At 55.5% G+C, this 56,676-nt stretch carries 55 protein-coding genes (2 of these 55 cut by a window edge); 34 read left to right on the forward strand and 21 right to left on the reverse strand.

The features are described from left to right. A protein-coding gene (fdnG, locus tag FNY10_RS24855) for a formate dehydrogenase-N subunit alpha (protein WP_131050425.1) crosses the window boundary here: on the reverse strand, positions 1 to 1,431 show its 5' portion. 1,620 nt of this gene lie to the left of the window's left edge; only the first 1,431 of its 3,051 coding nucleotides appear in the window; its start codon is at positions 1,429 to 1,431; the stop codon falls past the left edge of the window. Positions 1,432 to 1,587: 156 nt separating this feature from the next. Between fdnG and fdhD the strand changes: the two genes are divergently transcribed. From fdhD to FNY10_RS24900, 9 genes are all read left to right on the forward strand, one after another. Next, positions 1,588 to 2,424, forward strand: coding sequence for a formate dehydrogenase accessory sulfurtransferase FdhD (gene fdhD, locus FNY10_RS24860; protein ID WP_160704126.1), 837 nt, complete (start codon positions 1,588 to 1,590; stop codon positions 2,422 to 2,424). Positions 2,425 to 2,551: 127 nt separating this feature from the next. Further along, a complete protein-coding gene (locus tag FNY10_RS24865; RefSeq protein WP_131050427.1) occupies positions 2,552 to 2,764 on the forward strand; it encodes a YdgH/BhsA/McbA-like domain containing protein in 213 nt (70 codons plus the stop codon). A 398-nt stretch (positions 2,765 to 3,162) separates the two neighbouring features. Next, positions 3,163 to 4,143: a 6-phosphofructokinase gene (locus tag FNY10_RS24870; protein WP_131050452.1), complete on the forward strand. Its 981-nt coding sequence runs from the start codon at positions 3,163 to 3,165 to the stop codon at positions 4,141 to 4,143. 11 nt (positions 4,144 to 4,154) lie between these two features. After that, complete coding sequence (locus FNY10_RS24875; protein ID WP_032696660.1) at positions 4,155 to 4,469, forward strand: PTS sugar transporter subunit IIB; 315 nt, start codon at positions 4,155 to 4,157, stop codon at positions 4,467 to 4,469. Beyond that, positions 4,462 to 5,829, forward strand: coding sequence for a PTS sugar transporter subunit IIC (locus FNY10_RS24880; protein ID WP_142255801.1), 1,368 nt, complete (start codon positions 4,462 to 4,464; stop codon positions 5,827 to 5,829). The genes FNY10_RS24875 and FNY10_RS24880 overlap by 8 nt, the downstream gene beginning before the upstream one ends. Then, on the forward strand, positions 5,816 to 6,658 hold the full coding sequence (locus FNY10_RS24885) for a class II fructose-bisphosphate aldolase (RefSeq protein WP_131050429.1): 843 nt from the start codon (positions 5,816 to 5,818) through the stop codon (positions 6,656 to 6,658). The genes FNY10_RS24880 and FNY10_RS24885 overlap by 14 nt, the downstream gene beginning before the upstream one ends. A gap of 66 nt (positions 6,659 to 6,724) precedes the next feature. Continuing rightward, positions 6,725 to 6,994: a hypothetical protein gene (locus tag FNY10_RS24890; protein ID WP_131050430.1), complete on the forward strand. Its 270-nt coding sequence runs from the start codon at positions 6,725 to 6,727 to the stop codon at positions 6,992 to 6,994. A gap of 9 nt (positions 6,995 to 7,003) precedes the next feature. Next, entirely contained in the window at positions 7,004 to 7,441 is a 438-nt protein-coding gene (locus FNY10_RS24895) for a PTS sugar transporter subunit IIA (protein ID WP_131050431.1), read from the forward strand. Continuing rightward, the gene (locus tag FNY10_RS24900) at positions 7,438 to 7,992 is read left to right on the forward strand and encodes an AAA family ATPase (protein WP_100685438.1); all 555 of its coding nucleotides are present in this window, start codon (positions 7,438 to 7,440) and stop codon (positions 7,990 to 7,992) included. The genes FNY10_RS24895 and FNY10_RS24900 overlap by 4 nt, the downstream gene beginning before the upstream one ends. 41 nt (positions 7,993 to 8,033) lie before the next feature. Here the strand turns inward: FNY10_RS24900 and FNY10_RS24905 are convergent, their stop codons facing one another. Beyond that, on the reverse strand, positions 8,034 to 8,357 hold the full coding sequence (locus FNY10_RS24905; RefSeq protein ID WP_100685437.1) for an AzlD domain-containing protein: 324 nt from the start codon (positions 8,355 to 8,357) through the stop codon (positions 8,034 to 8,036). Further along, positions 8,357 to 9,016, reverse strand: a complete 660-nt coding sequence (locus tag FNY10_RS24910) for an AzlC family ABC transporter permease (RefSeq protein WP_131050432.1) — start codon at positions 9,014 to 9,016, stop codon at positions 8,357 to 8,359. Before FNY10_RS24910 ends, FNY10_RS24905 begins: the two co-directional genes overlap by 1 nt. A gap of 100 nt (positions 9,017 to 9,116) precedes the next feature. Here FNY10_RS24910 and FNY10_RS24915 point away from each other — a divergent pair, with 100 nt between their 5' ends. From FNY10_RS24915 to yiiM, 10 genes are all read left to right on the forward strand, one after another. Further along, positions 9,117 to 9,665, forward strand: coding sequence for a helix-turn-helix domain-containing protein (locus FNY10_RS24915; RefSeq protein ID WP_131050433.1), 549 nt, complete (start codon positions 9,117 to 9,119; stop codon positions 9,663 to 9,665). A gap of 226 nt (positions 9,666 to 9,891) precedes the next feature. After that, entirely contained in the window at positions 9,892 to 11,103 is a 1,212-nt protein-coding gene (locus FNY10_RS24920) for a PfkB family carbohydrate kinase (protein WP_100685434.1), read from the forward strand. A gap of 17 nt (positions 11,104 to 11,120) precedes the next feature. Continuing rightward, on the forward strand, positions 11,121 to 12,044 hold the full coding sequence (locus FNY10_RS24925; protein ID WP_131050434.1) for a dihydrodipicolinate synthase family protein: 924 nt from the start codon (positions 11,121 to 11,123) through the stop codon (positions 12,042 to 12,044). Between the two features lie 15 nt (positions 12,045 to 12,059). Then, positions 12,060 to 12,551: a YhcH/YjgK/YiaL family protein gene (locus FNY10_RS24930; protein WP_100685432.1), complete on the forward strand. Its 492-nt coding sequence runs from the start codon at positions 12,060 to 12,062 to the stop codon at positions 12,549 to 12,551. Continuing rightward, positions 12,548 to 13,825: an MFS transporter gene (locus FNY10_RS24935; RefSeq protein WP_160704124.1), complete on the forward strand. Its 1,278-nt coding sequence runs from the start codon at positions 12,548 to 12,550 to the stop codon at positions 13,823 to 13,825. Before FNY10_RS24930 ends, FNY10_RS24935 begins: the two co-directional genes overlap by 4 nt. Positions 13,826 to 13,930: 105 nt before the next feature. Beyond that, complete coding sequence (locus FNY10_RS24940; RefSeq protein ID WP_142255796.1) at positions 13,931 to 14,926, forward strand: substrate-binding domain-containing protein; 996 nt, start codon at positions 13,931 to 13,933, stop codon at positions 14,924 to 14,926. A 112-nt stretch (positions 14,927 to 15,038) separates the two neighbouring features. Then, on the forward strand, positions 15,039 to 17,162 hold the full coding sequence (locus FNY10_RS24945; RefSeq protein WP_160704122.1) for an alpha-galactosidase: 2,124 nt from the start codon (positions 15,039 to 15,041) through the stop codon (positions 17,160 to 17,162). A 41-nt stretch (positions 17,163 to 17,203) separates the two neighbouring features. Next, on the forward strand, positions 17,204 to 18,469 hold the full coding sequence (locus tag FNY10_RS24950; RefSeq protein ID WP_160704120.1) for an MFS transporter: 1,266 nt from the start codon (positions 17,204 to 17,206) through the stop codon (positions 18,467 to 18,469). A gap of 341 nt (positions 18,470 to 18,810) precedes the next feature. Then, on the forward strand, positions 18,811 to 19,431 hold the full coding sequence (gene sodA / locus FNY10_RS24955; RefSeq protein WP_100685423.1) for a superoxide dismutase [Mn]: 621 nt from the start codon (positions 18,811 to 18,813) through the stop codon (positions 19,429 to 19,431). A gap of 71 nt (positions 19,432 to 19,502) precedes the next feature. After that, positions 19,503 to 20,177 carry a 6-hydroxyaminopurine reductase gene (gene yiiM, locus FNY10_RS24960; protein WP_100685449.1) on the forward strand — a complete coding sequence of 225 codons (675 nt, stop codon included), beginning with the start codon at positions 19,503 to 19,505 and terminating at the stop codon, positions 20,175 to 20,177. A 172-nt stretch (positions 20,178 to 20,349) separates the two neighbouring features. Here yiiM and cpxA read toward each other — a convergent pair whose 3' ends face one another. Together cpxA and cpxR are read right to left on the reverse strand one after the other, a co-directional pair. Continuing rightward, entirely contained in the window at positions 20,350 to 21,723 is a 1,374-nt protein-coding gene (gene cpxA, locus FNY10_RS24965; protein ID WP_004869367.1) for an envelope stress sensor histidine kinase CpxA, read from the reverse strand. Continuing rightward, positions 21,720 to 22,418 carry an envelope stress response regulator transcription factor CpxR gene (gene cpxR, locus FNY10_RS24970; RefSeq protein WP_100685422.1) on the reverse strand — a complete coding sequence of 233 codons (699 nt, stop codon included), beginning with the start codon at positions 22,416 to 22,418 and terminating at the stop codon, positions 21,720 to 21,722. The genes cpxA and cpxR overlap by 4 nt, the downstream gene beginning before the upstream one ends. Positions 22,419 to 22,573: 155 nt before the next feature. On the opposite strand from cpxR, the gene cpxP reads away from it, so the two are divergent. From cpxP to pfkA, 3 genes are all read left to right on the forward strand, one after another. Beyond that, a complete protein-coding gene (cpxP, locus tag FNY10_RS24975) occupies positions 22,574 to 23,080 on the forward strand; it encodes a cell-envelope stress modulator CpxP (RefSeq protein WP_160704118.1) in 507 nt (168 codons plus the stop codon). A gap of 157 nt (positions 23,081 to 23,237) precedes the next feature. After that, positions 23,238 to 24,134, forward strand: a complete 897-nt coding sequence (gene fieF, locus FNY10_RS24980) for a CDF family cation-efflux transporter FieF (protein ID WP_100685421.1) — start codon at positions 23,238 to 23,240, stop codon at positions 24,132 to 24,134. A gap of 203 nt (positions 24,135 to 24,337) precedes the next feature. Beyond that, a complete protein-coding gene (gene pfkA / locus FNY10_RS24985) occupies positions 24,338 to 25,300 on the forward strand; it encodes a 6-phosphofructokinase (RefSeq protein WP_131050439.1) in 963 nt (320 codons plus the stop codon). 63 nt (positions 25,301 to 25,363) lie between these two features. Here pfkA and rraA read toward each other — a convergent pair whose 3' ends face one another. From rraA to priA, 7 genes are all read right to left on the reverse strand, one after another. Then, positions 25,364 to 25,849, reverse strand: coding sequence for a ribonuclease E activity regulator RraA (gene rraA, locus FNY10_RS24990; RefSeq protein ID WP_004869382.1), 486 nt, complete (start codon positions 25,847 to 25,849; stop codon positions 25,364 to 25,366). A 92-nt stretch (positions 25,850 to 25,941) separates the two neighbouring features. Next, on the reverse strand, positions 25,942 to 26,868 hold the full coding sequence (gene menA, locus FNY10_RS24995; protein ID WP_100685419.1) for a 1,4-dihydroxy-2-naphthoate polyprenyltransferase: 927 nt from the start codon (positions 26,866 to 26,868) through the stop codon (positions 25,942 to 25,944). Between the two features lie 191 nt (positions 26,869 to 27,059). Beyond that, positions 27,060 to 28,394 carry an HslU--HslV peptidase ATPase subunit gene (hslU, locus tag FNY10_RS25000; RefSeq protein ID WP_100685418.1) on the reverse strand — a complete coding sequence of 445 codons (1,335 nt, stop codon included), beginning with the start codon at positions 28,392 to 28,394 and terminating at the stop codon, positions 27,060 to 27,062. Between the two features lie 9 nt (positions 28,395 to 28,403). Next, the gene (gene hslV / locus FNY10_RS25005; RefSeq protein ID WP_100685417.1) at positions 28,404 to 28,934 is read right to left on the reverse strand and encodes an ATP-dependent protease subunit HslV; all 531 of its coding nucleotides are present in this window, start codon (positions 28,932 to 28,934) and stop codon (positions 28,404 to 28,406) included. 91 nt (positions 28,935 to 29,025) lie between these two features. Continuing rightward, entirely contained in the window at positions 29,026 to 30,018 is a 993-nt protein-coding gene (ftsN, locus tag FNY10_RS25010) for a cell division protein FtsN (RefSeq protein ID WP_100685416.1), read from the reverse strand. Positions 30,019 to 30,109: 91 nt separating this feature from the next. After that, the gene (cytR, locus tag FNY10_RS25015) at positions 30,110 to 31,138 is read right to left on the reverse strand and encodes a DNA-binding transcriptional regulator CytR (RefSeq protein ID WP_100685415.1); all 1,029 of its coding nucleotides are present in this window, start codon (positions 31,136 to 31,138) and stop codon (positions 30,110 to 30,112) included. A 151-nt stretch (positions 31,139 to 31,289) separates the two neighbouring features. Continuing rightward, entirely contained in the window at positions 31,290 to 33,485 is a 2,196-nt protein-coding gene (gene priA, locus FNY10_RS25020; protein ID WP_160704116.1) for a primosomal protein N', read from the reverse strand. Between the two features lie 241 nt (positions 33,486 to 33,726). Here priA and rpmE point away from each other — a divergent pair, with 241 nt between their 5' ends. Beyond that, on the forward strand, positions 33,727 to 33,942 hold the full coding sequence (rpmE, locus tag FNY10_RS25025; RefSeq protein ID WP_004869403.1) for a 50S ribosomal protein L31: 216 nt from the start codon (positions 33,727 to 33,729) through the stop codon (positions 33,940 to 33,942). A 126-nt stretch (positions 33,943 to 34,068) separates the two neighbouring features. On the opposite strand, the gene metJ is transcribed toward rpmE, so the two are convergent. After that, a complete protein-coding gene (metJ, locus tag FNY10_RS25030) occupies positions 34,069 to 34,386 on the reverse strand; it encodes a met regulon transcriptional regulator MetJ (protein ID WP_004869405.1) in 318 nt (105 codons plus the stop codon). Positions 34,387 to 34,653: 267 nt separating this feature from the next. On the opposite strand from metJ, the gene metB reads away from it, so the two are divergent. Both metB and FNY10_RS25040 read left to right on the forward strand, forming a co-directional pair. Further along, positions 34,654 to 35,814 (forward strand): cystathionine gamma-synthase, encoded by a 1,161-nt coding sequence (gene metB / locus FNY10_RS25035; RefSeq protein ID WP_100685413.1) that lies wholly within the window; start codon positions 34,654 to 34,656, stop codon positions 35,812 to 35,814. Between the two features lie 2 nt (positions 35,815 to 35,816). Next, a complete protein-coding gene (locus tag FNY10_RS25040) occupies positions 35,817 to 38,249 on the forward strand; it encodes a bifunctional aspartate kinase/homoserine dehydrogenase II (protein WP_100685412.1) in 2,433 nt (810 codons plus the stop codon). Positions 38,250 to 38,293: 44 nt separating this feature from the next. On the opposite strand, the gene FNY10_RS25045 is transcribed toward FNY10_RS25040, so the two are convergent. After that, entirely contained in the window at positions 38,294 to 38,665 is a 372-nt protein-coding gene (locus FNY10_RS25045) for a carboxymuconolactone decarboxylase family protein (RefSeq protein ID WP_100685411.1), read from the reverse strand. 90 nt (positions 38,666 to 38,755) lie between these two features. Here FNY10_RS25045 and FNY10_RS25050 point away from each other — a divergent pair, with 90 nt between their 5' ends. Together FNY10_RS25050 and metF are read left to right on the forward strand one after the other, a co-directional pair. Continuing rightward, the gene (locus tag FNY10_RS25050; RefSeq protein WP_160704114.1) at positions 38,756 to 39,655 is read left to right on the forward strand and encodes a LysR family transcriptional regulator; all 900 of its coding nucleotides are present in this window, start codon (positions 38,756 to 38,758) and stop codon (positions 39,653 to 39,655) included. A 167-nt stretch (positions 39,656 to 39,822) separates the two neighbouring features. After that, positions 39,823 to 40,713, forward strand: a complete 891-nt coding sequence (metF, locus tag FNY10_RS25055; protein ID WP_131050443.1) for a methylenetetrahydrofolate reductase — start codon at positions 39,823 to 39,825, stop codon at positions 40,711 to 40,713. Between the two features lie 30 nt (positions 40,714 to 40,743). Here metF and gldA read toward each other — a convergent pair whose 3' ends face one another. The 3 genes from gldA to FNY10_RS25070 all read right to left on the reverse strand — a co-directional run bounded on the left by gldA (position 40,744) and on the right by FNY10_RS25070 (position 43,622). Beyond that, positions 40,744 to 41,847, reverse strand: a complete 1,104-nt coding sequence (gldA, locus tag FNY10_RS25060; protein ID WP_160704112.1) for a bifunctional L-1,2-propanediol dehydrogenase/glycerol dehydrogenase — start codon at positions 41,845 to 41,847, stop codon at positions 40,744 to 40,746. Positions 41,848 to 41,901: 54 nt separating this feature from the next. Beyond that, positions 41,902 to 42,564 (reverse strand): fructose-6-phosphate aldolase, encoded by a 663-nt coding sequence (fsa, locus tag FNY10_RS25065; protein ID WP_100685408.1) that lies wholly within the window; start codon positions 42,562 to 42,564, stop codon positions 41,902 to 41,904. 200 nt (positions 42,565 to 42,764) lie between these two features. Continuing rightward, positions 42,765 to 43,622: an AraC family transcriptional regulator gene (locus FNY10_RS25070; protein WP_160704110.1), complete on the reverse strand. Its 858-nt coding sequence runs from the start codon at positions 43,620 to 43,622 to the stop codon at positions 42,765 to 42,767. Positions 43,623 to 43,773: 151 nt separating this feature from the next. Here FNY10_RS25070 and zinT point away from each other — a divergent pair, with 151 nt between their 5' ends. Beyond that, positions 43,774 to 44,424: a metal-binding protein ZinT gene (zinT, locus tag FNY10_RS25075; RefSeq protein ID WP_100685406.1), complete on the forward strand. Its 651-nt coding sequence runs from the start codon at positions 43,774 to 43,776 to the stop codon at positions 44,422 to 44,424. Between the two features lie 104 nt (positions 44,425 to 44,528). On the opposite strand, the gene ppc is transcribed toward zinT, so the two are convergent. Together ppc and argE are read right to left on the reverse strand one after the other, a co-directional pair. After that, positions 44,529 to 47,180: a phosphoenolpyruvate carboxylase gene (gene ppc, locus FNY10_RS25080; protein ID WP_100685405.1), complete on the reverse strand. Its 2,652-nt coding sequence runs from the start codon at positions 47,178 to 47,180 to the stop codon at positions 44,529 to 44,531. 255 nt (positions 47,181 to 47,435) lie between these two features. Then, positions 47,436 to 48,587, reverse strand: a complete 1,152-nt coding sequence (argE, locus tag FNY10_RS25085) for an acetylornithine deacetylase (RefSeq protein WP_131050448.1) — start codon at positions 48,585 to 48,587, stop codon at positions 47,436 to 47,438. A gap of 178 nt (positions 48,588 to 48,765) precedes the next feature. Between argE and argC the strand changes: the two genes are divergently transcribed. The 4 genes from argC (at position 48,766) to oxyR (ending at position 53,223) form a co-directional block, all read left to right on the forward strand. After that, positions 48,766 to 49,770 (forward strand): N-acetyl-gamma-glutamyl-phosphate reductase, encoded by a 1,005-nt coding sequence (gene argC / locus FNY10_RS25090; protein WP_100685403.1) that lies wholly within the window; start codon positions 48,766 to 48,768, stop codon positions 49,768 to 49,770. Positions 49,771 to 49,776: 6 nt separating this feature from the next. After that, on the forward strand, positions 49,777 to 50,553 hold the full coding sequence (gene argB / locus FNY10_RS25095) for an acetylglutamate kinase (RefSeq protein WP_100685402.1): 777 nt from the start codon (positions 49,777 to 49,779) through the stop codon (positions 50,551 to 50,553). Positions 50,554 to 50,655: 102 nt separating this feature from the next. Further along, positions 50,656 to 52,029: an argininosuccinate lyase gene (argH, locus tag FNY10_RS25100; protein WP_100685401.1), complete on the forward strand. Its 1,374-nt coding sequence runs from the start codon at positions 50,656 to 50,658 to the stop codon at positions 52,027 to 52,029. Between the two features lie 276 nt (positions 52,030 to 52,305). After that, the gene (oxyR, locus tag FNY10_RS25105; RefSeq protein ID WP_004869452.1) at positions 52,306 to 53,223 is read left to right on the forward strand and encodes a DNA-binding transcriptional regulator OxyR; all 918 of its coding nucleotides are present in this window, start codon (positions 52,306 to 52,308) and stop codon (positions 53,221 to 53,223) included. Here oxyR and sthA read toward each other — a convergent pair. Beyond that, the gene (sthA, locus tag FNY10_RS25110; protein ID WP_100685400.1) at positions 53,206 to 54,606 is read right to left on the reverse strand and encodes a Si-specific NAD(P)(+) transhydrogenase; all 1,401 of its coding nucleotides are present in this window, start codon (positions 54,604 to 54,606) and stop codon (positions 53,206 to 53,208) included. The two genes, oxyR and sthA, sit on opposite strands and share 18 nt — an antisense overlap. A gap of 196 nt (positions 54,607 to 54,802) precedes the next feature. Here sthA and fabR point away from each other — a divergent pair, with 196 nt between their 5' ends. Further along, positions 54,803 to 55,438, forward strand: a complete 636-nt coding sequence (fabR, locus tag FNY10_RS25115) for an HTH-type transcriptional repressor FabR (protein WP_100685399.1) — start codon at positions 54,803 to 54,805, stop codon at positions 55,436 to 55,438. A 15-nt stretch (positions 55,439 to 55,453) separates the two neighbouring features. Beyond that, positions 55,454 to 55,813: a YijD family membrane protein gene (locus FNY10_RS25120; RefSeq protein WP_100685398.1), complete on the forward strand. Its 360-nt coding sequence runs from the start codon at positions 55,454 to 55,456 to the stop codon at positions 55,811 to 55,813. Positions 55,814 to 55,853: 40 nt separating this feature from the next. On the opposite strand, the gene trmA is transcribed toward FNY10_RS25120, so the two are convergent. Next, positions 55,854 to 56,676, reverse strand: the 3' portion of a protein-coding gene (gene trmA, locus FNY10_RS25125) for a tRNA (uridine(54)-C5)-methyltransferase TrmA (protein ID WP_100685397.1). Its footprint extends 278 nt past the window's final position; only the last 823 of its 1,101 coding nucleotides appear in the window; the start codon falls outside the window, past its right edge — the gene reads right to left on this strand; its stop codon occupies positions 55,854 to 55,856.

Here is a 56,676-nt window from a genome sequence, read left to right on the forward strand (position 1 = left end):
GTCGGTCTGCTTCTCACTCGGCAGCGTCATATAACCCGGCAGGCTCTGCGACAGCAGCCCCAGGTCGGTCAGCCCCTGAATGTTGGAGTGACCGCGCAAGGCGTTCACGCCGCCGCCAGCCATCCCCATGTTGCCGAGCAGCAGCTGGATCATCGCCATGGTACGGATGTTCTGCGCACCGATAGAGTGCTGCGTCCAGCCGAGCGCATAGAGGAATGACGCGGTTTTATCATGCGCGCTGGTTTCAGCGATGTACTCACAGACTTTCAGGAAGTCCGCTTTCGGCGTACCGCAGATATTTTCCACCACTTCTGGGGTATAGCGAGAAACGTGCTGCTTCAGCAGGTTCCATACGCAGCGCGGATGTTGCAGCGTCGTGTCGCGTTTCGCGAAGCCGTTTTCGTCCAGCTCATAGTTCCAGCTGGTCTTATCGTATTTGCGGCTTGCCGCGTCATAGCCGCTGAACAACCCGTCATCGAAGCTGTAATCCTCACGTACGATCAGGCTGGCGTTGGTATAGGCTTCGGTGTACTCGCGGTTGAATTTTTCGTTATTCAGCAGGTACAGGATGACGCCTGACAAGAAGGTGATGTCAGTACCGGAACGAATCGGGGTATAGAAGTCGGCTACCGACGCAGTACGCGTAAAGCGGGGGTCGATAACAATCAGCTTCGCGCCGTTGTGGATTTTGGCTTCCATCGCCCAGCGGAACCCTACCGGGTGCGCTTCAGCGGCATTACCGCCCATCACCACGATCAGGTTGGCGTTTTTGATGTCAACCCAGTGGTTGGTCATCGCACCGCGACCAAATGTTGGAGCAAGACTTGCTACCGTTGGTCCGTGTCAGACGCGCGCCTGATTGTCGACCGCGAGCATACCGAGCGCGCGGGTGAATTTCTGCGTTAAATAGCCGGTTTCGTTACTGGAGGCTGAAGCGCACAGCATGCCGGTGGTCAACCAACGGTTGACGGTGGCGCCAGCGTCGTTTTTGGCGATAAAGTTGGCATCGCGGTCTTCTTTCATCAGCTTCGCGATACGATCGAACGCGTCGTCCCAGCTGATTTGCTGCCACTTGTCGGAGCCTGGCGCACGATATTCCGGGAATTTCAGACGGCTTTCGGAATGAATAAAGTCGACCAGACCTGCCCCTTTCGGACAGAGCGCACCACGGTTGACCGGGTGATCAGGATCTCCTTCGATATGAAAGATGGATGCTTTGGCGTTTTTCGCACCGTCGCCGAGGCTATACATTAACAGCCCGCAACCGACGGAACAGTACGTACAGGTGTTACGGGTTTCGCGGGTACGCAGCAGTTTATATTGCCGGGTTTCCGCGAGCGCGGCGCCTGGGGCAAAACCCAGCGCCGCTGCCGTTGTGCCTGCCATACCGCCAGCGCAGATCTTAAAGAACTGCCTTCTGCTGACCTGCATGGTTCACTCCTTGTATCGACATTGTCACATGTAGTTATTTACTTTGCGGTAAGCGCCGCAAAGGTTCAGAATTGGGGGTGATCCCCCTTTCACTTGAAGGGGTATGCAAAGAATACCACATTGTGTGTATGCCTGTTCCAATACGGTTAAAACAAAGTGAACAAGAACCCTCCCGAACAAATTGAAAATGTGACAAGCATCACAGGATGTCGTCAGGTCGTGCTCTGGAAGCGCGATGATTTGCAACATCCGCAGTCTGACGAATTAGCCGAAGAAGTACCGGTGGCGCTGGTCTATAACGGTATCTCACACGTTGTCATGATGGTCTCTCCTAAGGATCTGCAACGTTTTGCCGTCGGTTTTTCATTATCAGAAGGGATTATTGAACACCGGCGCGAGATCTACGGGATGGAGGTAGTGCAGGCCTGCAACGGTCTGGAAGTTCAGATTGAGCTTTCCAGCCGTCGTTTTATGGGGCTGAAAGAGCGCCGTCGCGCGCTGGCCGGGCGAACCGGCTGCGGCGTTTGCGGCGTTGAGCAGCTCAACGATATCGGCAAGCCGGTGCAACCTTTACCATTCACCCAAACCTTCAGGCTGGAGAATCTCGATCGCGCGCTGGAGCAGCTTCGTGGTGTGCAGCCGATTGGTCATATCACCGGCTGCACCCATGCGGCGGCGTGGCTGTGTCCGTCCGGAGAACTGGTGGGCGGACACGAGGATGTCGGGCGTCATGTCGCGCTGGATAAACTGCTGGGGCGGCGCGTAGAAGAGGGCGATGACTGGCAATGCGGGGCGGCGTTAGTCTCCAGCCGCGCCAGCTACGAGATGGTGCAGAAGGCGGCAATGTGCGGCGTGGAAATTCTGTTTGCGGTTTCCGCCGCCACCGCGCTGGCGGTGGAGGTCGCGGAACGTTGCAACCTGACGCTGGTGGGCTTTTGCCGCCCGGGCAGGGCGACGATTTACACCCATCCGCAGCGGTTGATCGCAGGTTAAAATTAAGTCAGTTTTTTTGAATGATGAGAGCAAATCCTTCCGCTTTTAGTTGTGGGTTGTGAGGTCTAGTATTTATCACATCAAGGCACATCGCCTTATCCAAACAACTTAATGAAGGATTTACATCATGAAAAGCATCAAAACTTTTGCTGCAGTTATCGCTCTTACCGTTTCTTTTGGTGCTTTCGCCGCTGAAAGCGTGACCGCCACCGCCGCAACCATCGACGGAGCTGAAGCGAAAATTGCCGCTCAGGCACAGGCCGCTGGCGCATCGTCTTATAAAATTACCGAAGCCTTTACCGGTAACCGCGTGCACATGACGGCGGAACTGAACAAATAAATCTGGCATTACCGTCGAAAGAGCGCCTGCGGGCGCTTTTTTTGTTTTTCTGCTTCGGCCATCAGATCTCTCCGCCCGACTTCGCCACTTCTGCGTAAAAAAATGTGGTATTTATCACGTTTCTCTTCTTTGTTTTTCGCGCCGCCATTAAACCCCCGGTAAGCAAAATGACGCGCTATCCTCTTAATATTTAACCTGATGAATAATAAAGTTATTTGAAAATAACTGTTAAGACGATCTCATCTTTTAAATGAGATTCCGATCACAAAAAACACATCATATTTATATCTGTCAATCGTTACTACGGATAAATTAATCATAATTATGTGATCTTCATTGCAAATACAGGTCTTGAACTTAGGGATAAATGTGGGCAAGGAAATATGACGGTGGTGATCATGAAAATCGGTATTGTTATTAGCGGTGGCGATGTGTCCGGAATTAATAATTTTATTTTTCAGGTTGCGAAACTGGCGAGCGCGGAAATCACCATATTTAATGGTGGTATACCTGGATTGCTCGACAAAAATCACCAGGAAATCGCCTGGCGGGATCTCGTTGATTTCTCTATTTGTTCACTGCCTGTTATTACATCCGGAAGAACCACTCGCAAATTGCTGAGGAATGAGTATGAAGCGATAGCCAGGAAAATTAAGTCGCTGCGCCTTGATGTGTTAATTATGGCTGGTGGCGATGGTAGCCTACAGTTCCTTAATACACTTAGCGAATTTGACATTAACTGTTTCGGTGTCGGCATGACTATCGATAATGATGTATATGGTAGTGATTATACTATCGGTTTTTCGACAGCCTGCGAACAAATTATCAAGGAGGTTTCCCGTTTAAGAAATACCGGCAGAGCATTACCTGGGCGGGTGTTTATGGCTGAAATATTAGGAGGGTATTGCGGGGAACTCACGTTGCAGTCAGCGATTAAAAGTAATGCCGATATTGCGCTGATTCCGGAAGCACAGATGCCATTAGACGATCTGGCCGAGCGCGTCAGACGTAAGCTTCGCGAGCAAAACAGCGTAGTGATTCTTTGCTCTGAAGGCTATACCAGGGAGTATTCCCCTGGCTTTCAAGGGGCTATCGATACGATGATCAAGCAGCTTGAGCCACGCATCGGTGTCCGCATCCGTAAAACCATCATCGGCTATGGACTGCGCAGCGGCGACCCGACCTGCGAAGAGATTTACCAGGGGACGATCATGGCGAATGAAGTCGTTCGCTGTATTCAGTCAGGAATGAAAAATAAAGCGATTATTATAAATTCAAGCAATAAACCTATTCCAATTGATTTAGTCAGTATGAAAAAACGTCTGGTAGATATCGAAGGACATCATTATAAACTTGCCAAACAACTCAATATCATTTGAGGAGACCCTACATGCTGAAAATTCTTTGCGTATGTGGCTGCGGCCTCGGTTCAAGCTTTGCCATCGAAATGACGGCGAAAGCAGTATTAAAGAAACTGGAAATCCCTGCACATATTGAACACACAACTGTATCTGAAGCCGGAGCGTTCAAATCCGATATTATTTTGACGCAAAAAACATTTGCCGACATATTAACCGCTGACGCTAATGAAGAGGAAATAAAGCGCGTGGTGGTCCTTAATAAACTTACGGATAAAGATGAAATTGAACGGAAAATTGTCTCATTCCTGAAAGAGCGCAACCTCAAGGTGGCCGACCATGAATAGCTTTATCGAGTTTATTGTTAAAGATTTGCTCGGCCAGGCTTCGATATTAATCGCATTTATTGCCATGCTGGGTCTGATCTTACAGAAGAAGTCAGTGGGTAAAATAGTCGAGGGGACGTTTAAAACGCTGCTCGGATTCTTAATTATGATGGCCGGCATTAATATTATTGTCGCTACCCTGAGCTTCCTTAACGATATCTTCACCCACGGTTTCGGGATGAAGGGGTATATCACCGATGTTGCCGCTATCGCGGGTCTGGCGAATCGGGAACTGGGTTCTGAAGTGGCGTTAACGCTGATGGTTATCTTTGCCGTTAACATTATTATCGCCCGCCTGACGCCGCTGAAATATATCTTCCTCACCGGGCAGGCGCTGCTGTGGATGGCGACGATTGGCACGGTGATTGGCTACAAAGCCGGGCTGACCGGGCTGCCGCTGATCCTGACCGGCGGTGTCTTTGGCGGCGTTATGGCGGTACTGATGCCGGCGCTGGCGCAGCCGGTGGTCAGACGCATTACCGATTCTGACGATGTGGCTCTCGGGCATTTTTGCACCATCGGATATTTAGTCCAGGCGGCGGTGGCTAAAGTGGTGGGTAAAGGCTCCCGCTCAACCGAAGATCTTGAACTGCCTGATAACTTCAAGTTTCTGCAGGATACCTATCTCGCCATGGCGGTGGTGATGGTCCCCATGTACCTGATCCCGGCGCTGGCGGCCGGACCGGAGTATGTCGCCCGCTTTTCCGGCGGCGTCAACTACCTGATGTATGCCTTTATGCAGTCTGTTCAGTTTGTGGCAGGGGTCTTTGTCCTCTACAGCGGCGTGCGCTTATTGCTGAATGAACTGGTCCCGGCCTTTCGCGGTATTGCCATGCGTATTGTGCCGGATGCGAAACCGGCGCTGGACTGCCCCGTGCTGTTCCCTTATGCCCCTAACGCGGTCATCGTGGGGTTCCTGGCGACGACCGTGGGTTCGATAATCGGCATGCTGGTCTTCCCGATGTTTGGCCTGGCGATGATCCTCCCGGGACTGTTAACCAACTTCTTTGCCGGCGGTACGGCGGGGGTCTTTGGTAATGCGCTGGGTGGACGTCGCGGAGCAATGATTGGCGGTGTGGTTCACGGCCTGTTTATTACTTTCCTGCCCGCCATTCTGGTCCCGATGCTTGAAAGCTATGGTTTTACCGGCGTCACATTCAGTGATTCCGATGTCATTAGTTCGGGTCTGGTATTAGGCCATGCCTTGCAGAATAACTGGTTATTTGTTGCCTTGTTTATTGTTTTTGTCGCCGCACTGGCATGGTTCGTAAACGGTACATCATCTAAGTCGAAAGGGGAAAATATTCATGAGTCTGTATAATTTCAACGATATTCTGAAAATCGCCCGGCAAAGAAATTACAAAGCTATTGGCTCATTTAATCTGCACTGTATCGAAATGCTGCCAGCCTTTTTTAAAGCCGCGCAAAAGAGCCATAGCCCATTAATGATTCAAATCTCGACCGGTACGGCGGAATATCTTGGCTATCGTTTACTGGTGGATGCGGTTCGCTCTCTGGCGGAAAGTGAAAATGTGCCAACCTGTCTGCATCTGGATCACTGTTCTGATATCAGCGCGATTGAAACGGCCATGAATGCCGGATTTTCATCGGTCATGTATGACGGCTCGCACCTGGGGCTGGAGGAGAATATCGGTAATACGCGGATTGTGGTGGAAATGGCGCGGCCGCGGAATATTACCGTTGAAGGCGAGCTGGGTGCCATCGGGGGATCAGAAGATGGTAAAGCCGTTGCCGCAGAAGATATCTGTTTTACCACCGTCGAGGACGCCACGCGCTTCGTGAATGAGACTCAGGTTGACATGCTGGCTGTCTCCGTCGGCACCGTGCACGGCCTTTATACCGGCAAGGCGCAGATCCAGCATCAGCGCCTTCAGGAGATTAGCCGGGCTACGGGCGTGCCGCTGGTGCTGCACGGCGGTACCGGCGTCAGTGATGAGGATATGCGTAAAGCGGTGAGTGAAGGGATTAATAAGGTCAATGTGGGCACAGAAATGAATGTGCAGTGGGTTGACCAATGTAAAACCACTTTTGAAAAAGGCAAGGTGAATGACAGCGTGCGTAAGTTTTTAATTCCCGCCAATAATGCGGTCACCCAGGTACTGATGGAAAAAATGGCATTATTTAAATAGTTAAATCCGCAATAATAAATTGTCATGACCAGGTTAGCCCTGCACCCGTCAGGGCGGGAGAAGATTATGTTTCAATCACTGAAAGCGTTGTGGAAAAAAGAGCATCATCCGCCGCAGGATTATGATCGGCTGTCCCGCGAACTGGCTGAAGAAATAAAAACGCTGGAAAATGAACTACAGGGCGAGCCTGGCAATGGTGAGATCCAGAAGGCATTGATGCTGAAGTATAACCGGGCGCTATCGGTGTATGTTAAAAGCAAAATACATCGTCAGGATATCGACGCGCTATTTATTCGGATTGATGAGTTACGCAATATTATTCGCCGCAATATCTAGGGAGGCGTAATGACCATAAAAGATTTGCTGATTGAAGCCGATGCCATTCAGGTCGGCGTGATGGAGTCTGACTGGCGCAGGGTGATTGAGCTGGCCGCCAGCCCCCTGGTGGCGAACGGGTATCTCTCTGAGAGTTATAGTAAAGCGGTTATTGATAATACGCTCAATCATGGTGCTTATTACGTATTCGAAGAGGGCATTGCTATTCCACATGCCAGACCGGAATGCGGCGTGAAGCGAAACTGCTTCAGTCTGGTGGTATTAGATAAACCGATTCAATTTGCCGGCAGCGACAGAGCGGATATCGTCATTATGTTCGGCGCGCAGGATAGCAATGCGCATATTGAAGAAGGCATTCGGGCGATTGTGGCGCTGCTGGACAATAACCAAACCATGGCCAGGCTCCGCGCCGCCAGTACCAGAGAAGAGGTGATTGCGTTGTTATGAACAGACATCTCACTGCCGGCTGTAAAACCGTTATCTTAATTAACGGCGTCCCCGCTTCGGGAAAGAGCACGATAGCCCAGGCGCTAGCGCAAACCTTTGGCCTGCCGCTCCTGACCATTGATGAGATTAAAGAGCCGTTTATGGCGTGCTTTACCGACATCGATCGGCCTTTTAACCGTCAGCTGGGATGCGCGGCCTACGAGGCTATCTGGTCGATCATCGGCCATTCGCCAGCCAACGTTATCTGGTTAATCGACGCCTGGTTCGGTTTCCAGCCCCGGGAGACCCTGCAACGGTTGTTGCATCAGGCGGGGGTTGAGAAAGTGGTTGAGATCTGGAATCACATCTCTCCTGAACTGGCGGTGTCACGCTATGCCACGCGCCTGCAGGATCGTCGGGCGGGCCATCCCGGAGAAGAATATCTGCCGGAGCTTGCCCTGCTGGCTGAACGGGCTGAGCCGATGCGACTCGGCCCGGTCTTCACGGTGGATCAACAGCAGCCGCTGGATATTGTCAGGCTGTCGGAGTGGATTCAGCAGACGCCAGGTTGACGCAGCGTCTGATTGCCGGATAGCGCTTGCGCCTGTCCGGCCTACGCAAGCCCGACCAGACGCAGTAGCGCCGTGACCACCGCCGCCGAAATAATCACCACGATCAGCGGCATCTTGCGCCAGGCAAGAAAGACGGCGAAACCGACGCCCAGTACCCGCGCCATGCCGGCAAAATGTTCGCCTTCATAAAAAGTGGTCGCCAGGGCGACAGAAAACAGCAACACCGTCGCCGCATCGGAAAGTAGTGCCTGAGAACGTGCAGAAAGCGCTAAACGACTGCCGAGCGTTGCCCCGCCCAGACGCATCAAATAGGTCCCTGCCGATAAAATCGCCATACCGACGATGAACAGCGTGATGTCAGCCATTATTTTTTCCTCGCCATCAAACCAAACAGAGAGAGCAGCACCGGCAGACCCACCGGGGCGAAGGGGACGGTGGCAAGAGAGAGCGCCGCGCCGCTGCAGGCGCGGATTAAGGTGGTGCGATTTTTAAACGCCGGCACCACCAGCGCCAGCAAAATAGCCGGGAATACCGCATCCAGACCAATGGTTTCCGGGTCAGGCAACAGCTTGCCGACCATGGCGCCGAGCATCGCCCCCACGGGCCAGATAATCGCTACGCCCAGGCCGCATAGCCAGTAGGCGGCTTTACGCTGTTCCGGCGTTTTTTGCGCGAGCCCGAACACCACGCTCTCATCATTCATAATATGACAACCCAGCAGGCTGACGCCGCGTTTGCCGACCAGCTCGCGCACCGTGACGCCGAACGGAATATGGCGGGCGTTGACCAGCAAGCCTGCCGCCGCAGCGGCCAGCGGGTTTCCGCCGCTGGCGATAATGCCGATAAACATAAATTCGGAGGCGCCTGCCAGTACCGAAAGGGAGAGCGCAAACGGAACCCAGACCGGGAAGCCGTAGGCCATCGCCAGCGAACCATAGGACATGCCGACGATGCCGACCGCCAGACACACTAACGCTATCGCTTTGATGGTGTCTGCTTTGAGACAGGAGAAGGGCTGCTTCATACTATTTAGCCATATCGAACGAATTTCCATTATAATGAACGCATCGGTATTGATTTTCAAGACGAACGAATCGTTCGTTATAAAAAACGTGGAGCCGTGTATGACACAGCCAATTAGCCTGATTGCCAAAAGTCTGGTACGTGAACGGTCCCGTACCGGGCTATCGCTGGCGGAAGTGGCGCGCCGGGCAGGTATTGCCAAATCAACGTTATCGCAGCTGGAATCGGGCAACGGTAATCCGAGCCTGGAGACCCTGTGGGCCCTCTGCGTCGCGCTCGATATCCCTTTTGCGCAGCTGCTGGAGCCGCAGGCGCAAAAGACCCAGGTATTGCGTCGCGGAGAAGGAACCAAAGTGGTGGCCGAACAGGCCCATTACCAGGCGATTTTACTGGCGACCTGCCCGCCGGGCGCCCGCCGTGATATCTACCTGTTACTGACGCAGCCAGGCGCTGACCGGATTTCTCATCCTCATCCAGCGGGTTCGGTTGAGCATATTATTATTACCCAGGGGCGCGCGCGGGTCGGGTTGACCGAAGCGCCGGAGGAGCTGGGGGAGGGCGATTACATCTGCTATCCGGCGGATCAGGAACATGTATTCCAGGCGCTGGAACCGGATACCCAGGCGCTGTTGGTGGCCGAGCATCATTAATCTTAATAACATTCTGCGTATATATTCGTAATATGCAGAATGTTATGCCGTTAAATATATTAATGGCATATATTATTTTACACCCTACAGAACCCGGAATCTCTCTTTCTGTTCACCCCTTCTTGTCATTTTTGTTTGCTTCCGTTTTGTCTGGAAACATGGGATTGATGTCACTCTTCCACCCTTGGGTGGTTCGTATACTGCAATGGTGATATCGGGGTTAATTATGTTTCTTGAAGAACGTAGAAAGTCTATTTTGCGATATTTAGATGAGCATGAACGTGGCTATGTGAATTATTTCTCGGCTCATTTTAATGTCACTAAAGAAACGATACGTAGTGATTTGAATACTCTTGCAGATATGGGGCTGGTGCAGCGCTGTTATGGCGGGGCCATTATATTACGGCGTAGTTTGCAGGCCGAACTTATATCTGAAACCGGTGATAGTTTTGAGGTGCTGCTGCAACCTGTTAATCACCGAAAATCACCAGGCGATGAGCGAAAGAAAGGAAAGTTTATGCAGGGTAAGGTATGTGTATTTGGCTCGTTCAATGTTGATATTGTGGCTAAAGTTGAGCGCTTCCCAAGGGGCGGCGAGTCGATAATGGCGCTTGGCAGCAGCCTGGGGCCGGGCGGGAAAGGGGCAAACCAGGCAACGGCTGCCAGTAAAGCAGGCGCTCAGGTGCATTTTGTCGCCAAGGTGGGTAAAGATCAGTTCAGTAATTTAGCGGCAGATCATTTAACGCGCTCGGCAATTCACTCTTACACGCTTTATCAGTCTGAGAGTGAGCCAACTGGTAATGCGATTATTTACGTTTCTCAGGAGAATGGCGAAAATATGATCGCTATTTATTCTGGGGCTAATACAACTATTACCCATAGTGAAATCCAGGCAATCGTTCCGGAGTTATCTTCATCTGATGTTTTATTAGTTCAGATGGAGAATAATTTCGATGCCACTCATTCGATCATTAAGATAGCTCACGATCTGGGTAAACGGGTCATTCTGAATCCAGCGCCCTATTCTGCCGAAATTATTCCCAGCATCCCCTTCGTTGATGTGATTACGCCAAACGAAACGGAGGCCTCTTTATTATCGGGTATCGAGATCAACGATCTTGATACGGCAAAAGAAGCGGCCCTACGTATTGCCGGACTGGGGGCTAAAAAAGTGCTGATTACCATGGGGTCGCGCGGCGCGCTGCTGCTGGATAATCGCCAGTTCAGTCATATACGCGCTTTCCCTGCCGTCACCGTGGATACCACCGGTGCTGGCGATGCTTTTAACGGTGCGCTGGCCGCCTCGCTTGCCGCCGGAAACAGTCTGGTGCAGGCCGCAACCTGGGCCTCCGCCTTCGCCTCTCTGGCTGTTGAACTAGAAGGGGCATCCAACATGCCTGATTTTGAACAGGCAAACGCACGACTCCGTACCCTCTGAACTCGGGAAAAAATAATATGAAAACGATCAACGGTATTGTTCCGGTAATGCTGACGCCATTTACAGCTGGCGATCGGATTGATTATCCGGCTCTGGCGAAATTAATCGACTGGTATCTGGAGAAGGGCGTTGATGCGCTGTTTGCCGTCTGTCAGTCCAGCGAAATGCAGTTCCTTTCCTTAGAAGAACGCGTTGAACTGGCGAATTTTGTGGTACAGCACGTGAATGGCCGTATCCCGGTTATCGCCTCTGGCCATATCAGCGATGACATTGACGCGCAAAAATCCGAGCTGCTGGCGATGGCACAGACCGGTATTGATGCTCTGGTACTGGTGACTAACCATCTCGATCCGCGTAATGAGGGCAGCGAAGTCTTCTATGCGACGCTGAACACACTGTTAGATACGCTGCCAGCCTCGCTACCGCTCGGTCTTTACGAGTGTCCGGCGCCTTACCGCCGCTTACTTAGCGATGATGAATTTACCTGGTGCGCTAACAGCGGCCGCTTCGTTGTGCTGAAGGATGTGAGCTGCGATCTGCCGACCGTTGAACGTCGCGTACGTCTGGCGCAGGGCACGCCGCTTAACGTCATTAACGCCAACGCGGCGATTGCCTGGCCTGCGATCCTGGCGGGGTCACAGGGCTTTAGCGGCGTGTTTACCAACTTCCACCCTGAACTATACAGCTGGCTGTGGCGCGAGGGGAAAAACCAACGCCTGGTAGCCGATGAGCTGGCGATTTTCCTCTCTCTGGGGGCTGTAACGGAAACGCTGGGCTATCCGAAAAACGCCAAAATCTATCATCAGCGCCTGGGGACTTTTGACAGTATCAACTGCCGGGTTAACAAGGATGATGTGCTGAATAAGTTCTGGGGACTGACGGTGATTCTCGACCAGATTCGCGCCGGAACCGAACAGTGGCGTCAGCGTATCGCGGGCTAAGCAGAGGATGCCATTATGATCGTAACCAGTCTTAAGGCATGGCCAGAGCAGGCAGCGGCCTACCATCCGGTACTGCGGCAGGCGCTGGCTTTCCTCGCTCAGAACGATTTTCAGGATTTCGCGCCGGGTAAAATCGACCTGATCCCCGGCAAGCTATTCTGCCTGTTGCAGGAGATGGACAGCGTACCTTTTGCAGAGGCGCGCCCGGAGTCGCACCGCCAGTTCATCGATATTCAGTATCTGATTTCCGGTCATGAGCGCATGGGGGTCAGTCGTGTCGAAAGCGGACTGCATACCGTTGTGGATGACCGTACGCCGCAGCAGGACATTCTGTTCTGGCAGGTTGAAGAAGAAGAGATGCAGGTCACGCTAACGCCCGGTATGTTCGTGATTTTCTTCCCGGAAGATATCCATCGCCCGTGCTGCCATCCGCAGGGTGACGGGATAACCCCTCTGCGCAAAGCGGTGATCAAAATCGATCGCGCGTTACTGGAGGAGGCGGTATGAGCATCGTAAATTCGACTTCCGCCGCGGCAGTTACGCCGCCGAAGCTCTCCCGACGCCGCTGGGGGATTATTTTGATTCTGCTGCTGGCTGCGGTTGTGAACTACCTTGACCGCGCCAACCTGAGTATTGCCAATACCACGATTTCGAAGGAGTTTGGTTTCTCCGGCACTGAAATGGGCCTGTTGCTGTCGGCATTCCTCTGGCCGTATGCTCTGGCGAATCTGCCCGCCGGATGGCTGGTTGACCGCTTTGGTCCTAAGAAGATGTTCACCGGCGCGCTGACCCTGTGGTCCGCCGTGACTTTCCTGATGGGGTTTGTTAATACCTACAGCTTTTTCTATGGCCTGCGGGTGCTGTTGGGGGTTGCTGAGTCGCCGTTCTTTACCTCAGGTATCAAGATCACCCAGAGCTGGTTTTCCGATAAAGAGCGCGGACTGCCGACATCGATAATCAACACCGGTTCGCAAATCGCTAATGCTATTGCGCCGCCGCTGCTAACCATTCTGCTGCTGTGGGTAGGCTGGCGCGGGATGTTTATCGCGGTCGGTCTGCTGGGGATTCCGTTAGTGCTGGCATGGCTGAAGTTTTATCGCGACCCGGATGCGCGGGAAGCGATGCTGATCCATACCGGGAAAGTCGCGGTGACTACGGCGGATAAACCGCAGGTAAGCTGGGGCGCGCTGTTCCGCAATAAAACAACCTGGTTCATGATTTCCGGCAACTTCTGCATCATGTTTACTATCTGGGTTTATTTGACGTGGCTACCGGGTTATCTGGAAACGTCCCTCGGCTTCAGCCTGAAGCAGACGGGCTTTATTGCATCGATTCCGTTCTTCGCCGGTATTCTTGGCGTCCTGTGCGGTGGGATGCTCTCTGATCGCCTGGTGCGCAGAGGCGTTAATGCGGTAACGGCGCGGAAAGTACCTATCGTGCTGGGTGCGGCAATGGCGGCCTGTTTCGTGATGCCGATTCCGTTTGTCAGCAACAGCGGTACCGCGATTACGCTGCTGACGCTGGGTTATTTCTGCTCGCAAATGCCGTCCGGGGCTATCTGGGCGCTGGCGGCGGATATGGCGCCAAAAGAGCAGGTTGCTTCTCTCGGCGCGATCCAGAACTTTGGCGGTTTCCTCGGTGCAGCGCTGGCGCCGGTGATCACCGGGATTATTCTTGATGTTACCGGCCAGTTCACCAATGTCTTTATTCTCGGCGGCTGCCTGCTGTTCCTTGGCGCCTGTCTCTATGGCTTCTTTGTGCGTAAACCTCTGGCACAATAGTGCTTTCCTCAGACAAAGCGCCGACCGGCGCTTTGTCGCTCTTGCTGGACGCCATCCCCGTATTGCGGGAAACTAGCCGCATTCTCCGCGAAGACAGGGATACATATGTCGCTGAAAGCCATTGCTAAAGAACTTGGGATCTCGGTCACCACCGTCAGTCGGGCATTAAACGGCTACGACGACGTGTCGCAGGAGACGCGCGCCCGCGTTGAGGCGGAGGCAAAACGCCGCGGCTATCGGCCCAATACCTTCGCCCGGCGTCTTAAAATGGGCAAAATCGATGCCGTGGGTCTGGTATTCCCCGTGCGTCCGGCTCCGCTGAATAACACGGTGTTTCTTGAGATGGTCGGGGAGATTAGCCATGAGCTGGCGCGTTATGAAATTGATTTGCTGCTGATCGCGGATGATGAGCAGGCGGATAAACATGGCTATATGCGCATGGTGCAAAGCCGGCGGGTCGACGCGCTGATCGTGGCGCACACGCTGGATGACGATCCGCGTCTGACGCAACTGCTCTCCTGCGGATTCCCCTTCCTCGCTCTTGGCCGCAGCCGCCTGCCGCAGCCCTACGCGTGGTTTGATTTCGATAATTATGCCGGCACCTATCGCGCGACCCGCCACCTGATCGGCCAGGGCCATCGGCGCATCGCTCTGCTGGGGGAAAACAACAGCCAGGCGTTTATCACTCAGCGGCGTAACGGCTACCTGGACGCCTTGCGTGAGGCCGGTCTGTCCGAAAGCTGGCTGCGCAGCGTGCCGCCTACCCGTCGCGGCGGATACCAGGCTACGCTGGAACTGTTGCGCCTGCCGGAGCCGCCGACGGCGATCGTCACGGACTGCAATACCCACGGCGACGGCGCGGCAATGGCGCTCTCGCAGCTGGGGCGCCTGACCGGCGATAGCCGCGTGTCATTAGTGGTTTATGACGGATTGCCGCAGGACAGTATTATCGATACCCAGGTCGCTGCCGTGATTCAGTCCACCCGTCAGGGCGTTGGCCGACAGATTGCTGAGATGGTCCGGCGGCTGATCGCCGGTGACGACCTCTCCTCTTTACAGGTGCTCTGGCAACCTGAATTCATCCCAGGCGCCACTGCCTGACCTCTTTCCGCAACGCTAATTTCTGCACTCGATCACGGATCCGAAACGTTTTGGTTGTTACCCGAAACGTTTCGGATCAACAGTAAGACATTCCTTGTTGTGGAGATGTCTGATGTCCGATTCGATTTTACGTCTGCAAAGTGCCACGGTTGATGTGGTGATCAAAACCCAGCCGTTCGCCGAAATTATCTACTGGGGGCCGCATTTAGCTCACTTTTCGCCGCAGGATGCTGACACGCTCGCTCGCCCGATTGCCAATGGTCGCCTTGATGTTGACTCGCCGGTCACCTTGATGGCCGAGCTGGGCCACGGGTTGTTCGGCGCGCCGGGGATTGAAGGGCATCGTCAGGGCCTGGATGGTTCGCCGGTCTTTGCCACTACCGGGGTTTTGCAGGAGGGGCAGCGCTTAACGTTGACCAGCGAAGACCAGCAGGCCGGTCTGCGTCTGGAAAGCGACATTGAGCTCGATAGCAGCGGCGTCCTGCGCGTCCGCCACGGGTTAACCAATCTGCACCCGCAGCCCTGGCAGGTCGATCGCCTGGCCGTGACGCTGCCGGTTGCCGAACGCGCCCGCGACGTTATGGCGTTCCACGGCCGCTGGATTCGCGAATTTCAGCCGCATCGTCTGACCCTTGAGCACGACAGTTTTGTGCTGGAGAATCGCCGTGGCCGCACCTCTCATGAACATTTCCCGGCGCTGATTACCGGCAGTCCGGCGTTTGGCGAAATGGCGGGGGAGGTCTGGGGCGTGCATCTGGGCTGGAGCGGCAACCACCGCCTGCGCGCGGAGGTGAAAACCGACGGTCGCCGCTACCTGCAGGCGGAAGCCTTGTATCTGCCGGGCGAAATGGCGCTGACGGAAGGGGAAACGTTGTGGACTCCCAGCCTCTATGCCAGCTATTCCGCTCAGGGGCTGAACGGCATGAGCCAGCAGTTCCACCGCTATCTGCGTGAGCAGATCATTCGCTTTCCGGGCAATAAACCGCGCCCGGTGCATCTCAATACCTGGGAAGGGATTTACTTCGACCATGACCCGCAATACATCATGCGCATGGCGGATGAGGCGGCAGCGCTGGGCGTCGAGCGATTTATCATAGACGACGGCTGGTTTAAAGGGCGCAACGACGACCGGGCGGCGCTCGGCGACTGGTATCTCGATGAGAAGAAATATCCTCATGGCCTGACGCCGGTGATTGACCATGTGAAGTCGCTGGGCATGGAGTTTGGTATCTGGGTTGAACCGGAAATGATTAACCCGAACTCCGATTTATACCGCGCGCATCCTGACTGGGTGCTGGCGCTGCCGGGCTATACGTCGCCGACCGGACGTCATCAGTATGTCCTGAACCTGAATATCCCTCAGGCGTTCGACTATCTGCTGGAGCGGATGAGCTGGCTGCTGGGCGAGCATGCGGTTGATTACGTGAAGTGGGATATGAACCGCGAGCTGGTGCAGCCAGCGCATAACGGCAAAGCGGCGGCCGATGCGCAAACCCGTCAGTTTTATCGCCTGCTGGATACCTTAGTGGCCCGCTTCCCGCAGATCGAGTTTGAATCCTGTTCTTCCGGCGGCGGCCGTATTGATTACGAGGTGCTTAAACGCAGCCACCGCTTCTGGGCTTCGGATAATAACGACGCGCTGGAGCGCAATACCATCCAGCGCGGCATGAGCTATTTCTTCCCGCCGGAGGTGATGGGGGCACATATCGGCAACGGTCGCTGCCACGCCACCTTCCGTCAGCACAGCATCGCTTTTCGCGGCCTGACCGCACTGTTTGGCCATATGGGACTGGAGCTGGACCCGGTGAGCGCCGATGAACAGGAGCGCGCCGGCTACCGCAAGTATGCGGCGCTGCATAAGCAGTGGCGCGACGTGATTCATCATGGCGTGCAGTGGCGGCTGGACATGCCGGACACCACCACCCTTGCGCACGGCGTGGTCAGCGCGGATAAGCGTCAGGCGCTGTTTCTGGTCAGCCAGCTGGCGATGCCGGATTACAGCCTGATGGCGCCGCTGCGCTTCGCGGGTCTGGAGGCGGGGGCGCGATATCACATTACGCTTCTTGACCACCCCAATATTCAGGTAACGGGGGAGGGCGGCCACACCATGCGCAAGCTGCCGGCGTGGATGACTTCACCCCAGACGGCAAGCGGCGAGTGGTTGCAACAGGCGGGACTGGCGCTGCCGATTCTCGACCCGGAAAGCGCCATTTTGATTGGTCTGCAACGCGTGTGATGGCAATGGGCCGCCCGGCGGCCCTTCTTGAGGAATATAAAATGAACCCGACCGCCTGTACCCATAAAAACAACCCTAACTTCTGGATTTTCGGGCTGTTCTTCTTTCTCTACTTTTTCATCATGGCCACCTGTTTTCCGTTTCTGCCGATCTGGCTATCGGACGTTATCGGGCTGAACAAAACCGAGACCGGCATTGTGTTTTCCAGCCTGTCTCTGTTTGCGATTTGTTTTCAGCCGGTGCTGGGCGTCATCTCGGATAAGCTGGGGCTAAAGAAGCATCTGATGTGGGTCGTCTCCGTCCTGCTGGTGCTGATTGCGCCGTTCTTCCTCTACGTGTTTGCTCCGTTATTAAAAACCAATATCTGGGTCGGCGCGTTAAGCGGCGGCGCCTATATCGGCTTTGTGTTTTCCGCGGGTGCCGGGGCGATGGAGGCGTACATTGAGCGCGTCAGCCGGAATAGCGGGTTTGAGTACGGTAAAGCGCGCACCTTTGGCTGTCTGGGATGGGCGCTGTGCGCGACTACGGCAGGCATGTTGTTTAGCGTCAACCCGGAATGGGTTTTCTGGATGGGATCGGTCGCGGCCTTGCTGCTACTGGTACTGGTTGCGATAGCCAAACCGCAGGCCAGCCAGGCGACCCAGGTGCTGGACTCCCTGGGGGCCAATCGTTCCGCTGTAGATTTGAAAACTGCGGTACGCATGTTCCGCCAGCGCAAAATGTGGATGTTTATTTTGTATGTGGTTGGTGTGGCCTGCGTCTATGACGTGTTCGATCAGCAGTTTGCCACTTTCTTTAAATCCTTCTTTACCACCCCGGAAGCGGGGACCCGGGCGTTTGGTTTTGCCACCACCGCCGGGGAGATCTGCAATGCCATTATAATGTTCTGCTCACCGTGGATTATTAACCGCATCGGCGCCAAAAATACCTTGTTGATTGCCGGGATGGTGATGGCGGCGCGGATGATTGGCTCATCCTTTGCGACCACCGCGCTGGAGGTGGTGGCGCTGAAAATGCTGCATGCGCTCGAGGTTCCGTTCCTGTTGGTGGGGGCATTTAAATACATCACCGGCGTCTTCGATACTCGCCTGTCGGCGACGATCTACCTGGTCGGTTTTCAGTTTGCCAAACAGGTGGCGGCGATTTTCCTCTCCGCGTTTGCTGGCAATATGTATGACCGGATTGGCTTCCAGGACACCTATCTTATTCTCGGTGGCATCGCGCTGGTGGTGACGGTTATCTCGGCGTTCACGCTGTCAGGTAAAGCCGCCCTGGGCCGCGTTGAGAGTAAGGCGATGACGACCTGATTCGCGGTGTGGCCACGCCTGTCAAATGCCAGAAAATCGCGTGATTCATTGATTTTATCCTCATCTGTTTTTTTATCGGATAAATCTTCTTCCGACACGATGAGTGTAAAAATCGGTCAGTTTTCTCGCCTTCAGGCTGTTGCCATATGACGGCGGACTCTGACAACCAACAACGTAATGACTTGTTCCAGCTCACAAAAATGCGGGTAGACCTGTGTGTTATAACCTTATTAAAAATACGGCATTGATAAGCGTTTTCAATATCATTTAATTAACTATAATGAACCAACTGCTTACGCGGCATTAACACTTCCTGCCGCTTGACAATAATGGAGATGATTATGAGTTATACACTGCCAGCCCTGCCGTACGCTTATGACGCCCTGGAACCGCACTTTGATAAGCAGACGATGGAAATCCATCACACTAAACATCACCAGGCCTACGTTAACAACGCCAACGCTGCGCTGGAGAGCCTGCCGGAATTTGCTAACCTGTCTGCAGAAGAACTGATCGCCAAACTGGATCAGCTGCCGGCTGACAAAAAAACCGTACTGCGTAACAACGCGGGCGGCCACGCTAACCACAGCCTGTTCTGGAAAGGCCTGAAAACCGGCACTACCCTGCAGGGCGATCTGAAAGCCGCTATCGAACGTGATTTCGGTTCCGTTGATAACTTCAAAGCTGAGTTTGAAAAAGCGGCAGCGACCCGTTTCGGTTCTGGCTGGGCATGGCTGGTGCTGAAGGGCGACAAACTGGCCGTGGTTTCGACCGCTAACCAGGACTCCCCGCTGATGGGTGAAGCTGTCTCCGGCGCTTCCGGCTTCCCGATTGTGGGCCTGGACGTTTGGGAACACGCTTACTACCTGAAATTCCAGAACCGTCGTCCGGACTACATCAAAGAGTTCTGGAACGTGGTTAACTGGGACGAAGCAGCAGCGCGTTTTGCCGCCAAAAAATAAGGTTGCATTGTGCTGAATGAGAAGCGAGTCTGATGACTCGCTTTTTTTATATCCGCAGCAAAGGAGCGGCGATGCACTATCCGGTGAATGTCTTTGTGGGCAAGGTAAGGGATTACGACGGCAGCCGTCCAAGCGCCATCGGTAAAATTCAGGTCGACGGTGAACTGATCCTCGGCGAACTGGGGCTGGAGGGCGATGAACAGGCGGAGAAGAAAATACATGGCGGGCCGGATCGCGCGCTGTGCCACTATCCCCGTGAACATTACGCCCATTGGGCCCTTGAACTTTCGCAGCAGGCGGATCTTTTCTGCGCACCGGCGTTTGGCGAGAATCTCTCGAGCGAAGGACTGACGGAAAAAGACGTCTGTATCGGCGATATCTTCCGCTGGGGAGAGGCGCTGATCCAGGTGACGCAGCCGCGCTCACCGTGCTTCAAGCTTAACTATCACTTTGCGGTCAGCGATATGGCGCAGCTTATGCAGAACAGCGGTAAAACCGGCTGGCTGTATCGGGTTGTGGCCGGTGGGCGGGTGTCCGGCGATGCGCCGCTGGAGCTGGTTTCCCGGCTCAGCGATGTGAGCGTCCATGAGGCGGGCGCCATTGCCTGGCATATGCCGTTCGATGACGAACAATATCATCGTCTGCTCTCGGCAGCGGGGCTGTCGGTGAGCTGGAGCCGCACCCTGCAGAAACGGCGCCTGAGCGGGCAGATAGAAGACAATTCGCGGAGATTGTGGGGGAAATAATTTTCCCCGGGCCGCAAACGACATATCCATAAAATTTGCTAAACCGTAGCCAGGCTAAGCAAAGCGCAAGCCGGAAGATTTCCCGGATGGCCTCGCGTTGCGACTGATCCGGGCTACTTGACTGCACTCATCCGTAGCCCGGCTAAGCATAGCGCAAGCCGGGACATGCTCATCAGGTACGTTTATACAGCGGCAGCCAGATGGTCAGCCGCAAACCGCCTAACGGGCTGTCGTCGGCTTTGACCCAGCCGCGATGCTGCTGAATCGCGGCCTCAACAATCGCCAGTCCCAGACCGGTCCCGCCGGACTCACGATCGCGCGCCTCATCGGTACGGTAGAACGGACGGAAAATTTGCTCGCGATCCTCCGGACTGACGCCCGGACCGTCATCATCGACGTTAACCGTGATGCCGTCTTTATCCACCGAAAAACTGACCGAAATTTTGGTGTGCGAGTAGCGCAGCGCGTTACGGACGATATTTTCCAGCGCGCTTTCCAGCGCATTGGGATTACCGTACAGCGGCCAGGGGCCCGGCGGATACTCGACGGTGAAGGATTTCCCCACCTGTTCGGCTTCAAACGCCGCGTTATCCAGCACTTCGCCCCACAGCTGATTGGCTTTCACCGTTTCGCTGACCAGCGCGTTGTTCGCCTGATTGCGTGACATCACCAGCAGGTCGTTAATCATGCTGTCCAGCCGGTGGGCCTCGGTCTCAATACGCTCAAGCTCTTTACTCTCGCCGCTGCGACGGCGCAGTAAAGCCGTTCCCAGCTGCAGGCGCGTGAGCGGCGTACGCAGCTCGTGGGAGATATCGGACAGCAGGCGCTGCTGACCGGTCATCATGCGTTCCAGCGCCGTGACCATCTGGTTAAAACTGGCCCCGGCGGCTAAAAACTCCTGCGGACCGGCTTCCAGTTCCGGATGTTGACGCAGGTTGCCCTGGGCGACTTCATCGGCGGCGTTTTTCAACTTGCGAGCCGGTTTAGCCAGACTCCACGCCAGCCAGAGCAGCAGCGGCGAACTGACCAGCATCGTGACGATAAGCAGGAGCAGCGGGCGATCGAACAGCAGGTTGATAAAGTCTGACTGGGATGTGCTGGCAGGGCGGATCAGATACAGCTGGTAATTATCTTCCCCATCCCTGACGGAAAACGGCCCGACCATTTCCAGACGGCCGTAGCGTTTTTTCTGCGGATGATCGGCATTATCGGCCTGGCCGATAAAGTTACGAATGATCTGCATTTCGTTGCGTTCTGCACCGATCACGCGGCCTTCGCTGGTTACCAGTAATAAACGCTGCCCCGGCGGAGCCCACTTATCGATAGCGCGAAACAGACGACGCCACCACATCAGGTCATTGGGGGGATCGGTCGCCAGTTCGGCCTCGACATGCTGTTCTATCATGGTGCCCTGCCGCTGTTCGCTCTCCAGCAGTTCGGTCATCTGGCGCGAGTCCAGCTTGGGCAACATCAGAACCAGCATCAACACTAGCGCCAGCGTGAGCCAGAAAATAGCGAAGATGCGTGCGGTTAAACTCCCTATCATGAAGCCGAAACCATCAGGTAGCCGCGTCCGCGCAGGGTTTTAAACCACGGATGGCCATCTTTGCGTTCCGGCAGCTTACGACGCAGATTGGAAATATGCATGTCGATGGCGCGATCGAACGGCGTCAGGCGTTTTCCCAGGACTTCCTGGCTCAGATGTTCACGAGAGACAACCTGGCCAAGATGCTGCGCCAGCAGGTAGAGCAGGGTGAACTCCGTGCCGGTCAGCTCCAGGGTCTGACCATCGAAATTGGCTTCCTGGCGACCAGGGTTGAGGCTCAAGGCGTCAACTTCCAGCGTCGGGGAACCGGCTTCGGTGGTTTGCTGCTGCTCGCTCCAGTGAGAACGGCGCAGAATCGCGCGTATACGTGCCACCAGTTCACGATCGTTGAACGGCTTAGGCAAGTAATCATCCGCACCCAGCTCGAGGCCGAGAACGCGATCCAGCTCGCTGCCGCGGGCAGTTAGCATGATAACCGGGGTCTGGTGTGTCTGACGTAACTCTTTAAGCGTATCGATACCGTTTTTCTTCGGCATCATCACATCAAGCAAAAGTAAATCGATGCTGTCGTCCAGAAGGGTCAGCGCCTGTTCCCCGTCATGGGCCACAAGCACGTTAAATCCTTCCATATCGAGCAGCTCTTTTAACAGGGAGGTGAGCTCCCGGTCATCATCAACTAACAGGATTTTATTCATTGTTTAAATACCTCCGAGGCAGAAATTACGTCATCAAGGCTCGCTAATCCATGACTTTACGTTGTTTTACACCCCCTGACGCATGTTTGCAGCCCGAATCGTAGACTGTATCTCGTTGAATCGCTACACAGACACAAATGTATTGGGAGTATGTGATGCGCAATGTTATTGCTGCCGTCATGGCCTCAACGCTGGCGCTAAGTGCATATAGCCAGGCCGCTGAAGTCGTCACCAGCGTTAACTGGCTCCCCGGAGATGACGGGGTGCAGCGCACCAGTCAGAGTCATATGTTTGACGGCATAAGTTTAACCGAACAGCAACGCCAGCAGTTACGAGATCTTATGCAACGGGCACGCCATGACAGGCAACCCATTAATGTTAGCGAAATGGAGACAATGCATCGTCTTGTCACCGCAGAAAATTTTGATGAAAACGCTGTGCGCGCTCAGGCTAATAAAATGGCGCAGGAACAGGTTGCTCGCCAGATTGAAATGGCGAAGGTTCGCAACCAGATGTACCACCTGTTAACGCCGGAGCAGCAAGCGGTTCTTAATGCTAAACACCAGCAACGAATGGATCAGTTGCGCGAGGTTGCAAGGATGCAAAAAGGTTCAGCAACCATGCTGTCGAGTAGTAGTAGCAATACCGTGCAACCCCAGTAGTAGACCCTGTTTTCCTTGCCATAGACACCATCCCTGTCTTCCCCCTCATGATGAGGGGGTTTTTTTTGCCTGTCATTCAGCGAAACGCCTCCCGCCTTGCTCCTCGTTGCGACAAAAGTTCAGGTTATACTAAGCGCATCGCCGAAAAGGAGCATATATGAATCAATCTTATGGGCGGCTGGTGAGCCGCGCGGCTATTGCGGCGACGGTGATGGCGTCCGCGTTACTTTTGATCAAGATTTTTGCGTGGTGGTACACCGGGTCAGTGAGTATTCTGGCTGCGCTTGTGGACTCGCTGGTGGATATTGCCGCCTCGTTAACGAATCTGCTGGTTGTGCGTTATTCCCTCCAGCCTGCTGATGAGGAGCATACTTTTGGCCACGGTAAGGCAGAATCACTGGCCGCGCTGGCACAAAGTATGTTTATCTCCGGGTCGGCTCTGTTTCTGTTTCTGACCGGTATTCAGCACCTGGCGCGCCCGGAGCCGATGCAGGCGGCGGGGGTCGGTATTGCCGTGACGCTGATCGCGCTGGTCAGCACGCTGGTGCTGGTCACGTTCCAGCGTTGGGTGGTCAGAAAAACGCAAAGTCAGGCGGTGCGGGCAGATATGCTTCATTATCAGTCTGATGTTATGATGAACGGCGCAATTCTGGTGGCGCTGGGCCTCGCCTGGTATGGTTGGCATCGTGCCGACGCGCTGTTTGCTCTCGGGATTGGCATCTATATTTTATATAGCGCTTTGCGTATGGGTTATGACGCTATTCAGTCGCTGTTAGACCGCGCGCTTCCTGACGAGGAACGTCAGGAAATTATCAATATCGTGACCGAATGGCCAGGCGTCAGCGGGGCACACGATCTACGGACGCGGCAGTCAGGGCCGACTCGCTTTATTCAAATACATCTGGAAATGGAAGATAACCTCCCGCTGGTCCAGGCACACGTTATTGCCGATCAGGTGGAGCAGGCGATTCTGCACCGTTTCCCGGGTTCTGATGTCATTATCCATCAGGATCCCTGTTCTGTGGTGCCGCTGGCACGGCAGGGCGTTTTATGAGCTTTCGGTTATAGTCTGTAAACTCGATGTAAAAGTGTGGGGCAGATCGGCATTTTTTGTATAAATTACCGCCATTTGGTCTGACCTGAATCAATTCAGCCAGAAGCGTTTGATATACTATTGCAATTATCGTCGTGCACTCCTGGTGAAGGAGCGCTTCAGGCAACAGGATTATTTTTTGCTTCCTAAGTTCAGAGGTAGTCATGATTAAGAAAATCGGTGTGTTGACAAGTGGCGGTGATGCTCCGGGCATGAACGCAGCAATTCGTGGCGTTGTGCGCGCAGCATTAACGGAAGGTCTGGAAGTTTTTGGAATCTATGACGGTTACCTCGGCCTGTATGAAGATCGTATGGTTCAGCTCGACCGCTATAGTGTTTCCGACATGATCAACCGTGGCGGCACTTTCCTGGGGTCAGCACGCTTCCCGGAGTTCCGTGAAGAGCATATTCGCGCCGTTGCGCTTGAAAATATGAAAAAGCGTGGCCTGGATGCGTTGGTCGTTATCGGCGGTGATGGCTCTTACATGGGGGCGATGCGCCTGACTGAAATGGGCTTCCCGTGCATCGGCCTGCCAGGCACCATCGATAACGATATCAAAGGCACTGACTACACCATCGGTTTCTTTACCGCGCTGAGCACCGTAGTGGAAGCCATTGACCGTCTGCGTGATACCTCTTCTTCCCACCAGCGTATTTCTGTTGTTGAAGTGATGGGGCGTTACTGCGGCGACCTGACTCTGGCCGCGGCGATTGCCGGCGGTTGTGAGTTTATCATGGTGCCGGAAGTGGAATACACGCGTGACGATCTGGTTGCTGAAATCAAAGCCGGCATCGCCAAAGGTAAGAAACACGCTATCGTGGCCATTACCGAACATATGTGCGACGTGGACGAGCTGGCGCACTACATTGAGAAAGAAACCGGCCGTGAAACCCGTGCGACCGTTCTGGGTCACATTCAGCGCGGCGGCTCCCCGGTACCTTATGACCGTATCCTGGCATCCCGTATGGGCTCTTACGCTATTGAACTGTTGCTGCAGGGCTTTGGCGGCCGCTGCGTTGGTATTCAGAACGAGAAGCTGGTGCACCACGACATCATCGACGCTATCGAGAACATGAAGCGTCCGTTTAAAAATGACTGGCTGGATTGCGCGAAGAAACTGTACTAATTCTGGCGTGAAACAAACGAAAAGGCCTTCTCAGAGAGAAGGCCTTTTTTATGCGCGGGCGGGTTATTCGATATCCAGCGCATCCTCGGAGAGGATGATCCCGGTATTATCGGCATACAGATGGTCGCCGGAGAAGAAGGTCACACCGCCGAAATTGACGCGTACGTCGCTTTCGCCGATACCTTCCCCAGCGGCCCCTACGGGAATAGCGGCCAGCGCCTGGATGCCGATATCCAGGTCTTCAAGATCGTCAACCTGACGCACCGCGCCATAGACCACTATCCCTTCCCACTCATTTTGTACGGCAAGACGCGCCAGGTCAGCGTCAATTAACGCCCGTCGGACGGAACCACCGCCATCGATCAGCAAGATGTGACCACGGCCGTTCTGTTCGAGCATATCGTATAGCAACCCGTTATCCTCGAAACATTTCACCGTGATGATTTGTCCACCAAACGACGACCGTCCCCCAAAGTTGGAGAACAGAGGTTCCACTACGTTGACATCCTCCTGGTAGATGTCACAAAGCTCGGAAGTATCGTATTTCATAGGCTTAACGTTCAGTTGCTGCGAGAGATTTTAGTATATCTCGCGAATCGTATTGTTGGCAAAATCATCAGTTGTTAATTGATATTTGTCAGTTAACCCACCAGCTTGCTGCAGATAATCCCAATGACAAACAGTAGGTTGGTCAACAGCGCGGCTTTTACCGTGCGTTCCAGCATCGGGCGCATTGCCACCGGTTCACGCTCGCGCATCACAAATCGCGCCTGCTTCACCAGCAGCGGCGTGGCGAGCAGGAACAGCCAATCCCACAGGCTATGCAGAGAAATCAGAGTAAACAGCGCCAGGCACAGCGGCGCGCCGATGAGCAGGCAGGTATGATAGCGGCGGGCGTTGAGCGGCCCCAGACGTACCGCCAGCGTGTTCTTGCCGTTCTCCCGGTCGCTATCGATATCGCGCAGATTATTGATATTCAGCACCGCGGCGGCTAGCAGACCACAGGCGGTGGCGGGCAGGAAAATGGTTGCTTCAATCGTGTGGGCCTGGAGATACCAGCTCCCTGCGACGCTGAGCCAGCCAAAGAATGCCAGCACAGAGATATCGCCGAGGCCGATATAGCCATAAGGCCGGGTGCCGACGGTGTAGGTGATCGCGGCGATAATTGCTACGCCTCCCAGCACCATAAAACCAATAAAATCGGCCATCGTCTGCCAGGCACAGAACAACAGCGCCAGTCCGGAGAGGCAAATCAGCACCACGGTGACAATCAGCGCGCGCTTCATCTGCGCCTGGGTGATGGCCCCTTTTTGCATGCCGCGTAGCGGCCCGATGCGGTCAGGTTTATCGCTGCCCTTAACGGCATCGCCATAATCGTTGGCCAGGTTGGATAAGATTTGCAGCAGGCCGGCGGTGATCAGCGCCAGTAGCGCAACCCAGGGATCGAAGTTCCCCTGCTGCCACGCGAGCGTCGTACCGACAACGATGGCGGAAAAGGCCAGCGGTAGCGTTTTTGGCCGCAGGCTTTCCAGCCAGGCCTGGGTTCGGTTTATCGGTTGTTCAGTCATAGGTTCCGGCCAATAAAAATGGGGCTATACCCGTCATCCTTCAAACTGCCTCTTTGTTGGCTTCGCCCGCTCAACCCGGTCACTTACTGGAATAAGCTCCCGGGATTCTCAGGCTAGCCGCCTCGACGCAGCGTGAATGATTTTGTGTATCTATAGCCCCATCTATAGTGATGAAAATATATTGGACCGGATTATAGGATAAAACGGCTCAGATCTTCATCTGCCACCAGTACATCCAGATGTTTACCAACATATTCCGCATCAATCGTGATGCTCTGACCGTTCATTTCGCTGGCGTCGTAGGAGATATCTTCAATCAGACGCTCCAGCACGGTGTGCAGGCGACGTGCGCCGATGTTTTCGGTGGTTTCGTTAACCTGCCATGCCGCCTGCGCAATACGCTTGATGCCATCTTCCGTAAACTCGATGCTGACGCCTTCGGTCGCCATCAGCGCTTTATACTGAACGGTGATGGAGGCGTTCGGCTCGGTCAGGATGCGCTCGAAATCTTCCGTCGTCAGCGCTTTGAGCTCGACGCGAATCGGCAGACGGCCCTGTAGTTCCGGGATCAGGTCAGACGGGCTGGCCACCTGGAATGCGCCAGAGGCGATAAACAGAATATGGTCGGTTTTCACCATACCGTGCTTGGTCGACACCGTGCAGCCTTCGACCAGCGGCAGCAGGTCGCGCTGTACGCCTTCGCGAGAGACATCCGGGCCGGAGCTGTTGCCGCCGCGCTTACAGATTTTGTCGATCTCGTCGATAAACACGATACCGTGCTGTTCTACGGCGTCGATGGCATCTTGTTTGAGCTCTTCCGGGTTGACCAGCTTCGCCGCTTCTTCTTCAATCAGCAGCTTCATTGCGTCTTTGATTTTCAACTTGCGCGGTTTTTGCTTCTGGCCGCCCAGGTTCTGGAACATCGACTGCAGCTGGCTGGTCATCTCTTCCATGCCCGGAGGGGACATGATTTCCACGCCCATCGGCGCGGCGGCGAGATCGATCTCGATTTCTTTATCGTCGAGCTGGCCTTCACGCAGTTTTTTGCGGAATGCCTGACGCGCAGCGGATGGTTCCTGAGTCTGTTCAGCCTGGCCCCAGTTGTTTTTTGCCGGCGGGATCAGCACATCAAGAATGCGCTCTTCCGCCAGTTCTTCCGCACGATAGCGATTTTTATCGATCGACTGCATGCGGACCATTTTGATCGCCGCATCGGTCAGGTCGCGGATAATCGAATCCACTTCTTTCCCGACATAGCCCACTTCGGTGAATTTTGTGGCTTCTACTTTGATGAACGGCGCGTTGGCCAGCTTCGCCAGACGACGGGCAATTTCCGTTTTACCCACACCGGTCGGACCGATCATCAGAATGTTTTTCGGCGTGACTTCGTGGCGCAGCTCTTCGTTCAGCTGCATACGGCGCCAGCGGTTACGCAGCGCGATAGCGACAGAACGCTTCGCCGCGTCCTGACCGATAATATGTTTGTCGAGTTCGCTGACAATTTCGCGTGGGGTCATTTCAGACATGGGAGATCCTTACGCTTTAGAGGATAATTCTTCGATGGTGTGGAAATGGTTGGTATAAATGCAGATATCACCTGCAATATTCAACGCCTTCTCTGCGATATCGCGTGCGCTCATCTCGGTATTTTCCAGCAGAGCGCGGGCAGCAGCCTGAGCGTAGGGACCACCGGAGCCAATAGCAATCAGGTCGTTTTCTGGCTGCACCACGTCACCGTTGCCGGTGATGATCAGCGAAGCGTTTTCGTCCGCCACGGCCAGCAGAGCTTCCAGTTTGCGCAGCATACGATCGGTACGCCAGTCCTTCGCCAGTTCCACGGCAGCTTTGACCAGGTGGCCCTGATGCATTTCCAGTTTACGTTCAAACAGTTCAAACAGCGTGAAGGCGTCGGCGGTGCCGCCGGCGAAGCCCGCGATCACTTTGTCGTTGTAGAGACGACGCACTTTTTTCACGTTACCTTTCATGACGGTATTGCCAAGCGTGGCCTGGCCATCACCGGCAATAACCACATGGCCGTTACGGCGAACACTAACTATTGTTGTCACGAGCAGACCCCTTGGTTACAAAAACGAAATAGGGGCCCCGCGCTTCACGCGGGGCAGAATGCAATTATAGATGGGGGGGATTTTTAGGGTTTCAACCCCTGGCGGCGAGACGAATGCAGTTTGCGTGTCCGGCCATCTTCAGGCGAGTGATCATATCGTTGGCGCTCTCTTTGCCTTTCAGCGGCCCAATCACCACGCGATTCCAGCCATTGTTGGTGGTAATGCGTGAGGAGAACCCTTCAAACGCCAGCTGGGCCCGCACGGTTTCCGCCTGTTCTGCGCCTTTAAAGGAGCCGCACTGAATCATCCAGCTACGATCGTCTTTCTTTTCCGCCGCCGCTTTCGGCGCCTCTTCAACGCGAGTGACCGGCGCAGCCGCCTGGGCTTTAGGCTGCGCGGCGGTGTGCGCAGGCGTCTGCAGCAGATCCTGGTACGGTTGCTGCGTCGAGGCGGTTTGTTTCGGCTGCTGTACCGGCTTTGGCTGCGGGGACGGCTGTTCAGCAACGCGCTGCTGCGCGCGCGGCTGTTGTTGCACCGGCGCCTGCTGCTGGGTTTGCGCCCACTGTTGTTGAGCCTGCTGCTGTTGTACCTGCTGTTGCGCCAGACGCTGACGCTGCAGCGTTTGCTGGCGCTGAGCCGGGGTTTGTTCGTTCCACGGCACCTCGGTCAACTGGGTCGGCTGCTGGCGCATATCCGCCTGCATTTGTGCCAGCAGCTGGCGCTGTTCATTGGTTAACTGCTCGGGTTTCATCACTTCCCCGCCAGCCGTCGGTTCAGTCGGCGCGCGTACACCTGGCTGGCGACTTTCCAGCTCTTTAATGTAGCGCCAGCGTTCTTCCGGTTTCGGCGGGAGGCCATTGCCTGCCGCCTGACGGTTTTGCAGCGCTTCCGCTTCTTCTTTTTTATGGTGCGTGATGAAGTACAGCCCACCGATAAAGGCCACCAGCACTGCCGCCGCGATCGCAACCATAGTGGGTGAAACCGCCGGAAGGCTGCTCTGTTTATTCCTTGAGCTTCGGGTATTACCCTTTTTGCGCCGCGAAGAAGCCGGTTGGCTGCGGCGTACATAATCTCGTTGTGCCACTATCGTTTCGCTGTTTTATTCGTTCGTCAGTCCGCCATGTTACTTAAGCGGCGGGCCTTTGACCAGAAGAGCAGGCCCGAAAGCCTGATGGTTATGCTCTGATTTTGCGTGTACTGCCGCGAACGATCAGTTCGCAGTCCAGCAATCGTGAACCGCTGTTCACATTATGACCATGTAGCTGATCCAGTAGCAGGAGCATTGCTTCGCGGCCAATATCAAAGCGCGGTTGCGCAACGGTCGTCAATGGCGGATCGCAAAATTCGGACAAAGAGATATTATCGAAACCGACAATCGACAGGTCGTCAGGTATCTTCAGGCCCCGGCGTTTTGCCAGCGACAGCGCACCCAGCGCCATGATATCGCTATGGCAGAAGACCGCGGTCGGCGGCACCGGCAGCGCCAGAAGCTGCTCCAGCGCGTTGGCCCCCGCTTCATAGGTAAAGTTACCGCGAGCGATATAGTGCGGATCGATGGTGATCCCGCTACGGCGCAGCGCCTGCACGTAGCCCTGGAGGCGATAGTGGCAGAGCGGCATCTCTTCCGGACCAGCGATACAGCCAATACGCTGGTGGCCCAGCTCGTGCAGATAATTCACGGCATTAAAGGCGGCAGTGAGGTTATCGATGTGCACCGTGGGCAGCTCCAGCTCCGGCGCAAATTCATTCGCCATCACCATCGGCGGCAGATTACGCTGTTCTTCCACCCCCGCGTCAAACGGCAGGCGGGAGCCCAGCAACAACATACCGTCGATCTGCTTGGTAATGATCAGGTCGATAAAGGTCTTTTCCTGCCGGTTCTGGTGGGCGCAGTCGCCGATCAGCACCAGATATCCCTGTTCCGCAGCGGTAATCTCAATGCCGCGGATAATCTCGCTGAAAAAGGGATCGCAAATATCCGGTACGATGACCAGAATTGTACGCGACTCGTTACGTTTCATATTGCGTCCGAGCGACTGCGGCAAATAGCCGACTTCAAGCGCCGCCTGCTCCACCCGGTTACGGGTAGTCTGAGAAACCTTATCGGGATTCATTAACGCTCGGGACACGGTTGCCGTTGAAACGTTAGCCTTCAGGGCGACATCTTTCATTGTGGCGGCAACCACCTGTTTTTTGGGCTTCACCTGTTTTCTCCTCGCTCACTGGCGCAGGCACTTCCTTTGTGTACTGACATCAGCAACATTTTTAGCAGATAGTCGATGTAGAGAGTTACAGAATTTTCATGAAAAACGTGATGGTTGTTAAATTTTTTCGATCCGTTTCGCAAGAGAAGGCTTAACCTTCAATAGGATCGACGTCCAGAACCCATTTTACCTTGCGCGCTTCCGGCAGCGTATTGATCAAGGCGAGCGTACCGCTGACGATATGCTGCAAGCGAACGCGCGAAGGGTGCTGGAGCAGAATTTGCCAGCGCCAGCGGCCCCCGCGCTTGGGCGCCAGCGCCGGAACCGGGCCCAGCACCCACAGTTTGTCATCGGCCAGCGGACTGGCCTGCAGTAAATTACGCAACTGCTGCAGGAACAACGGCGCCTGCTGGTTGTTATGATCTTCGGCACGAATCAGGACATGGCTGGTCCACGGCGGCAGCTGCATGGTCTGCCGCTCTGCCAGCGCCTGTTCGGCAAAGGCGTCGTAGCCTTTATACAACAACGTTTGCAGCAGAGGATGTTCCGGGTGGTGGGTCTGCAAAATCACCTCGCCCTGTTTACCCGCGCGCCCTGCGCGGCCAGAGACCTGGGTATAGAGCTGAGCGAAGCGTTCGGCCGAGCGGAAATCGGCGGAAAACAGCGCGCCATCGACATCCAGCAGCGACACCAGGGTAACGTCCGGGAAATGATGACCTTTGGCCAGCATTTGGGTGCCGATCAGGATGCGTGCGCCGCCGCGATGGATATCGGAGAGGTGCTGTTCGAGCGCGCCTTTACGGCTGGTGGTATCCCGGTCGACGCGAGAAACCGGCACGCCGGGAAACAGCGGCGCCAGCGCCTGCTCCAGCTGCTCGGTGCCCAGCCCGACCGGCACCAGATGCGTTGAGCCGCAGGAGGGGCACTGGCGCGGGATCGGACGCTGGCTGTCGCAGTGGTGGCAGCGTAAATGATGCTGTGCCTGATGCAGGGTGTAGTAGCTGTCGCAGCGCGGACACTCTGCTATCCAGCCGCAGTCATGGCACAGCAGCGCCGGGGCGAAACCGCGGCGGTTTAAAAACAGAATCACCTGATTATCGGCCTGCAAATGCTGACGCATGCGGCTAATCAGCGCCGGGGAGAGTCCCGCCTGCAATTGCTGTCCTTTCAGGTCCAGAACATGCTGTTGCGCCGGACGGGCGTTACCTGCGCGCTTTGTCAGCTTCAACTGGCGATATTTCCCCTGGCGGACATTGTATAACGTCTCCAGCGCCGGGGTTGCCGAGCCAAGAATAATCGGGATTTGCTCGCTATGGGCGCGCCACACCGCCAGATCGCGGGCGTGATAGCGCCAGCCTTCCTGTTGCTTATAGGAGCTGTCGTGTTCTTCATCGATGACGATCACGCCCAGGTTTTTGAATGGCGTGAACAGCGCGGAACGCGTGCCGATGACGATGGCTGCTTCGTCGTTTTTGGCCTTCAGCCACGCGGAAAGCCGTTCGCTGTCGTTGAGGCCGGAGTGCAGGACTTCAACCGGCGCGTTAAAACGCTGACGGAAACGGGCGATAGTTTGCGGCGTCAGGCCTATTTCCGGCACCATCACCAGCGCCTGTCGGCCTTGTGCCAGCACATTTTCCAGCACGCTGAGGTAAACTTCCGTTTTCCCGGAGCCGGTAATCCCCGCCAGCAGCCAGGTTGAAAAACGGTCCGATGCGCTGTGAATCGCCCCGACGGCAGTGGCCTGCTCGGTGTTGAGGCGCAGCCGTTCGCCGGGTACAGCAAAGTGGGTTCGCCAGTCGGTGAGGGCGGGCGCTTCGCTTGCCAGCTCGCAAAGCCCTTTCCCACGCAGAGCCTGCAGCGCCGCGTCGTTAAACGCCAGCTCCGCAACCTGGTGACGCCAGATCTTCCCCTGACGCAGCGCGGCCAGAGCCTGCTGCTGCTTCGGCGAGCGTTTGAGGCTGTTGATATCGACGGCCTGGCCCTGCTCGGTAGCGAACCAGTACCACTGCGGCGCCGCGCTGGCTGGTTTCCCCTGGCGAAGCATGATCGGCAGGGCGTGGAACAGCACATCGCCGATGGGATGGTGATAGTAGTCGGCTGCCCACAGCAGCAGTCGCCAGACGGCAGAAGAGAATACCGGCTCGGCATCCAGCGTGTCGATGACCGGCTTGAGCTCATCCAGCGGCAGCTCGCTGCGTTCGCTGACGGCGGTTACAATCCCGATACGCTCTTGCTTACCGAACGGCACGCGCACGCGGCAGCCCGCTTTGACCGGCATTCCCTCAGGTAGCAGGTAGTCAAAGGTACGGGGCAGCGGGACGGGCAGGGCAACGTGGGCGACGGGCATGTCATCTTCCTGACTTGAAATCTGGCCGGTTAGTATACACATTGTGATAAGGGCTCGCGGATCAGTTTGCATATGCTGGTCAAATTCTGTATGATTCGCCGCCTTTGGTGCGCTTCGTGCAGCATCAGAATCTATTACCCGGGGATTGCGTTTAGCGGAATTGCGCCGGGAAATTATTAACATCGCGTGGTGTCTGGCGTTAGGGCTGGAAGAGCGACGCGGCCTTAACTGAGGTTCTCCCATGAAAAAAGATATTCACCCGAAATACGAAGAAATTACTGCTTCTTGCTCTTGCGGTAATGTCATGAAAATCCGTTCTACCGTAGGTCACGACCTGAACCTCGACGTGTGCGGTAAATGCCACCCGTTCTACACTGGCAAGCAGCGTGATGTTGCGACCGGTGGCCGCGTTGACCGCTTCAACAAGCGCTTCAGCGTTCCAGGCACCAGCAAGTAAGTTGCCGGAAGAAAAAGCCGCCCACGGGCGGCTTTTTTTGTTTTTGTCGTTATGCCCGGTATGCAGATTCAGGGTGGGCAGAGACGAAAAAAAAGGCGGAACATCGCTTCCGCCTTTTTTATTGTCTCAGTATTCCCACGTATCCGGGTCGATACCCATCTCGCGCATAATCTGTTTCGCCGCTTCCGGGATCTCATCGCTGCGCTCTTTACGCAGGTCTTCATCGTTGGGTAACGGTTGACCGGTAAATGCATGCAGGAACGCTTCACACAGCAGTTCGCTATTGGTGGCGTGGCGCAGGTTGTTGACCTGACGACGCGTGCGTTCATCGGTGAGGATCTTCAACACCTTCAGAGGAATGGATACCGTAATTTTTTTTACTTGCTCACTCTTCTTACCGTGCTCAGCGTATGGGCTGATATATTCGCCGCTCCATTCAGCCATGAGATACCTTTAATCCTCTAGTCATAAGTTAAGGGCCAGAACCCTGGGTCCAGGCCATAATTGCGCGTAGTTTACCGTAGCGGGGGCGTTCTGACATCCGATAAGCCCCAGCAGAGATGCGCTAATGCATATAATTTTAACGGCTATTCTCTATTTGCTCAATCTATACGCAAAGAAGTTTAGATGTCCAGATGTATTGACGTCTATTGTGACAATGATTACTCTGGTGCCTGACTTTTCACCGACTCAGCCCAGGAACTGCCCAACATGACGCGTAAACAGGCCACCATCGCAGTGCGTAGCGGTTTAAATGACGACGAACAATACGGTTGCGTTGTCCCGCCGATTCACCTTTCCAGTACCTACAACTTCATCGACTTTAATGAACCTCGTGCCCACGACTACTCCCGCCGCGGTAACCCTACCCGCGATGTGGTGCAGCGCGCGCTGGCGGAGCTGGAAGGAGGAGCGGGCGCCGTTCTGACCAATACCGGCATGTCGGCGATTCTGCTGGTGACGACCGTATTCCTGAAGCCTGGCGATCTGCTGGTGGCGCCTCACGACTGCTACGGCGGCAGCTATCGCCTGTTTGATAGCCTCGCGAAGCGCGGCTGCTACCGGGTACTGTTTGTCGATCAGAACGATGAGCAGGCGCTGAGCGCGGCCCTGGCAGAAAAACCGAAGCTGGTGTTAGTCGAAAGTCCAAGTAATCCATTGCTGCGCGTGGTGGATATTGCGAAAATCTGCACGCTGGCTCGTGAAGCGGGTGCGGTGAGCGTGGTGGATAACACCTTCCTGAGCCCGGCGTTGCAAAATCCGCTGGCGTTGGGAGCCGATCTGGTGCTGCATTCGTGCACAAAATACCTGAACGGACATTCTGACGTGGTGGCCGGTGTGGTGATTGCGAAAGATCCGGCTCTTGTCACCGAACTGGCATGGTGGGCGAATAATATCGGCGTGACCGGCAGCGCATTTGATAGCTACCTGCTGCTGCGTGGTTTACGTACGCTCTCTCCGCGTATGGAAGTCGCACAGCGCAATGCGCTGGCGATTGTCGACTATCTGAAAACCCAGCCGCTGGTGAAAAAACTGTATCATCCGTCTCTGCCGGAAAATCAGGGGCATGAGATTGCTGCCCGTCAGCAAAAAGGTTTTGGCGCGATGTTAAGCTTTGAGCTGAAGGGCGATGAGCAGACGTTGCGTCGTTTTCTGAGCGGATTATCGCTGTTTACGCTGGCCGAATCGCTGGGGGGCGTAGAAAGTCTGATTTCGCACGCTGCGACGATGACCCATGCAGGTATGGCGCCTGAGGCGCGCGCGGCGGCGGGGATTTCAGAAACGCTTCTGCGTATTTCGACCGGTATTGAAGATGGTGAAGATTTAATTGCCGACCTGGAAAATGGCTTCCGGGCGGCAAACGAGGAATAAACATGAGTGTGAATGCGCAGGCAGGGACGAAGGGTCGTCAGCTGCACAAATTTGGTGGGAGTAGTTTAGCGGATGCGAAATGTTACCTGCGCGTCGCGGGGATCATGACGGAATACTCGCAGGCCGGCGACATGATGGTTGTCTCCGCCGCGGGCAGCACCACCAACCAGCTGATTAGCTGGCTGAAGCTCAGCCAGACCGACCGCCTTTCTGCGCATCAGGTACAGCAGTCGCTGCGCCGTTATCATCAGGAGCTAATCGCCAGCCTGCTGTCGGCAGAAGCGGCGGATACGCTGATCGCGTCGTTTATTCACGATCTTGAGCGTCTCGCCGGCTTGCTGGATAGCGGCGTGACCGATGCGGTATACGCTGAAGTGGTCGGCCACGGCGAAGTGTGGTCCGCACGTCTGATGGCCGCAGTGCTTAACCAGCTGGGACTGGAAGCGGCATGGCTTGACGCGCGCAGCTTCCTGCGCGCCGAGCGCGCTGCGCAGCCGCAGGTGGATGAAGGTCTGTCTTATCCGCTGCTGCAACAGCTGATGGCGCAACATCCCAACAAACGTCTGGTGGTGACCGGCTTCATCTCGCGCAACAACGCCGGGGAAACCGTCCTGCTGGGGCGTAATGGTTCTGACTATTCCGCTACCCAGATTGGCGCCCTGGCCGGGGCGTCTCGCGTCACTATCTGGAGCGACGTGGCCGGGGTTTACAGCGCGGACCCGCGTAAGGTGAAGGATGCGTGCCTGCTGCCGCTGCTGCGCCTGGATGAAGCCAGCGAGCTGGCGCGTCTGGCGGCCCCGGTTCTGCACGCCCGTACCCTTCAGCCGGTCTCCGGTAGCGATATCGATCTGCAGCTCCGCTGTAGCTATACGCCTGAGCAAGGCTCCACGCGCATTGAGCGCGTGCTGGCGTCCGGTACCGGCGCACGTATTGTGACCAGTCATGATGATGTCTGCCTGATTGAGTTCCAGGTGCCCGCCGGGCAGGATTTCAAGCTGGCGCACAAGGAACTGGATCTTATCTTTAAACGCGCCCAGCTGCGCCCGCTGGCGGTGGGGGTGCATGCTGACCGTAAGCTGCTGCAGTTCTGCTACACCTCGGAAGTGGCCGACAGCGCGCTGCGCCTGCTCGATGAAGCCGGTCTGCCGGGCGAGCTGCGCCTGCGCCAGAAGCTGGCGCTGGTGGCGATGGTCGGGGCGGGCGTCAGCCGTAACCCGCTGCACTGCCACCGTTTCTGGCAGCAGCTGAAAGGGCAGCCGGTGGAATTTACCTGGCAGTCCGAAGAGGGAATTAGCCTGGTGGCGGTGCTGCGCGCAGGGCCGACGGAAAGCCTGATTCAGGGCCTGCATCAGTCCCTGTTTCGGGCAGAAAAGCGTATTGGCCTGGTCCTTTTTGGTAAAGGCAATATCGGTTCGCGCTGGCTGGAGCTGTTTGCCCGCGAACAGAGCACGCTCTCAGCCCGCACCGGCTTTGAGTTTGTCCTCGCCGGGGTGGTGGACAGCCGCCGCAGCCTGCTTAACTACGAGGGGCTGGATGCCAGCCGCGCGTTGGCCTTCTTCAACGATGAAGCCGTTGAGCAGGATGAAGAGTCGCTATTCCTGTGGATGCGCGCTCATCCCTATGATGATTTGGTGGTGCTGGACGTGACCGCCAGCGAGCAGCTGGCCGATCAGTACCTCGATTTTGCCAGCCATGGTTTCCACGTCATCAGCGCGAATAAGCTGGCCGGCGCCAGCAGCAGCGACAAATACCGTCAGATTCACGACGCGTTCGAGAAAACGGGTCGTCACTGGCTGTACAACGCCACCGTTGGTGCGGGTCTGCCGGTGAACCATACCGTGCGCGACCTGATTGACAGCGGCGATACCATTCTGGCGTTGAGCGGTATTTTCTCCGGCACCCTCTCCTGGCTGTTCCTGCAGTTTGACGGCACCGTACCGTTTACCGATCTGGTCGATCAGGCCTGGCAACAGGGGCTGACGGAGCCGGACCCGCGCGTTGATCTGGCGGGAAAAGATGTGATGCGTAAGCTGGTTATCCTTGCGCGCGAAGCCGGTTATGACATCGAGCCCGATCAGGTGCGCGTGGAATCGCTGGTGCCTGCGCACTGTGAAGAGGGCTCTGTGGATCACTTCTTTGAGAATGGCGAAGAGCTGAACGAACAGATGCTGCAGCGCCTGGAAGCCGCCCGCGAGCTGGGGCTGGTTCTGCGCTATGTGGCGCGTTTTGATGCCAACGGAAAAGCGCGGGTTGGCGTTGAAGCCGTCCGCGAGGAGCATCCGCTGGCGGCCCTGCTGCCGTGCGATAACGTTTTTGCCATCGAGAGCCGCTGGTACCGCGATAACCCGCTGGTCATCCGTGGACCGGGTGCCGGTCGCGATGTGACCGCTGGCGCCATTCAGTCGGATATTAACCGTCTGGCGCAACTGCTGTAACCCTGCCTCTGCCCGAGACCAGACCGGCGTCTGGTCTCGGAGTCTCACTGCGCCGCAAAAACTTCTTTGGCGGCGAACAGGCCATTTAAGGCCGCCGGGAATCCGGCATACACCGCCATCTGCATGATAACTTCGATAATCTCCTCCTGCGACAGGCCGACGTGCAACCCGGCGGCAATATGCACTTTTAGCTGTGGCGCGGCGTTGCCCAGCGCCGTTAAGGCGGCAATGGTGGCGATTTCACGGCTGCGTAAATCGAGCCCCGGTCGGGCGTAAATATCGCCAAACGGGAATTCAATCAGGTAGCGGGCAAAGTCCGGGGCGATGGCCTGCAGGCTTTTAACGACGGCATCGCCGCCTTTGCCGTCAACGCGCTGCAACATGTCGAGGCCGGTGGTATAACGCTCTGATGTCATGATCTTTCCTCATAATGATGGTGTATTGGCAGGAAGGTTAGAGGCGTTAACCGGACTTGAGTAATACCCTTTTCGTGATACCTTTCAGGTATGACAAATTTACGTTTACAGACTCTTGATATCCGCCTGCTGCGCTATTTTGCCGTGGTGGCGGAAGAGAATAATATCAGTCGGGCGGCGCAGCGGTTGTTCATCTCGCAGCCGCCGCTGAGTCGCCATATCCGCCATCTGGAAACGCTGCTGGGCGTGACGCTCTTTGTCCGTCATACCAAAGGGCTGATTCTTACCGCAGAGGGTGAGCGGGTGCTGGAGCTTATTCGTCCGCTTCTGGCGCTGCAGGAGACGACGCTGAGCGCGCTAGGTCAGCTGTCCGACGATCGCCAGCAGCCTTTACGTCTGGGGCTGACGACCGCTTTTGAGCAGGGTATCTTTGCATCTCTGGAATCGGCGTTGAGCCGCAAGGCCAGTGCGCTCTCCCTCCTTCGCCGCGCTTCGCCCGCCCTGGCTCAGCAGGTGCGCAAAGGCAAGCTAAACGCCGCGCTGGTTGCGCTGCCGCTGAATGCCGATGGATTAACGTTTTCTCCTTTGCCCTATCATGAATCGTTGATTGCGGCGCTACCCGCGTCATGGCCGGAATCTACGATTCCCCGGCTGGCTTTAGAAACCCTGAATCACCGACCGCTGTTTTGGTTTCGGCGCGAACGTAATCCGGCCTTTTTTGACGCAACCCGGCGTATTTTTGATCGTATTGGCTACGTGCCGGCGTATGTGGAGGAGCCCGCTGAGCATGACGTTCTGCTGGCGCGCATCGCACGCGGAGAAGGGATGATTTTGCTGCCAGCGTCATTTGCCGCAATACAGCGCCAGGGGGTGGTATTTCATCCGCTGGAGGGGACTCGCTTGCGTTTGTCGCTGGGATTAGTGACGCGGCCGGAAGATGACGCTTTGCGCGCGTGGTTGCTGCCGTTTATTGAGGAATCATTATCTTAGCGTGGAGTGAGATGAAGTCATCTCATCTTCACTGAATATTCCTCACTCTTTACGCTGATTTTTCTATTGACGCCCGGGCACTTTTCCGTCATTTTTACATCTGGACGTCTAAACGTATAGAAGTTCGCAACACAACAAACAATAAAATGCGATTGATGAGGTAAGGTATGAGCTTTTTTCACGCCAATCAGCGGGAAGCCCTGAATCAGAGCCTGGCAGAAGTACAGGGCCAGATTAACGTGTCCTTTGAATTCTTCCCGCCGCGCACCAGTGAAATGGAGCAAACCTTGTGGAAGTCCATCGATCGCTTAAGCAGCCTGAAGCCAAAGTTTGTCTCGGTGACCTATGGCGCCAACTCCGGCGAGCGCGATCGCACCCATAGCATCATTAAGGGCATCAAGGAACGTACTGGTCTGGAAGCGGCGCCGCATCTGACCTGTATTGACGCCAGCCGCGATGAACTGCGCACGATCGCCGAAGACTACTGGAACAACGGTATTCGCCACATCGTTGCCCTGCGCGGCGACCTGCCGCCGGGCAGCGGTAAGCCTGATATGTATGCGGCGGACCTGGTGACGCTGTTGAAGGAGGTCGGAGATTTTGATATTTCCGTTGCGGCCTATCCTGAAGTTCACCCGGAAGCCAAAAGCGCGCAGGCCGATCTGCTGAACCTGAAGCGGAAAGTCGAAGCCGGCGCGAACCGCGCGATTACCCAGTTTTTCTTTGACGTCGAAAGCTATTTGCGTTTTCGCGATCGCTGCGTGTCTGCCGGGATCGATGTTGAAATTATTCCGGGCATCCTGCCGGTTTCTAACTTCAAACAGGCGAAAAAGTTTGCCGACATGACCAACGTGCGTATTCCAACGTGGATGTCAAAAATGTTTGAGGGTCTGGATAACGATGCGGAAACTCGCCAGCTGGTCGGTGCCAATATTGCGATGGACATGGTGAAAATTTTAAGCCGCGAAGGGGTGAAGGATTTCCACTTCTACACGCTGAACCGCGCCGAGATGAGCTACGCTATCTGCCACACCCTGGGCGTTCGCCCGGCAGTATAAAAAATGGCCCTCATCGAGGGCCATTATGCTTTATTCCCATTCATGCAGAAAACGCTGGCCGTACTGGTCAGCGACCCGTAATGCCGCGTAGACCTGGTCTGGCGTCGCGCCGCCGGGCATGTTGTGGATAGTTTCCCCTTCCGCGCAGGCCGCTTCGGCGACAATGCGCATTTTTTCGGCAATATCCCCTTTAATATCCAGCTGTGCCAGGGTGATCGGCAGGCCCACGCTGTGACATAACGCGGCGACGGTTTCTATCTCTTCCACCGGGGCATTTTCCAGCACCAGTTGCGTCAGCGTCCCGAAAGCGACTTTTTCACCGTGATAGTAGTGATGCGCGTCGGCAATGGCGGTGAGGCCGTTATGGATCGCATGCGCTGCCGCCAGACCGCCGCTTTCAAAGCCGACGCCGCTCAGATAGGTGTTGGCTTCGATAACCTTCTCCAGCGCCGGTGTGACGACGTGTTGCTCCGCCGCCAGCATCGCTTTTTCACCTTCTTCAAGCAGCGTGTTGTAGCACAGTTCAGCCAGCGCCAGCGCCGCCTGAGTGCATTTGCCTCCGGCCATGGTCGTAGCGCCGCTGCGTGAACAGGCGCGGGCTTCAAACCAGGTGGCGAGCGCATCGCCGATACCCGCTGCCAGCAGACGTGGCGGCGCGCCGGCGACGATTTGCGTATCGACAATCACCATGTTCGGGTTGTGCGGCAGCATCAGATAGCTGTCAAACTCTCCCTTGTCGGTATAGATAACCGAGAGCGCGCTGCAGGGGGCGTCCGTTGAGGCAATTGTCGGGGCAATCACCACCGGAAGATTCATAAAGTGGGCTAATGCTTTTGCGGTATCCAGCGTTTTTCCTCCGCCGATTCCCAGCACGGCATTGCAGCGAGCAGCGCCAGCGATATCGCGCAAGCGATTGATTTCATTATGCGAGCATTCACCGCCAAACGGCACGATTTCCGCAACCAGACCCGCATCGGTCAGGCTTTTACGCAGCTTTTCTGCGGCAAAACCCAGCACAAACTTGTCGCCAACAATGAGCCAGCGTTCGGCCAGCGGTTTGAGATAGTGGCCAAGGCGGGTGATAGCATTTGCGCCCTGAATATATTTGCCTGGGGATTGAATAATGCGATCCATTTCTATTCCTCCTGGTTGATCGTGGCGCCGTCCTCTGGCGACGCGATAATCGGGTTACAGGTTCAGATTGCCAAAAGCGTTATTCCAGTCTTGTTCAAATTTCTCTATGGCTGACTCTACCGCAGGGGTGCCGAGCATGTGTTGCGCGACGTCTAAGGGGAGGGTGATTGCTTCGCAGCCGGTCAGCAGGCAATCCAGCGCCTGACGCGGGGTTTTAAAGCTGGCGGCCAGCACTTTGCTTCCTGGCGCATGCTGCTCCAGCAGGGATTGCAGCTCCTGCACCATGCGAATCCCGTCTCCCCCCTGGGCATCGACGCGGTTGACGTAAGGGGCAACATATTTTGCGCCCGCCAGCGCTGCCAGCAGCCCCTGCGCGGCGCTATAGACCGCGGTACCCAGCGTCGGGATGCCTTCTTTTTTCAGTAATTTGATAGCGGCGAGGCCTTCAGCGGTGACCGGGATTTTAACCACGATGCCCGGAACGGCGTTACTCAGTCGTTTGGCTTCCGCCACCATGCCCTCAGCATCGCGGCTCATGGTCTGAGCAAACAGCGTTCCATCGGGTCCAATGGCCTTTTGCAGGCGCGGGAGAACATCCCAGACAGGCGTTTTGCCTGCGGCGATAATGCTCGGGTTGGTGGTCACGCCGGCCAGCGGATAGATGCGCGCCAGACGTTCAACTTCTGCGACGTTCGCGGTGTCCAGATAGAGTTCCATAGCCTTTCCTCAATGCTCAATTCAGTGATGTTGAGGTAAGGATACGGCTTCTCGTCGGCGGGTCGCCAGATGACAAATTTGCCAAAAACTGGATAAATGTACGCATTGCGGGTAAGGATGATTTAGATCACATTTTCCAGCTATATCTGGCAAAGCCGGGCAGGATTATCGTAAAAAACTTACAAAAATCTAGTTTCCGCTTAGCGCGGCTTCTCCGTCAACTGGCTGTGATACTGACGGCGATACTCGGAGGGGGAGCGTTCGGTATTCTTGCGAAACAGACGGCAGAAATAGTTGCTGTCGACAAAACCACAGGCGTGAGCGACATCTTTAATTTTCATGTCGTGGCCTTTTAACAGCATGCGGGCCTGCTCAAGGCGGATGTGATTCAGATACTCGTTGAACCCCATAGGCCCGCATTTCTGGAACAGATGGGAGAGATAGTTTGGCGAGAGATAAAATTCCTGCGCCACCGATTCGCGGGTTAACGGTTCGGCAAAACGAGCGTCGATATATTTGCGGATCGCCTCAAACAGCGCCTGGCTTCGGGAGGCGGTGTGCACCTGGCTGCCAAGCAGATCGGCGCAGTGGCTCAACAGGCTGATAACGATGTATCGCGCGGTGTGTTGTTCCTGCGGTTGCATCTGCATCTGCATCTCACTGAGCGCCTGGAGCAGGAAGGAGCCCGTCCGGGGGCCGCGGCGCGGTACCTGAAGCTTATCCTCAACATTCAACGTACTGCCGTTCCAGCGCGTCAGGGTGAGCTCTAACTGTTGCTTGCCAAACACAATACTCAGGACGGTACAGGGCGACTGCCAACGGGGTGAATGCCATCCGCCGGCGGGAATAAACAGCACGTCATGCCGGGACAGTACGGGCGGATCGGCTTTGATGCCGGCATCGTGAAGCTGCCCTTCAAGCATGATTTCGAGGCGTGGGAAATCAACCTGCTGCACGTGACCGGAAGCCGGGCGATGGTCGCTGGCAAATCGGATCTGCCGGATCGTTGCCGGGATTTTGATTAACGCGTCGATGTGTTGGTTGAGATCGGTATCCATTCTTGCTCCGTAGAAGGCGCCACGTTTTTATCATACCGGACAGCGTGGAAAGGGTAAAAGTCAGAGGGCAGTGAGGGGGACGGTGTTGCAGATTGTGTGTGATATGTTATATCGTAACATATCATTGCAAATGATAACTCAGGAGAGAGTGATGACCAAAAAGATTTCTGCCCTTGCGCTGGGTGTTGGCATGCTGTTAGCCAGCGCTCAGACCTTTGCCCACGGCCACCATAGCCATGGCCCCGCGTTAACGGAAGCGGAGGTTAAGGCCAGCGAGGGTATTTTTGCCGATGCAGACGTTAAAGATCGGGCGCTAAGCGACTGGGACGGGATCTGGCAGTCGGTAAATCCGTATCTGCTGAATGGCGATTTGGATCCGGTACTGGAACAAAAAGCCAAAAAGGCGGGCGGCAAGAGCGTGGCGGAATATCGGGAATATTATAAGAAGGGGTATGCCACCGACGTAGACCAGATTGGGATCGAAGATAACGTGATGGAGTTCCACGTTGGCAAGGCCGTTAATGCCTGTAAATACACCTATTCCGGCTATAAGATCCTGACCTATGCTTCCGGCAAGAAGGGGGTGCGTTACCTGTTCGAATGCCAGCAGGCGGAGTCAAAAGCGCCGAAATTTGTTCAGTTCAGCGATCATACGATTGGACCGCGCAAATCACAGCATTTCCACATCTTTATGGGGAATGACTCGCAGGAGGCGCTGCTGAAAGAGATGGATAACTGGCCGACCTATTATCCTTATGCGCTGCATAAAGAGCAGATTGTCGACGAAATGCTGCACCATTAATAAAAATCCCCGGTCGCGTGACGCGGACCGGGGAAAGTGTAACCGGATAAAACGCTAACCGGTTTTTCCCGGCAAATATCGTCTTGCCGGGAACGGCTGATAAATTAGCCCGTGTTGCGCATCCCGGCGGCAACACCCGCAATCGTGACCATCAGCGCTTGTTCAACGCGCGGATCCGGCTCTTTACCTTCGGCTTCCGCCAGACGCGAACGGTGCAGCAGTTCTGCCTGCAGGACGTTCAGCGGGTCGGTATAGATGTTACGCAGCTGGATAGACTCGGCTATCCACGGCAGATCGGCCATCAGATGCGAGTCGTTAGCAATCGCCAGCACGACGTTGATGTCGGCAGCCAGCAGCTTGCGCAGCTCCGTGCCCAGCGTCCACAGCTCCGGTTTCACCAGGCGCTGATCGTAGTACTCCGCCAGCCACAGGTCGGCTTTCGAGTAGACCATTTCCAGCATGCCGAGGCGGGTGGAGAAGAACGGCCAGTCGCGGCACATGGCTTCCAGTTCACTTTGCTTACCGCCTTCGACCACTTTCTGCAGCGCCGCGCCAGCGCCCAACCAGGCGGGCAGCATCAGGCGGTTTTGCGTCCAGGCGAAGATCCACGGAATCGCGCGCAGCGATTCGACGCCGCCGGTTGGACGGCGTTTTGCCGGGCGTGAACCTAACGGCAGTTTACCCAACTCCTGCTCCGGGGTTGCGGAGCGGAAGTAAGGTACGAAATCTTTATTTTCACGCACATAGCCACGGTACATTTTGCACGAGACATCGGACAGCTCGGCCATGATATCGCGCCACTCTGCTTTTGGCTCCGGCGGCGGCAGCAGGTTGGCTTCCAGAATTGCGCTGGTATAGAGTGACAGGCTGCTGATAGTGACTTCCGGCAAACCGTACTTAAAGCGAATCATCTCGCCCTGTTCGGTTACGCGCAGGCCACCTTTCAGGCTTCCCGGAGGCTGCGAAAGCAGCGCCGCGTGCGCCGGGGCGCCGCCACGACCGATAGAACCCCCGCGGCCGTGGAACAGCGTGAGTTCAATACCGGCTTTTTCGCAGGTTTTGATCAACGCATCCTGCGCCTGGTATTGCGCCCAGGAAGCGGCCATTACGCCGGCATCTTTTGCTGAGTCAGAATAGCCAATCATGACCATCTGTTTGCCCTGGATAAAGCCGCGATACCAGTCGATATTCAGCAACTGGGTCATGACGTCGTTGGCGTTGTTCAGGTCATCCAGGGTTTCGAACAGCGGCGCCACCGGCAGGGCGAAGCCGATACCGGCCTCTTTCAGCAGCAGATGCACCGCCAGCACGTCGGATGGCGTCTTCGCCATGGAGATCACGTAGGCGGCGATAGATCCGCGCGGCGCTTCGGCGATCACTTTGCAGGTATCGAGCACTTCGCGGGTTTCATTGCTTGGCTCCCAGTGACGCGGCAGCAGCGGACGTTTGGAGTTCAGCTCGCGGATCAGGAATGCCTGTTTGTCGGCTTCTGACCAGCTTTCGTAATCGCCAATACCAAGATAACGGGTCATCTCACCCAGCGCTTCGGTATGGCGGGTGCTTTCCTGGCGGATATCGATACGCACCAGCGGTACGCCAAACGATTTCACGCGGCGCAGGGTATCGAGCAGTTCGCCGTTGGCAATAATGCCCATGCCGCAGGCCTGCAGCGATTTATAGCAGGCGTAAAGCGGCTCCCACAGCTGTTCGTTCTGGGTAAGCAGGCCGGCAGGTTTCGGCAGCTTCTGCCCTTTCAGGCGAGCTTCGAGCCAGGCCTGCGTTTCCATCAGCTGGGTACGCATCTTTTTCATCAGATAGCGATACGGTTCCTGCTCGCCTTCCTTGCCAGCCAGCTCCCGCACCTCGTCGGTACACTCGACCATCGACAGTTCGGAAATCAGCAGTTGAATATCTTTCAGGAACAGGTCGGTTGCTTTCCAGCGGCTCAGCAGCAGCACGTGGCGGGTAATATCGGCGGTGACATTCGGGTTGCCGTCGCGGTCGCCGCCCATCCAGGAGGTGAAGCGTACCGGGACGAAGTCCACCGGCAGCTGATAACCGAGGTTCTCTTCCAACTGTTCGTTCAGCTCGCGCAGGTAGTTTGGTACACCTTCCCACAGGCTGTTTTCAACAACGGCAAAACCCCATTTTGCTTCGTCTACCGGCGTCGGGCGGTATTTGCGGATCTCATCCGTATGCCATGACTGGGCAATCAGCTGGCGCAGACGGCGCATCAGCTGGTGGTGCTCGTAGTCAGCGATATCTTTGTTATCAAGCTGCTTCAGGCAGTTGTTCACTTCCACCATTTTGTGGATAAGCGTACGACGGGTGATCTCGGTGGGGTGAGCGGTGAGTACCAGCTCCAGAGAGAGGGATTCCACCGCTTTTTTAATGGTGTCTTCGTTGAGATGAGGCTGTTCTTTAAGCTTTCTCAGGGTGCGGGCAATCACTTCCGGATTGCTGGCCGCTTCGCCGTTTGGCGAAATACTGTGGTATTGCTCAGCGGTGTTGGCCAGGTTCAGAAACTGACTGAAGGCGCGCGCGACCGGCAGCAGCTCGTCATTGGACAAGTTTTGCAGCGTGGTGAGCAATTCCTGGCGATTGGCTTCATTGCCGGCGCGAGAAGACTTTGACAATTTACGGATAGTTTCGACACGATCAAGAATGTTCTCTCCCAGAGCATCCTTGATGGTATCGCCTAGCACCTTACCGAGCATACTGACATTACTACGCAAAGCGGAATATTGTTCGTTCATGTTACCCCAGACACCCCATCTCATTTTATTTTGTTATACCCGGCACTCTGCAACGTTGAGCGGCGGATAAGCAGCCGTCTTTTATAAAGCCACGTAAAAACCCCCACGTCAATTGTTGCGAAATCGCTTCAGCAAACGAATAAATGGCGGCAATTTGCGAAATTTAACTCAGACGTCTTCTGATAAGTGTTGCTTATGGAAATGTGGGAAGAATCACCGTCCCGCCTCAGGAAAAGAGGCGGGATCCGCAGGCTTTCAATGCCAGCAGAAATGGTGGACAACCTGTGTAATCAGCTCCCGGGTCGGCTTGATAAAGCGGGTTTCCAGATATTCATCCGGCTGGTGGGCCTGATTAATGGAGCCAGGACCTAAAACCAGCGTCGGGCAGATTGTCTGGATAAACGGGGCTTCGGTGCAGTAGTTCACGACTTCAGTTTGTGCGCCGAGTAGCTTTTCCACGACCTGAACCAGCCGGTGGTCCGGCGGGCATTCATAACCCGGAATCGGCGGATGCAGCTCGGAGACGGTCAGGCGGCCCGGCCAGCGCTCGCTAACCGGCGCCAGCGCTTCATCCAGCAGTCCGTTGAGGTCGTTGAGCGTCATACCCGGAAGCGGGCGAATGTCCATATGCAGCTCGCAGCAGGCGCAGATGCGGTTTGACGCGTCGCCGCCATGGATAGCCCCGAGGTTGAGCGTCGGATACGGTACGGTGAAGGCAGCGTAGTGATAACGCTCTTTGAGCGAGTCGCGCAGCTGCATGATACGACCAATGGCATCGTGCATCAGCTCAATGGCGTTGACGCCGCGCGCCGGATCGCTGGAGTGGCCGGACTGCCCCTGGATACGAATGGCGTTGGACATATGGCCTTTGTGCGCGCGTACCGGCTGCAGAGAGGTCGGTTCGCCGATGATGGCGCAATCCGGGCGTAGCAGGGTCGTTTCGGCAAAGTAACGGGCGCCGGCCATGCTGGTCTCTTCATCGGCGGTCGCCAGGATGTAGAGCGGTTTTTTCAGCTTACTGACATCAACATCGCGCAGGGCATCCAGAATAAAGGCAAAAAAGCCTTTCATGTCGGCGGTGCCGAGGCCGTACAGCTTGTTTTCGTGCTCGGTGAGGGTAAAAGGATCGCGGGTCCAGCGGCCGTCATCAAAGGGAACGGTATCGGTATGTCCGGCAAGGAGCAGGCCGCCAGCGCCGTGGCCGGTACTGGCCAGCATATTAAATTTGTTGCGCGTATCCGGCACCGGCTGTACTTCGACATTGAAGCCAATTTCGCGGAACCAGCCGGCGAGTAAATTGATTAAAGTCTCATTACTTTGATCCAGCGCCTCTTCGGTCGCGCTGATGGAAGGTGTGGCGATCAATGCGCGGTAAATCTCGATAAAGGGCGGTAAATTGTTTTTCATTGTTGACACACCTCGGGTCGTGATAGTATCAATATTCATGCAGTATTTGTGAATAAAAATACATTATCGTTGAGCGTAAGAAAACCCATAAAATGTAGGGAAAGTGCTTACGGCTTAACAGGGTGAGGAAGAGAGATGCTTCCTGGGCAAATATGACGTAAGAAGGTGAAGAGCCCCGATGTTGAAGACGCTGATTGTGGGTGCCAGCGGTTATGCCGGCGCAGAGCTAGTGACCTATGTAAATCGCCATCCTCATATGACCATAACCGCTTTGACGGTCTCCGCGCAAAGCAATGATGCAGGGAAATTAATTTCCGATTTGCATCCGCAGCTGAAAGGCATTGTGGATTTACCGCTGCAGCCGATGTCAGATATCAGCGAATTTAGCGCCGGGGTGGATGTCGTCTTCCTCGCGACCGCCCATGAAGTGAGCCACGACCTGGCGCCGCAGTTCCTGGCCGCAGGCTGCGTGGTGTTCGACTTATCCGGCGCCTTCCGCGTCAACGACGGTGCGTTCTACGAAAAATATTACGGCTTTACGCATCAGCATCCGGCCCTGCTCGAGCAGGCGGTGTATGGCCTGGCGGAGTGGAGCGTCGACAAACTGAAAGAGGCGAATCTGGTTGCCGTACCGGGCTGCTATCCGACGGCGGCTCAGCTGTCGCTGAAGCCGTTGATCGATGCGGACCTGCTGGATCTTACCCAGTGGCCGGTGATCAACGCGACCAGCGGCGTCAGCGGTGCGGGTCGTAAGGCGGCCATCGGCAATAGCTTCTGTGAAGTCAGCCTGCAGCCGTATGGCGTGTTCAACCATCGCCACCACCCGGAAATCTCGACCCATCTTGGCGCAGAGGTGATTTTTACGCCTCATCTTGGCAACTTTAAACGTGGGATTCTGGAAACCATTACCTGCCGCCTGAAGCCTGGCGTCAGCAAAGAGCAGGTTGCCGGAGTGTTCCAGCAGGCGTATGCCGATAAGCCATTGGTCCGTTTATACGATAAAAGCGTGCCCGCATTGAAAAACGTCGTAGGTCTGCCATTCTGTGATATCGGTTTTGCGGTTCAGGACCAGCATATTATCGTGGTGGCGGCGGAAGATAACCTGCTGAAAGGCGCGGCGGCACAGGCAGTACAGTGCGCGAATATTCGTTTCGGCTTTGCTGAAACGCAGTCTCTTATTTAAGGTGTGATGATGAACCCATTAATTATCAAACTCGGCGGCGTTTTGCTCGACAGCGAAGAAGCGCTGGAGCGTCTGTTTACCGCGCTGGTCAATTACCGTGAAACGCATCATCGCCCGCTGGTTATTGTGCACGGCGGCGGCTGTGTGGTGGATGAACTGATGAAGCAGCTCAACCTGCCGGTGAGCAAGAAAAACGGTCTGCGGGTGACGCCAGCGGATCAAATCGACATTATTACCGGCGCGCTGGCGGGAACCGCGAATAAGACGCTGCTGGCATGGGCGAAAAAACACCATCTTGCGTCCGTCGGCCTATTCCTTGGCGATGGCGACAGCGTAAAGGTCACTCAGCTTGATGAAGAGCTGGGCCACGTTGGTCTGGCGCAGCCGGGATCGCCGGCGCTGATTAACACGCTGCTGGCGGGCGGCTACCTGCCGGTGGTCAGTTCAATCGGCGTGACCGATGCAGGACAGCTGATGAACGTCAATGCTGACCAGGCGGCCACTGCGCTGGCGGCGACGCTCGGCGCGGATCTGATTCTGCTTTCTGATGTCAGCGGTATTCTCGATGGCAAAGGCCAGCGTATCGCGGAAATGACCGCGGCGAAGGCGGAGCAGCTGATCGAACAAGGCATTATCACTGACGGCATGATCGTCAAGGTGAATGCCGCGCTGGATGCGGCGCGGGCGCTGGGCCGCCCGGTGGATATCGCCTCCTGGCGCCATGCGGAACAGCTGCCGGCATTGTTTAATGGCACGCCGATCGGCACGCGTATTCTGGCTTAATATTTCATGCCCGGCGGCGTATTGTTTGCCGGGTCTACAAGACTGTAGGTCGGGTTAGCGAAGCATCGCCCGGCAGAACTAAACGAATTTAAGGAAAGGGTTATGGCACTTTGGGGCGGACGTTTTACTCAGGCAGCAGATCAGCGGTTCAAGCAGTTCAACGACTCTTTGCGCTTCGACTATCGTCTGGCGGAGCAGGATATCGTTGGCTCTGTCGCCTGGTCTAAAGCGCTGGTGACGGTGGGCGTTCTGAGTGCCGCCGAGCAGCAGCAGCTGGAAGAGGCATTAAGCGTGCTGCTGGAAGAGGTGCGGGCGAATCCGCAGCAAATTCTTGCTAGCGATGCCGAAGATATTCACAGCTGGGTGGAAGGGAAACTGATCGACAAAGTGGGCCAGCTGGGTAAGAAATTGCATACCGGGCGTAGCCGTAACGACCAGGTGGCAACCGATCTGAAGCTGTGGTGTAAAGATACCGTCGCGGAGCTGCTCTTAGCAAATCGCCAGCTGCAAAGTGCGCTGGTGGATACGGCGCAGAACAACCAGGATGCCGTGATGCCGGGTTATACCCATCTGCAGCGCGCGCAGCCGGTGACGTTCGCCCACTGGTGTCTGGCCTACGTTGAGATGCTGGCGCGCGATGAAAGCCGTCTGCAGGATACCCTCAAGCGCCTGGACGTCAGCCCTCTGGGCTGCGGTGCGCTGGCGGGTACCGCTTATGATATCGATCGTGAGCAGTTGGCCGACTGGCTGGGTTTTGCCTCGGCGACCCGCAACAGCCTGGACAGCGTTTCTGATCGCGACCACGTACTGGAACTGCTCTCCGATGCGTCGATTGGCATGGTTCACCTGTCGCGTTTCGCCGAAGACCTGATTTTCTTTAATACCGGTGAAGCCGGTTTTATTGAATTGTCCGATCGCGTCACCTCCGGTTCCTCGCTGATGCCGCAGAAAAAGAACCCGGATGCGCTCGAACTTATCCGCGGAAAATGCGGCCGCGTTCAGGGGGCCCTGACCGGGATGATGATGACTCTGAAAGGCCTGCCGCTGGCCTACAATAAAGATATGCAGGAAGACAAAGAAGGGCTGTTCGACGCGCTCGATACCTGGCTTGATTGCCTGCATATGGCGACGCTGGTGCTGGATGGCATTCAGGTTAAGCGTCCGCGTTGTGAAGAGGCGGCGCAGCAGGGTTACGCGAATGCGACTGAACTGGCGGATTATCTGGTTGCGAAAGGCGTCCCGTTCCGTGAGGCGCACCATATCGTCGGGGAAGCGGTTGTTGAGGCGATTGCCCAGGGTAAACCGCTGGAAGATCTGGCGCTGGCCGACCTGCAGAAGTTTAGCGGTGTGATTGCCGACGATGTCTATCCGATTCTGTCGCTGCAGTCTTGCCTCGATAAGCGCCTGGCAAAAGGCGGCGTCTCGCCGAAGCAGGTTGCCCAGGCGATTGCTGACGCCAAACAGCGTCTGGCGTAAACCTTCACTTTTCGCGGGTAAGACTCACTGGATCAGTGATAAAACAGGCTCGGGCTCTGCCCGGGCTTTTTTATGTAAAAAAAAGCGGACACAAGGTCCGCAAAAGTTCACGTTGGCTTTAGTTGTCTGGTCAGGGAATGCGCTGAGGCAATGTCGTGATTTTCTGACTTTCGCCTCGTTTCTGGGTTTATTATTGAACAGAAAACTTGATAGGGATAATCGTTCGTTGCTATGCTATCTATCGCCATGAACTATCATGGCGACGGAGGATGAATAATGAATATTCGCGATCTTGAATACCTGGTTGCGCTAGCCGAGCACCGCCACTTCCGGCGCGCGGCGGACTCCTGCCACGTCAGCCAACCCACGCTTAGCGGACAAATCCGCAAGCTGGAGGATGAACTTGGGGTCATGTTGCTGGAGCGCACCAGCCGTAAGGTGCTGTTTACCCAGGCCGGACTGTTGCTGGTGGATCAGGCGCGTACCGTGTTACGCGAAGTCAAAGTGCTCAAGGAAATGGCAAGTCAACAGGGTGAGACCATGTCCGGGCCGCTGCATATAGGCCTGATTCCGACTATTGGTCCTTACCTGTTACCACAAATCATACCGATGCTGCACCAGACATTTCCAAAGCTGGAAATGTACCTGCATGAAGCGCAAACGCATCAGCTGCTGGCCCAACTGGACAGCGGCAAGCTTGACTGCGCGATCCTCGCGCTGGTGAAAGAGAGCGAGGCCTTTATCGAGGTACCGCTGTTTGACGAGCCGATGATGCTGGCAATCTACGAGGATCACCCGTGGGCAAATCGCGATCGCGTGCCGATGTCTGATTTGGCCGGGGAAAAGCTGCTGATGCTGGAAGATGGCCACTGCCTGCGCGATCAGGCGATGGGGTTCTGTTTTGAGGCCGGTGCGGATGAAGATACGCATTTCCGCGCGACCAGCCTCGAAACGCTGCGCAACATGGTGGCCGCAGGCAGCGGTATTACGCTGCTGCCGGCGTTAGCGGTGCCGCAGGAGAGAAAACGCGATGGCGTGGTCTATATCCCGTGCATTAAGCCGGAGCCTAGACGCACCATAGGGTTGGTGTATCGCCCCGGTTCACCGCTGCGCAGCCGCTACGAGCATCTGGCGGAGGCCATCCGCAGCACTATGGATGGCCATTTCGACAAAGCGTTAAAACAGGCGGTTTAAGCCATTTAACGCGGCGACCCGATAGGCTTCCGCCATGGTTGGGTAGTTAAAGGTGGTGTTGACGAAGTACTCAATGGTGTTGCCACCACCTTTTTGCTCCATAATCGCCTGGCCGATATGAATAATCTCGGCCGCGCGCTCGCCAAAGCAATGAATCCCAAGGATCTCTTTCGTTTCCCGATGGAACAGGATCTTCAGTGTGCCCACGCTCATGCCGACGATTTGCGCACGCGCCAGATGCTTAAACTGCGCGCGACCCACTTCGTACGGTACTTTCATGGCGGTCAGCTGCTGCTCCGTTTTACCGACGGAGCTGATTTCCGGGATGGTGTAGATACCGGTCGGGATATCCTCAATCAGATGGGCGGACGCCTCACCTTTAATCAGCGCCTGCGCGGCGATGCGACCCTGATCGTAAGCGGCTGATGCCAGACTTGGATAACCGATGACGTCGCCTACGGCATAGATATGCGGCAGCGCGGTCTGATACATGCTGTTGACCTTGAGCTGGCCGCGGCTATCGGTTTTCAGGCCAATATTTTCCAGCGCCAGAGAATCGGTGTTACCGGTACGCCCGTTGGCGTACAGCAGGCAATCTGCTTTCAGTTTTTTACCCGATTTCAAATGCATGATCACGCCGTCATCATGGCCTTCAATCTTCTCGTACTCTTCGTTGTGGCGAATAACCACGCCGCTGTTCCAGAAGTGATAGGAGAGGGAGTCGGACATCTCCTGATCGAGGAATGCCAGCAGACGATCGCGGGTGTTAATCAGGTCCACTTTGACTTCCATACCGCGGAAGATGGACGCGTATTCGCAGCCAATCACCCCGGCGCCGTAGATAATGACATGGCGGGGCTCGTGCTGCAGGCTGAGGATAGAATCGCTGTCGTAAAGGCGCGGGTGGGAAAAATCGACATCAGCCGGATGATATGGACGGGAGCCGCAGGCGATGACGAATTTCTCCGCGGTGACCGTTTCGACGGTACCGTCGTGACATTCCAGGGCGAGGGTGTGTTCATCAACAAAATGCGCGTTGCCCTGCAATATTTCGCAGTGGTTACGCTCATAGAAACCCTGACGCATATGGGTTTGCTGGTTAATGACGCTGTCGGCATGGTTAAGAATGTCGGCGAAGGAAGAACGAAGAAGACGGGAATGGTCGCTGTAGAGGGGGTTTTGGTTAAACTCGATAATACGACTGACGGCATGGCGGAGGGCTTTCGACGGGATGGTACCCCAGTGGGTACAGCCGCCGCCGACGTTATGATAGCGCTCAATAACGGCGACGCGCGCGCCCTGCTTAACCAGTCCCATCGCAGCACCTTCACCGCCAGGGCCGGAACCAATCACTATTGCATCATAATCCCAAGAGTGTGACATGGCATTACTCACCTGTTTTATACATAAAATAAACACGATGATAACATTCGCCGGACTTTAACCCAATTATCGTTGTGCTTTTTTGCGGCATAAAAGCAGATTCGGCTCGTAAACAATCATTCACAAAGCTGTCTAGACCGATTAGTTTTAATCTCTGGTATAGTGCCAGCAGGTCTATTGGAAGGATTCAGACATCGTGATGGGCGTAAGAGCGCTACAAAAAGAGAAAACCCGACGTTCGTTGGTCGAAGCCGCATTCAGCCAGCTGAGCGCTGAGCGGAGTTTCGCCAGCTTGAGTTTGCGCGAAGTTGCGCGCGAGGCGGGGATTGCACCAACGTCCTTTTATCGCCATTTTCGCGATGTTGACGAACTCGGTCTGACGATGGTCGACGAGAGCGGGCTCATGCTACGTCAGCTGATGCGCCAGGCGCGGCAGCGTATCGCTAAAGGCGGCAGCGTGATTCGCACCTCTGTCTCCACATTCATGGAATTTATAGGTAATAACCCAAACGCTTTTCGCCTGTTGTTGCGGGAACGTTCCGGCACATCCGCGGCGTTTCGTGCCGCCGTGGCGCGTGAAATTCAACATTTCATCGCGGAACTTGCCGATTATTTAGAAATCGAAAACCATATGCCGCGCGCCTTTACCGAAGCGCAGGCTGAAGCTATGGTCACTATCGTTTTCAGCGCGGGCGCTGAGGCGCTGGACATCAGTCCTGAACAACGCCGGCAGCTGGAAGAGCGACTGGTACTGCAGCTCAGAATGATCGCGAAAGGCGCGTATTACTGGTATCGCCGCGAACAAGAAAAAATGTCACATCATTCCGAATAACGTGAAGGACGAGCAATGAAACACTCAGTTCAAGATAAAGGTACGCTGCTGCTGGCGCTGATCGCTGGTTTATCCATTAATGGAACCTTCGCCGCGCTGTTCAGCTCGATTGTTCCCTTTTCCATCTTCCCGGTTCTGTCTCTGCTGCTGACCATTTACTGTCTGCATCAGCGCTATCAGAATCGCAGTATGCCCGTGGGGCTGCCTGGCCTGGCGGCTGCCTGCTTTATTCTCGGCGTTCTGCTGTATAGCACCGTGGTACGCGCGGAATATCCGGACATCGGCTCTAATTTCTTCCCGGCCGTGCTGTCGGTGATTACCGTGTTCTGGATCGGCTACCGGATTCGTAACCGTAAGGATGCGGCGGCAGAGTAAGCCTTGTGACCCGGCAACATTGCGTTGCCGGGTTTTGCGTTTACTTTTTCGTGAGCAGGACGCCGCATTCCATATGATGGGTGTACGGGAACTGATCGAACAGCGCCAGACGCGTGACGTCATGGGTCTGGCTTAAGGTTTCCAGATTCTGGCACAGGGTCTCCGGATTACAGGAAATGTACAGAATACGCGGGTACGCCTGCACCATCTTCTCGGTTTCGCTATCCAGCCCGCTGCGCGGCGGATCGACAAAAATCGTCTCGCACTGATAGCTTTTCAGGTCAATACCCTGCAGACGGTTAAACTCCCGTACGCCGTTCATGGCCTGCGTAAACTCTTCCGCCGCCATACGGATAATCTGCACGTTTTCAATATGGTTAGCCGCAATGTTGTACTGCGCTGCCGCGACCGACGGTTTAGCGATTTCCGTGGCCAGGACGCGATCGAAGTTGCGCGCCAGGGCCAGCGAGAAGTTACCATTGCCGCAGTACAGCTCCAGTAAATCCCCCGTCGCCTCTTTGGTGGCATCCAGCGCCCACTCCAGCATCTGAATATTCATGGCGGCGTTCGGCTGAGTGAAGCTGTTTTCTACCTGGCGATAGATCATTTCGCGGCCGGCAACCGGCAGACGCTCATCGATGTAATCTTGATCGAGCTCGATTTTGGTTTTGGTGGCCCGGCCAATCAGATGTACGTTGAGATTTTTCGCGCGCAGCGCATCGCGCAGGAGCCCGGCCTGCTGACGCCACTCGTCGTCGAGTTTTTTGTGGTACAGCAGCGATACCACGGCCTGATTGCTCATGGTCGTCAGATAATCGACCTGGAACAGTTTGTGACGCAGAACCGGGTTATCGCGCACGCCG

The organism is Klebsiella sp. Lac1 (genome assembly GCF_009825425.1).
Classification (GTDB): domain Bacteria; phylum Pseudomonadota; class Gammaproteobacteria; order Enterobacterales; family Enterobacteriaceae; genus Klebsiella; species Klebsiella electrica.

What these genes read in the sequence shown, in the direction of transcription:
- priA (WP_160704116.1), bottom strand. Translation starts at nt 33,485, where the DNA reads ATGCCCGTCGCCCACGTTGCCCTGCCCGTCCCGCTGCCCCGTACCTTT.
- FNY10_RS24890 (WP_131050430.1), top strand. Translation starts at nt 6,725, where the DNA reads ATGTTTCAATCACTGAAAGCGTTGTGGAAAAAAGAGCATCATCCGCCG.
- FNY10_RS24940 (WP_142255796.1), top strand. Translation starts at nt 13,931, where the DNA reads ATGTCGCTGAAAGCCATTGCTAAAGAACTTGGGATCTCGGTCACCACC.
- sthA (WP_100685400.1), bottom strand. Translation starts at nt 54,606, where the DNA reads ATGTCACACTCTTGGGATTATGATGCAATAGTGATTGGTTCCGGCCCT.
- FNY10_RS24915 (WP_131050433.1), top strand. Translation starts at nt 9,117, where the DNA reads ATGACACAGCCAATTAGCCTGATTGCCAAAAGTCTGGTACGTGAACGG.
- metF (WP_131050443.1), top strand. Translation starts at nt 39,823, where the DNA reads ATGAGCTTTTTTCACGCCAATCAGCGGGAAGCCCTGAATCAGAGCCTG.
- FNY10_RS24895 (WP_131050431.1), top strand. Translation starts at nt 7,004, where the DNA reads ATGACCATAAAAGATTTGCTGATTGAAGCCGATGCCATTCAGGTCGGC.
- sodA (WP_100685423.1), top strand. Translation starts at nt 18,811, where the DNA reads ATGAGTTATACACTGCCAGCCCTGCCGTACGCTTATGACGCCCTGGAA.
- FNY10_RS24930 (WP_100685432.1), top strand. Translation starts at nt 12,060, where the DNA reads ATGATCGTAACCAGTCTTAAGGCATGGCCAGAGCAGGCAGCGGCCTAC.
- FNY10_RS24950 (WP_160704120.1), top strand. Translation starts at nt 17,204, where the DNA reads ATGAACCCGACCGCCTGTACCCATAAAAACAACCCTAACTTCTGGATT.
- ppc (WP_100685405.1), bottom strand. Translation starts at nt 47,180, where the DNA reads ATGAACGAACAATATTCCGCTTTGCGTAGTAATGTCAGTATGCTCGGT.
- cpxR (WP_100685422.1), bottom strand. Translation starts at nt 22,418, where the DNA reads ATGAATAAAATCCTGTTAGTTGATGATGACCGGGAGCTCACCTCCCTG.
- FNY10_RS24875 (WP_032696660.1), top strand. Translation starts at nt 4,155, where the DNA reads ATGCTGAAAATTCTTTGCGTATGTGGCTGCGGCCTCGGTTCAAGCTTT.
- oxyR (WP_004869452.1), top strand. Translation starts at nt 52,306, where the DNA reads ATGAATATTCGCGATCTTGAATACCTGGTTGCGCTAGCCGAGCACCGC.
- FNY10_RS25050 (WP_160704114.1), top strand. Translation starts at nt 38,756, where the DNA reads ATGACAAATTTACGTTTACAGACTCTTGATATCCGCCTGCTGCGCTAT.
- menA (WP_100685419.1), bottom strand. Translation starts at nt 26,868, where the DNA reads ATGACTGAACAACCGATAAACCGAACCCAGGCCTGGCTGGAAAGCCTG.
- FNY10_RS25045 (WP_100685411.1), bottom strand. Translation starts at nt 38,665, where the DNA reads ATGACATCAGAGCGTTATACCACCGGCCTCGACATGTTGCAGCGCGTT.
- pfkA (WP_131050439.1), top strand. Translation starts at nt 24,338, where the DNA reads ATGATTAAGAAAATCGGTGTGTTGACAAGTGGCGGTGATGCTCCGGGC.
- FNY10_RS24900 (WP_100685438.1), top strand. Translation starts at nt 7,438, where the DNA reads ATGAACAGACATCTCACTGCCGGCTGTAAAACCGTTATCTTAATTAAC.
- gldA (WP_160704112.1), bottom strand. Translation starts at nt 41,847, where the DNA reads ATGGATCGCATTATTCAATCCCCAGGCAAATATATTCAGGGCGCAAAT.
- FNY10_RS25120 (WP_100685398.1), top strand. Translation starts at nt 55,454, where the DNA reads ATGAAACACTCAGTTCAAGATAAAGGTACGCTGCTGCTGGCGCTGATC.
- cpxP (WP_160704118.1), top strand. Translation starts at nt 22,574, where the DNA reads ATGCGCAATGTTATTGCTGCCGTCATGGCCTCAACGCTGGCGCTAAGT.
- FNY10_RS24865 (WP_131050427.1), top strand. Translation starts at nt 2,552, where the DNA reads ATGAAAAGCATCAAAACTTTTGCTGCAGTTATCGCTCTTACCGTTTCT.
- yiiM (WP_100685449.1), top strand. Translation starts at nt 19,503, where the DNA reads ATGCACTATCCGGTGAATGTCTTTGTGGGCAAGGTAAGGGATTACGAC.
- cpxA (WP_004869367.1), bottom strand. Translation starts at nt 21,723, where the DNA reads ATGATAGGGAGTTTAACCGCACGCATCTTCGCTATTTTCTGGCTCACG.
- FNY10_RS24935 (WP_160704124.1), top strand. Translation starts at nt 12,548, where the DNA reads ATGAGCATCGTAAATTCGACTTCCGCCGCGGCAGTTACGCCGCCGAAG.
- FNY10_RS25040 (WP_100685412.1), top strand. Translation starts at nt 35,817, where the DNA reads ATGAGTGTGAATGCGCAGGCAGGGACGAAGGGTCGTCAGCTGCACAAA.
- metB (WP_100685413.1), top strand. Translation starts at nt 34,654, where the DNA reads ATGACGCGTAAACAGGCCACCATCGCAGTGCGTAGCGGTTTAAATGAC.
- FNY10_RS24925 (WP_131050434.1), top strand. Translation starts at nt 11,121, where the DNA reads ATGAAAACGATCAACGGTATTGTTCCGGTAATGCTGACGCCATTTACA.
- FNY10_RS24905 (WP_100685437.1), bottom strand. Translation starts at nt 8,357, where the DNA reads ATGGCTGACATCACGCTGTTCATCGTCGGTATGGCGATTTTATCGGCA.
- metJ (WP_004869405.1), bottom strand. Translation starts at nt 34,386, where the DNA reads ATGGCTGAATGGAGCGGCGAATATATCAGCCCATACGCTGAGCACGGT.
- hslU (WP_100685418.1), bottom strand. Translation starts at nt 28,394, where the DNA reads ATGTCTGAAATGACCCCACGCGAAATTGTCAGCGAACTCGACAAACAT.
- FNY10_RS24880 (WP_142255801.1), top strand. Translation starts at nt 4,462, where the DNA reads ATGAATAGCTTTATCGAGTTTATTGTTAAAGATTTGCTCGGCCAGGCT.
- FNY10_RS24885 (WP_131050429.1), top strand. Translation starts at nt 5,816, where the DNA reads ATGAGTCTGTATAATTTCAACGATATTCTGAAAATCGCCCGGCAAAGA.
- rraA (WP_004869382.1), bottom strand. Translation starts at nt 25,849, where the DNA reads ATGAAATACGATACTTCCGAGCTTTGTGACATCTACCAGGAGGATGTC.
- fieF (WP_100685421.1), top strand. Translation starts at nt 23,238, where the DNA reads ATGAATCAATCTTATGGGCGGCTGGTGAGCCGCGCGGCTATTGCGGCG.
- fsa (WP_100685408.1), bottom strand. Translation starts at nt 42,564, where the DNA reads ATGGAACTCTATCTGGACACCGCGAACGTCGCAGAAGTTGAACGTCTG.
- FNY10_RS24910 (WP_131050432.1), bottom strand. Translation starts at nt 9,016, where the DNA reads ATGAAGCAGCCCTTCTCCTGTCTCAAAGCAGACACCATCAAAGCGATA.
- FNY10_RS24945 (WP_160704122.1), top strand. Translation starts at nt 15,039, where the DNA reads ATGTCCGATTCGATTTTACGTCTGCAAAGTGCCACGGTTGATGTGGTG.
- rpmE (WP_004869403.1), top strand. Translation starts at nt 33,727, where the DNA reads ATGAAAAAAGATATTCACCCGAAATACGAAGAAATTACTGCTTCTTGC.
- argC (WP_100685403.1), top strand. Translation starts at nt 48,766, where the DNA reads ATGTTGAAGACGCTGATTGTGGGTGCCAGCGGTTATGCCGGCGCAGAG.
- FNY10_RS24920 (WP_100685434.1), top strand. Translation starts at nt 9,892, where the DNA reads ATGTTTCTTGAAGAACGTAGAAAGTCTATTTTGCGATATTTAGATGAG.
- FNY10_RS24870 (WP_131050452.1), top strand. Translation starts at nt 3,163, where the DNA reads ATGAAAATCGGTATTGTTATTAGCGGTGGCGATGTGTCCGGAATTAAT.
- argE (WP_131050448.1), bottom strand. Translation starts at nt 48,587, where the DNA reads ATGAAAAACAATTTACCGCCCTTTATCGAGATTTACCGCGCATTGATC.
- argB (WP_100685402.1), top strand. Translation starts at nt 49,777, where the DNA reads ATGATGAACCCATTAATTATCAAACTCGGCGGCGTTTTGCTCGACAGC.
- FNY10_RS25070 (WP_160704110.1), bottom strand. Translation starts at nt 43,622, where the DNA reads ATGGATACCGATCTCAACCAACACATCGACGCGTTAATCAAAATCCCG.
- argH (WP_100685401.1), top strand. Translation starts at nt 50,656, where the DNA reads ATGGCACTTTGGGGCGGACGTTTTACTCAGGCAGCAGATCAGCGGTTC.
- zinT (WP_100685406.1), top strand. Translation starts at nt 43,774, where the DNA reads ATGACCAAAAAGATTTCTGCCCTTGCGCTGGGTGTTGGCATGCTGTTA.